We start from the raw sequence: 57,671 nt of genomic DNA, 5'->3' as shown, positions 1-57,671 counted from the left end.
AAATATAGATAAAATAAGTATAAAACTGCCCTTAGTTATGCGCAACAATCCCATTATATAAAGCTTATTCCATTCTATTCAAAGCCCATATCATTACATTTGCATTTATATTTATAATATGTTATTATCACTTCTCGTCGCGGCAATATCTGCCATGTTTTCACTGAAAGGATTTATTATATGACTTATACAGATATTCAGAACGAACGCTACTTTTTAACGCTCATAAAAAAGAAAAACATTATAGAAATTATGTCCAAAAACACCGGACACACTTGGAAAATTGAAGATAAAAAGATTTGCTTCGACCTATCCCATTCTCATGCCTTTTATTCAGATTATCATTATCAGACATCATTTGGTACCCTGGTCGAAGCTATAGATTACATAAAAGAACATGACATTTTTCAGTTAGGCGGCAGAAAGAGATCTAGGAAAAAGCCGGCATATGCTCTTAACATTAAATAATGTCTTATCCTACACAGACATTTTTTACTGTTCCGTCCAGAAATCTTACTTCAAAATGCTCTTTGCTATGAACTACTATTCTCTCTAGTACAAGCATTACATGTTCTGGTACTACTTCACTGATATTTCCTTCCTCAACCATCATTTTCATTTGCCTTGCTCTAAGCCTTTGAAGCGGATCCCCTTCAACGATTTGTTCATCCCACTTGAGGATATTTGGATCCTTCTCTTGCACTATGGTATTCCAGGCGATTATAAAAGCTTTATTTAGCCTCTCCTCTTCAACAAGAGGGCCTTTGCAGGAATCTTTAGATGGATTCTTTTTGCCCTCGCAAAACCATTTCTTATTGCCATTAGTATCAGCATTTCTACGTGTATAAATTTTGCCGCAGCATCCGCAAACAACTTTACGAGAAAATCCTCCAAGCCCGGAATAATATTTAAGGAATCCTACCTCATTTCTATATTTTTCTCTTCGCTGAAGCTCCAATTGTACCGCTAGCCATTCGTCCTTTGGAATAATTGCCTCGTGATCATTCTCAACAAAATACTGATCAACTTCCCCATAATTTTTGACCTGTTTCTTTGACAAGTAGTCCTCGCAGTATGTCTTTTGCATGAGAAGGTCTCCACAATGTTTCTCGTTTTCAAGCATGGCCCTAACAACAGCACACGCCCATGTCCCATTATTTATACCCCTTACCTTATCATCTCTAAGTTCTCTACATATCAGGGCTATTGGCGCACCTTCCAAGAATCTTGTGTATATCCTTCTCACAATCTTTGCTTGTTCCTTATTTATTACAAGCTTTCCATTTTCGTCCTTATCATATCCCATAAAAGAGGTTGTATTGATTAGTGGTTTGCCATTTTTAAAGCCGTGCCTGATTCCCCACTTACTATTCTCCGAGATATTCCTTGACTCTTCCTGTGCAAGCGAGCTAAGAATTGTGAAAAGCAGTTCACCTGATGCATCTAATGTATTTATATTTTCCTTTTCAAAATAAATGCCTATTCCAAGGCTCTTAAGGTGTCTTGAGTACTTAAGGCAATCCTGAGTATTCCTGGCAAATCTTGAAATCGATTTTGTTATAACATAGTCAATCTTCCCATTATCACAGTCTTCAATCATTCTATTGAAACCGTCTCGTTTTCTTGTACTTGTTCCTGTAATTGCCTCATCAGCATAAATACCTGCCATTTCATATTCTGGCTTGTTATTTATGTATTGGGTATAGTACTGCACTTGATTCTCGAAAGAGTTTATCTGCTCCTCATGTTCTGTAGATACTCTACAATATGCAGCAACCCTTAATCTTTTATCACCTGCTTGTCCTCTCTTTTCTGATCGGACGTATTTCTTTGCAGGTATAACTGTAACACTTTTCTTCACCCTTTCTTTCCTCCTTTATCAAATAGTAGCCAGCCTCCTCTGGCAAGTTATCAAGTTTTTCTTTTGGCACACATACACCTTTGCAATACTCATTTCCAAAGTCCAGGTGCCCGCCACAAGTAAATCTTATATGCCCACCAACATCAACTATCTTTCTAAGTAAGCTTCCGCATTCTGCACAGAATATTCTGCGATAATAAAAACATTTATCATTCGTATATTCTTTGGCAGGTATTTTCTTATTGCTATGATCTTTCTTCCAGGTGCTTTCCTTTACGTATTTGTATTGCTGATGTATAGGTCTGCTTTTGTCGAAGCTAACATATACGTGGCCATCTATTTTCCCCCAACTCTCTATTACTTTCTGAGGAACAGGCTTATTGCTACAAAACTTGCTTCCATACTTTCTTCGATTTGAACATAAAAATGTGTATTCTATTCCTGACTTCTTTTTTTGTGGTCTCATCAAGCCACCGCATTCTGCGCAAAATATCATGTCTTTATATGGATAGTTTTCTGTAGTCATGGGCTTTAGTTGAACTCTCGCATGCCTATTATCTCTCCTGGCATCAATGCATTTATTGGCCTCATCCCACAGCTTCCTTGATACTATCGCCGGATGATCATTCTTTATGTAATAAGATGGCAGGTTCCCATAATTCTTCCTGGACATTTTCTTTTCATCAGTATAGGTCGATTGCATTATGTAATCCCCTTTATACTGGACATTTCTTATTGTCTTAGTAATAAATACTCTAGTAACCGGTTGTCCCTGTTTATTGGTTATTCCGGCTTCCTTACATTTTCTTACAACCTCAACAGTACTGTAATTTTGCTTTACCCAGGTAAAAATCTGTTTTACGTTCTTTGCTTCATCACGATTAACAACTACATTCATTTCTTTATCCATATCGAATCCAAGAACGTTCTGAATATTGTAAAATGGCTTGCAGTCATCAAATCGTCTTTTATAATTTAGATTTGCTAGGTCTTTGTATGTATCACTCTCTCCTTGAGCAAATGCAGCATAAATAGTAAGAAGAAGCTCCCCTTCCTCTGTAAGGGTATTCATATTTTGAAGTTCAAAAAAAATACCGATTCCAAGTTCTTTTAGCTCTCTTGAAGCCTTAAGAACGGTATCGGTATTTCTTGCAAATCTTGTCACTGATTTAGTTATTATAAGATCAATCTTTCCTTGTCTTGCATCTTTCATCATTCTTTGGAATCCCGGTCTTCGTTCCACATAACCTGAAATTCCTTGATCATAGTAAACATCGACAAACTCGTATGTAGGATTCTCCTTAATCATCTTAGTATAGTAATCAATCTGGTTTTCAATCGATGTCTCTTGCTCGTCAGAGATAGATGAAACTCTACAGTAAGCAGCGGCTTTAATCTTTCCTTTTTTCTTTTTTCCTTTTATGACTTCAACTGTCATAGCCTTCCTCCTCGTAGTGTCACATGTTACCTCTGTATTCAGCTAATAGCAACGTTTGATCCAAATAAAAAAGGCCATAAACCGCAATATATGCCATTCATGACCTCTAAAGTTTTTATTTCTGAATCTTTATTCTTCTATGGATTACAATCCGGACAAGCTCTTTATTCCATATTCTGTTCAAATTCTTTTAGCTTATCCCTTCCCCATAGCTTTACACCAATACTCTTTGCCTCATCAATTGCCTGCTGCGTAAAATCACTGTTTGTTAATACTACAGCTATATCACAATTATAAAAGGCTTTTCCGGTAAACGCTTCTTGTACAGCACCATTTCCAACCATACCATCGTAGCACTTACATTGAATTGCGAAAGTGACATCAAATCTTTCAGCTAATATATCAACTCCATGATCGCCGGAGCCTTTAGTAGTTCGAACATTGGTAAATCCATTATGCTCCAACAAAATTGCACAATGTTTTTCAAAAGAGGTCCCTTTATCCATTGTTGACTTAAATGTTCTTGGATCGTTTTCTAAAAGAACATCTACACTCTTATCAACATTTTCATGAAATATCTCCTCTAGCTCTTCACTATCGTAGACCTTATCATATTTTTTCTCGAGTGTATCATAATCAAGGCTATAATCTGATGCATCAATAAACTTTCTAGGATAATTAAATATATTGCTAAGTTCTTTTGCATCGTATACAGTAAAGAAGTCTCTTGCTAACTTTCCATTTATGTCATGATTTTTTGCTGCAGTAAAGAAAACAAATCTTACATAATTTTTCTTAAGAAGAAAAGGAAGCATCAAATCTTCTATTTCTTTCGTTATTCTTCGATAGCATTCTGGAAGCACTAATACAACAAAGAAATCCGGATTTTCGCTTATGATTTTTTTAATACTTGAAAGAGCAATTGGCAGCATAGAATCAAACTTATAAATTATAAGATTATCAAAAACTGTTCTATCTTCGCTTAGCCCTAACTCCTTCCTTTTTTCATTATATTCATTGTCGAAAGAATTAAACTCTTTATACGTCATATCATAGTCTATAAAAAAAGTAATTCCCTCGTTATAAGCCAGACTGCATACAAGCATAGTCATGAACTCCAATACATCCTGTTCATCAGCACCTGTTACTATCATATTTCTGAGTTTTAACAAAAATGCTGCCCTATAATCATCTGAATGATTTAATGAAAAAAGGTGATCTGTTTTTATTGAAATTCTTTTTATAATTTGACACCGATATCCATATTGCTTTCCAAATGCCTCGAAAGCCAACTCCGAATCGCTTTTCTCACACGGCGAATTACTGTAAGTGCTTGCTTTCTGAATACTACGTTTCCTATCAAGCTCATTCTTTATTGCTTTTGCTGTTACATACATGCTTTTGAAAACGCTATCAACTCCTGCTTGGCGTGCACAGGATTTGCACACATACACCTGTCCTTTTCCAAGTCCTCCCGCCACCATATATTTATCTTTTAAATTAAACGGATTATCCGAGACTACTGTATTACAATAAAAACAGGTTGCCATAGCTTGTTTCTCCCATAATTTTTTTGCCCACACAGGTTCACTAATTGCTATATAAAACAAGAAACTAACTGCATAATAGGCCATAGTACGTATCCTATGCTAAAAAGAAGAACTGCGTCAGTAACTGGGCCTCCAAAAAGCCATGGAGATGCAGTTTTATACGCATTAGGCCCCAATGAAGCTACTATTTTTACTCTAATGAAGAACCAAATAATTGGCATCATCGCTATTCCTACAATAAATCCATATAGCAATGAATCCATCCGCGAAGTAAATATAGATACAAGAAATCCACTAAGTATTAGAGCTATTATTTTCAGCGGTTTTGAGAATTTCTCAGATATTTCCGTAGATTCTACTGTCCCAAGAGGCACTTTACCTGTTTGGTTTTTATTATCATTTTTAACATGTACTATAGGACTATCACCCTGAGTTATCCCATTCCTCTCTAATGTATTATTGTGCACTCGCTCTTTATAAGCCCCTATAGGATATCCACATTCAGAGCAAAACTTCATATCTTCTTTACATTCTTTTCCACATCCAGGGCACTTCATTTCTCTATCCTCCGGCGTAGACTAAATTAAACAATACAATTTACCAGATTAATTATCCCACGCCGGACTTAATACCTTATAAATAGAGTCTTAAATTAAGATAAACTATCTATCTGCGGTATACTCCATGGTTCTTCCACAAAATGGACAAACTTTTATGTCTTTCCTATACACCTTGGCTTCTCCTGTATCTGTGATGACCGAAAACTCTAAACATGACCTTTTAGCATATACTCTTCCGTTAACAATAAGCACCCCAAACACACCCACATCAATACTTTCATCAAAGAATGATTTGTCTAAAACATCCATACTTCCATCTTCTGAACAATACTTACACATAAAACAATCTCCTCATATTTTGTTACCATATATGGTATATAGCGCGCAAAGATTGATTATCCGCTTATATGTAAGCGCTTTCCATAGATATATATCCCAAAGATTTCCAATATTATAGGCACTTATGCGCAAATGGTGGCACTCAGGTGCATATATCAAAAATTACAAACCTATTATTCCTTTCACATAACATAATCTTTGCTGTCATACTTTAAAGCCACATAACCATCTACTGTTCTTCCCCATATCTCTGAATCAGACCTCGCTATGGTTTGAAGCACATGGATAACTGTGCCCTTTTTGTAGATCGCTTTTCCGATCGGGTTGCTCTGGGCAAGTATTGTGTCCTTTACTGCTTTCTGTGAGAAGCTTATTCCAGCGCCTTCTCTTACCTTTATTGCGGATGCTGTAACCACATACTTCTTGGCATCCTTCTTAATTCCAAGTACATCCCTGTCATAATCATCAAGATCATACTGCTTTATGTATCTTTTTAGGTTTTCAGCATAAGAAAGGCTTGTAGCCCATCCATCTTTACGGATAAGGTCACAAGCCTTTTTATAGTCTGTTACTCCTCTTAAATTTCTATACCTTTTATACTGAAGGAATTCATAATATCCCCTTATCCCCTCCGATACACTTCCATATTTCCTGAACTTTGCAATGATAGTTTTGTAACTTCCATCTTTATTCTGTTCTTTGGTTTCATACTCTTTATAGTCACAGCCGCACCCTTTTAACCATTTCATACCAAAGAAGTTATAGCAATCTCTTGAAAGGCCGCTCCTTCCCCACTTGGATTCTAAAATAGCCTGTGCAATCGTGAGTGACGGCAAGATGCCGTAGTCCTTGTAATAAGAAACTGCGGCATCACCAATCATCTTTATGAAATCACTTTGAAGTTTTGTCATTCACATCACTGTCCTTTATCTGCTCAAGTACGTCAATTAGCTTCTTAGGGATAGGCAGATCAAGCCTTGCAGCATTTTCAATGATAGAGATTCCTTCGTTTGAAATATAGAAGAAGATCACTGCTGTTCTAAGAACCGCACCTGCCTTTAGGATTTCAACATCAATGATGTTTCCTACACCAACAAGAAGGAATATCGCCACCTTCCTTGCTATCCCTTTAAACCCAACCTCACTTGAAAGTTGCTTTGTATAGATCGCAGCCATAACACCAGTAAGATAGTCAATTACGACAAACACTATAAGCGCATAAAGAAAACCATCAAATCCCCCAAAAATCCAACCCATAACACCTCCTATTCCTGAAAAGATATACTGTCCAATAGTTACTACATTTTTCATATGCTGTTTCCTCCTTTTTTGCATAAAAATAGCACCCATAACGGATGCAAGTTTCTTAATGATTAGTGAGTTCTGTATAAACTCCCTTATTGTTTGTATAGTAGATATGCCCTGGCGTTATAAGCGTATCTCTTGATCCATCAGTTAGATGAATCTGTGGTATTCCACTTGATGTATTAAACCTTATGAGCTTACTATCACTTTCCTTAACCGTAAGATTTCCAGATTTAATAGTCACACTTCCGCCTGAATTGACTTGGAAATTCCCGTTATTGTTTATAGCTATGGACGATAACGTTCCTGTCTTTATCTTATCAGCCGATATCGTGCCACTCTTTATCATACTGGCATTGATACAAAGCTGGCCTGAACTATTAAGATATAAACCCTGATTTGAATCTGTCGCTGATGATCCGTTCATGGTTGCTACAATGGAATCTTTATACATCTGATCAGAGCCATTAGGTACCCATTTACACGCTGCTGCTACAGCTTGAAGGTTATCATTCTTTGCTATCTTTGCTAGCATAAGTCCACAAAACTCAATTGAAATGCCATTCATTGTGGCAACTCGCATTCCTGTGTTGTACCTACCATTGTTATTGCTTTCGAAATAGGCAGAATTCATAAGATCCCTTTTACCATTCACATCTTTGTTCTTTGTAAAAGTCTCTTCAACAACATGCCTGTTCCACTTTTTTGATTTTATTTCCGCTATAGTATTTGAGACAGAGTCATAAATTCCATATGATGAATTCATTCCCCATCTATGAAGGACCCTATAGTATACTCTATCTGATTCCTTGTACGAAGCATCTGCTGTATGTGGAACATAAAGCGAACAATAATCTGCCTGTTCAAGCTTCATGCATGCAAATTGCACATTTCCAGCTCCAGAAACGCCAAATTGGATATTTGTTATCTCACTTGTTTCATTTGTAGCAGTAAACTTAACGCATCTTCTTTCCCATGCTGTGTTAGTCATCTTCGCATTAAAAAGTGTGAGTTCACACGCATTTGTTGTAGTATTCCAGTTTCTTACAAGTATCGTTGCAGATGTTGTTCCACCTACAAGCCTTGAATACCATGAAAGGACATAAGTCGTTCCTTTTGTAAGAGATACTTTCTGTGCAAAATCCTTAATGCCTGTTGTATTACCTGTAATAGCATAAGCAAGAGGATAAGGAAGTATGTATCTATCAGTTGTTCCCAGGTTATTGTATCCAGTCACAACAGAAGCTTTTCCATTACCATTAGATGTTAAAAACCATCCTGTATCCGTAATTGACGAATCAAGCTTTTTATCTGCGGTATTCCTTAAGAGGTTTGGACTTAATATTGCCCTATAATAAAATGAGAACATATATCTTCCAGCTGTAATAGCAACTGTCTGTCCTACTCCAGGTGTTTGCGTTGTAATATATGGCTTTATCCACAACGAATTCATTACGGGGACCCCATCTGGGACTTCATTATTGATATCCATCCAAGCCACTTCACCGTTAGTAGCGTTATTAGAATCCCCCATCCATATCCCTCTATCTCCAGAAGAAGCATTAAGCCATGTAGTTCCTATATAATTAAAAAATGCCGAATTCCTCCAGAGATTTGTAAGAGTAGATCCTGTCACAGATAGCTGCGTTGCATTCATTTTAAGTATCCCTTTATCAAGGTCCAGGTAAAAACTCTGACCATCTTTTGACTTAAGGATTCCTGTTGCTATATATTCCGCATTGATATACAGTTTTCCATCTTTTAGATATATTCCCTGCGTCTGTCCATTGTTTGTCAGCTTATTAAAGATACTTGTCTGCGTTTGGTTATTAACAGCTGCAGTTGAAACCATATCTGCATAACTTTGCAAATCTTCTGGTGCCGGAGTATAAGCTGATGCTTTATTACCTGCTTCAAACATAAGCTCACTCATCCAAAATTCAGCTGCAGTATCGTTATACATACCAACCATCACGTTAAAGCCTGTGATATTTGCAGGAACTGTTATCTGCTTGCTATATCTTTTAGGAGCTGTTGTAACATCAAAAGTAGCCCAGACTTCTGATTCTATAGTTGTAGAGCCTGTCTTAAACCAGTGAAAACCCACGCTAAGCTTTGTTGCAGCCTTTGCATATGCCATGACTGATACCATGTACGTTCCAGGCTCTATTTCCTTATAATCGTTATTACCAAATCTTTTTGATCTGTTCTGGCTTAGTCCCTGCCACTTAGTATTACTGACAATATGTAGCCAAGTCTTCCCACCTATCTTTACAGTTTCTCTTGTAGCAGGAGTTCCCCAGGCAGTCCATTTCGCAGAAGTATTTGCAAAGCATCCATCAAATACAAGATTTCTACAGCCAATCTTTAGGTTATTTACTGTAGTCTTTGCACTGTTTGCATTTGTATTTGCTGTGTTTATCCCATTTGCAAGAGTAGGTGTCGTATACGTTGTCGTCTTATCTGTCCAGGTAACTGCGCTTCTTGTCCAGATATATGTTCCAGACTTCCAAGCTGGGCATGTTGTTTGCCATGATCCACCTTCCTGCTTTTCATTTGATGTTGAAAGGTAGTACTGCTCCACTATGGAAGTTACGCCTTTTCCGTCGCTTCCATTTTTGCCATCTTTTCCGGGACTCCCTGAAGACCCCGGGGCACCGGATTTTCCAGCAGCTCCCGAAATGCATGTAGCAGCGCTATACTCAGCTTCTCCATCTGCTGTGGTAGTCTTTGTTCTTTGCCACATATACTTTCCATCAGCCCAGGCAGGAGCTTTTGTACTCCATCCCGATGTAGGAGCTGTAGTTGATGAATCATTCTGCGCATACTCAACATCTACATCAATGATTCCTTTTGTTACAGCATCTTCTATATTTTCAACGCTTATCTCACCAATCTTACCTGTCTGCAAAGAGAACTCACCTGTTTCCATGTTCCAATAGTTCGTTCCCTTCATATCAGAAAGCATTCCTGTCTTAATGAGGTTTGCATTAAGCTTTCCAGCTGTTATATAGTCAGCTACTATTGCACCATCTTGCGTAATAGCAAGTGGATACTCTCCTTCATATCCTGTCTTAGAAAATCCAAGGCCTCCCTGGTTCCATCTCCATATCTTCTTTGCAGTTGTCTTATCTTTGGTATCCATGATAAGTATTTCATTTGGCTCTGTTACTACATAACCGTGTGTTGCCATTTTTATAAGGGCTGTAGCATTTCTCTTAGCTTCTGCAAGTACGTTATGCGGATCAGGGATATTTTCAATTCTTCTTAAAATATCAGCATTCGCATCAACAGAAGCTCCTGTAAGAGTTCTGCTCCTCTCTGTCGTTCCAAGAGTTATCGTATTATCAGCAACATTATCCAAGGATAAAACAAGCTTACTTACAGGAAATCTCTTCTTAAGGCCGTGAGGATTTGATATAACCCACACATACTGTCCAATAGAAAATGCAGGGATATCACCATCAGCATAGTGAAGGTCCAAAGCTCTACACTCTATAGTCATGTTATCAAACTGGGACTCACTTAAATATTTCTTCGCCTTAGATAAAAGAGCAGTTTCAGTTGTGACATCATCCCATATAACTGTCTTTGTTATTTTTCCAAATTTCTTTACTGCTTCTTCGTTTTCAACATAGTTCTTACCATCATTTATATTATCAATCGTAAGTCTCTTTTTTATTGTTTCATCTTCTTCACCTTCAAGGACAGCGCCAAGAGGGATTATCCTTGTTGCAAGGTCAGTAGCATTAAAGCCTCTTGTAAAATCAAGGAGGTTTTCTCCAAACTCTATCTTCTGATCGCTGGTATCAAGGAAATCCCCAAGGTAATCAAGATAGAGCGTTCCATTTTCATTTCTTACAAAGAGGTACCCACCAAGATCATCAACAAGGTCCTCTTTTATTTCCGTAATAGTACTGTTGTAGTTGGTATATCTATAAAGAGAGTCATTAGCATCTCTTGCCGTAACAACTCCTACTGTGAACTTCCTATTGTTCTCAACCTGGCTATTATGAACAGATACTAATTTCTCAAGATAGCCCCTTACCGTCATTCCATGATACTCGGCAAGTGGCTGAACAGAATCATTAAAAAAGGCCAATGCACCCTCACAATACACTGACCTTCTATCATTAAAGTCATCCTCATATTCTATTACTCTTCCGGTAAATATATTTTTCCTATCCCGCAAAACAGTAATAGTCGACCTCATTCTCAATATTATGTCCCTTACATTATCCCCTGGAAGAATCGTAAATGAAAGGCTACCCGCCTTATTTACCTCTAGTTCCAAGGTTGGGTTTACTATAAAGCTTTTATCATCCCGACTATCGTATATAAGATAGTTCCCCGCATATATTTTATAGATCATAAGCTCTGCACCTTATACTCTACTGTTACATTTCCAGTTCCGTTAAATGTTAGGCTTGTACTTCCTTGTGGAAGAAGAATATCGAACACTCTGTTCTTTCCAGGTGATAGGTGATAGGTCTTTCCAGAAAACGTAACATCCATCTCCTTATCTGTAGTTATATCTGGAACAACTGGAAGTCCATCGTTTTTTAATGTAATAGCCTTTGTTCCTGACACTGCGACTGTTTGTTTTATTCCTGTCTTATATGTTTTCTTTGGAGAAACTAAGCACTTAACAACAATCTCAGAAAGGTTCCTATTAGTCGAAAATTCATCAACAGCTACCCTTCCTGTGTAGTAATAATCTGGATCATCATCAAGAATAATATCCATCTTCTTTCCGTGAATAGAATTTAGAACCTTTGAATACACATTTGCCCATTCCTTTTTGGGCTTTGGAATTCTAAATGCAAAGATTATCTCCCTATCTTCATAGGTAACTCTTCCAGTTAAAGCTTCTGTGATATCAAGGTTACCGTCTCTTCCTGGTATCTCAACTGTAGTAGTCCTTATAACCGGAGGACTTATTGTTTTTGAATATAAAACAAGACCAAGATCAGTATATGACCTTAGCCCGTTAAAACTTACACCTTTCATGTTCTTCTAGCCCTCCATGCTATATTTCCAAGTGCAATATCCATCTTAGGAGCAATTCCTCCTACAAGCTCTCCGCTATCAAGATATACACTTGTATCCTTATTAGCTATTACCTGAAGAAGGCTTACTATCTGACCATCCTGACCTCTCATTCCATCTGCCACAGCATCAGCAATGTAAGACTTTAATGTTTCAATAGGAGCAACCGCTTCTTTCCCTGCTTCTCCTCCGCCAAGGAGTCTGCCATTTTGCATTCCAAAAATAGTAGGGCCATTAAGGATACCACCGTTCTTATACCAATCAACACTTATGCTTGGTACAGAAGGCGGATCAAGAGAAAAGCTTCCACTTATACTAAAGTGTGGAAGCTTAAGCTTGGGAAGGCTCCAACTAAAGTTGAAGTAACCCCTTATTCTATCTATTGCACTTCTTACAGCATCAGCTGCCTGTGACATTCTGCTTCTAAAGGAATCTTTTATACCACTAAGCTTATTCTCAGCAAGAGTATTTATATTATCAAGACCTATAGAATAACGTTCTTTTATATTTGTCCACAGATTTGATATGGTCGTCTTTATTCCGTTGCCATTACTACTAAAGGCCTGCTTTATTCGGTCAAGCTTTTGAGAAACAGTAGACTTCATATCATCTGCTGATCTTGAGATGTTATCCGTCATATTGTTCCAGGTCTTAGAGGTATTTTCCTTAATCTCTGACCATTTCCTACTTACGTTTTCTTTTAGCTCACCGGCTTTTTCTTTAATCGTATCCCAGTTTTTATAAAGAAGAACGCCTGCTGCAACTACAGCTCCTATGATTGCTATAACAGGTCTTGCTGCGACTACGATTCCGCCAAGTGATGCAGCTCCTGATGCAAGAGCTGGTACTGCTCCACCTGTCAGTGTAAGTGAAAGCAGCTTAACAACAGATATTACCTTCGGTATTACAGTTAAAATCGTACCAACAGCAGTTATGACTTTTCCTACTACAATAAGGACAGGAGCAAGCGCCGCTACTATAAGGCCTACCGTTATTATCGTTCTTTTTGTGCCCTCATCCATGCTGTTTAATTTATCTACAAATGCCTGAACATGTTCTACTACTTTCCTAATTACAGGCATCATCGTATCTCCAAGTGAAATAGCAAGTTCCTGAAGCTGGGACTTTAGTATGGTAAGCTGTCCGGAAAGGTTATCCTGCATGGTCTCTGCCATCTGCTGTGACGTTCCATCACAATTTGCTATAGCGCTGCTAAGCTTATTTATATCCGCTTCCCCGGCTCCCATAATAGCAAGGAAACCTGACATAGCATTCTTACCCACAAGTGCTTCTGCGTTTGCAGCCTTTTCAGACTCTGACATCTGTGAAAATGCAGTTCTACAATCAGCAAGGATATCTGATAGTTCTCTCATTGATCCATCAGCATTAGTAGTTGCTATATGCATCTCGCCAAAAGCTGCTCCTGTAAAAGAAACATCCCCTGCAAGGTTATTCATAATAGTACGAAGAGATGTTCCGGCCATTGAAGACTTGATACCTGCATTTGCCATAAGTCCTATAGCTTCTGCTGTATCTTCTACTGAAAAACCAAGTGCTCCAGCAATGGGAGCAGCGTACTTGAAGGTTTCGCCCATCATAGAAACATTGGTGTTTGCATTTGATGAAGCTGCAGCAAGAACATCTGCAAAATGACCTGAATCCTTAGCTGATAGGCCGAATGCTGTAAGAGCATCTGTAACAATATCTGATGTAGTAGCAAGATCCTCACCAGAAGCCGCTGCAAGGCTCATGACACCCTCTATACCATCAAGCATATCCTCGGCCTTCCAGCCGGCCATGGCCATGTAAGTCATACTTTCAGCTGACTCAGCGGCCGAGTAGCGCGTCTTGCTGCCCATTTCTCTGGCCTTATCTCTAAGGGCATCAAAGCTCTCTCCTGTTGCTCCGGAAATGGCAGCAACCTTACTCATAGCTTCATCAAAGTCTGCGGTTGTCTTTACTGCGGCAGCACCGATTCCAGTAACTGCAGCAGACACAGGCATTAGCTTCTGTCCAACATTAGTGATTGATCCACCAACGTCTTTCATCTTATTCCCTACAGCAGTCATCTTTTCAAGAGCCACACCAGACTTTGAGGCTTGCTTCTCCAAGTCCTTCAGTTTTAAGGTGGTGTCCTCAATTTCCCTCTGCAAAGAATCATACTGAGCTTGCGAGATATCTCCATTCTTAAGAGCTTCTTTTGCTTGTTTCTCTGCTTCCTTCAAAGCATCAAGCTTTTCCTTTGTCTCTTTTATAGCATCTCCAAGGAGCCTGTACTGCTGTGCTGCAAGAGTGCTATTGCCAGGATCAAGCTTAAGAAGCTTATTTACATCTTTAAGCTGTGACTGTGTAGACCTAATATCACTATTTACTTGTTTAAGTGAGGCAGAGAGCTTTGTTGTATCTCCGCCTATTTCAACGGTAATTCCCCTAAGCCTATCAGCCATTTCTCCTCCTAAATCAAGGCATGAAAAAAGCACCTACCCTTTGACAGGTAAGTGCCTTGTAGTTCAAGAATCTGTTTCAAATATCAATGAAATAAGTCATAAATTCTGAAAAACTTGCAGGTTCTTACAAATATGAGCATAGTACTCACATCATCTGGAATCTCTCCCACAAGTCCTTTATATATGGAATAATAAACTACTTCCTTGAAGGAATCCGGACCATATGAGGAAATAATGTATTGAATTTCCTTAATATACTCATTATATCCTTCTACGTAGTTCCTCTGAATTGCAGCTGCTCCCGGGTTATCGCTATAAGCAATTTTATCTTCAGGAATCAAAAGTGTTCCCACATTATCGGCAAAATAATTATCCGAGCTCTGAATCGCAGCATCCTTCTTTTGCCAGATACTACTCTCGATAGCATCTACTCCTGCATTAAAGCCATTCAAAGCAATTATTAACACAGCAGCAATTATAATAATTATTCTCCAAACTTTTCTTTTTCTTAAAAACATAATCTCATCCTCCTCAAATGCTTTTTTTTACTTTATATATTCATTTAACCATGCATCCAAGGAGGTGTCATCGTGAGAAATCACAGTTTTTATCCGGGTTTCCGGGATTTTCGCGTTATTTAGCACTTAAAATTTTAGACGTCTTAACACCAATATTTTAACGTCTAAGCAAATAAAAATAAAAACTTATATAGTTAATTGACACGTCACATCGATTTTTCTTAATTTGTGCAATTTGCCGGGGGATTTTTAAAAAAGTTTAAAACGAATCGAAATCCTCCTGGGTAGCAAGCACAGAATAATCGCAAGAATCATTTCCGCTCTCGATGTACATATCATTTACGGTTCCAATAGTAATAAGGTCGAGATCCCTTATAGAAATCCCGACCTGCAAACACCTTAGTAAAAACAGTGCTGTTGTCATTTCTCTGTCAGTCGCTGGAAGTTTTTTTTAGACTCTTCTTGCTGCTGAACATTCATTCCCCAGAGTGATATCAGCTCCGGAAGGATTTCATAAATAGAAAATGTTGAAAACTGATCAAGCCATTCATCTGGAGTGTTGAACTTTTTATCCGGCTCTCCCTGCTTAGCAAAAACATAGGCCAGGTTCTCGAACATCTCCAGTGAGAACATATCAAGATTCTCTTCACCGGTTTTTCCGATATCTTTCTCCAGCTTAGAAAGGTCCTTAAATATATCCCGACCAAAGAGGTTACGATAAATCCTTGGAGTAGCAGCACTGGCCTTAAATGTTACATCTTTATCATCTATCTTGATGATTTTTGTTACCGCCATCTTTTATTCCTCCTTAGGACTTACCACTGCTAGAACCTGATGTCTTAGCAGTAGGCATATATACATTTCCAAACCAGCCCTGGTAGGTTGCATCAGTAGTGTTTGTACCGGTTTTTGACTTTACATAACCGCCGTTAATTGAAGTAGCAACGAGGGCCAGCTTGTCAGTCTTTGGCTGCTTACTATTCTCAATAGTTCCGCTACTAATTCCTGATCTTTTGGCAGTACAGTTATAAATGCAGTGCCTGATCTTTCTCTGGTCACCTGAGAACTCGAAAAGAAGTGCAAAGTGCTCAGGCTCTACCTCCTTGTTCTCAATAAGAACACCATTAGCATCCTCTTCCTCATGCATGATGTCTGTAGCAAAGGACTCCGGGATGATTGCGATTTCCAGATCTCCCTTATAGCCATTGTTAGCTGCAATAGCATAATAAACGCCATCATCAGCATAAAAAGAATCACTCTCACCTTCAGGATCGAGTGACAAATTTACTGCACCAGGAATTGGTACAGGCTTTGCATATGATACAGTGCCATCTGCGGCAAATGTAGCCTTAGCATAATGGCAGTTTTTTAGACCGAACTTTACTTTATTTGCAGTCGTCATGTTTACCTCCTTCAAACGGCCATTTCAAACCGCACTTCATATAATTTTTCTGACTCTATCCAAACCTCTGACCTGTTCCAAATAAGCTCATGCTTTGTAAGAACATCTTCGACCCTTTCTTCCAGAACGGGATCCTTTTTATCTGTATATAGCTCAATAACAAGTGTGCTTAGTTTTTCATAAACAGCATCATCTGCATGAAAATTGTCGCTACCAGGAATAAGAAAAATACAAAAGGGCGGCTCTGGCGACTCACCCTCTGCAAAATGGTCATAGGCAAATGGAATGCCTGTTTCTTCAAGCATGTCTACGATTTTGTCATATTTCATCATCTGAGTTTCCTCTCAACTTCACTAATAAGTTTTTCCTCCCCTTTTTTCTCTGCAGGTGCTATATGGGGCCTTGCTGCAACACGGCCTCCACCTCTTTTAGCATGACCATTTTCAAGAAGATGAGTAAGTCTATACTGAGTTTTGGAATGAACAGCCAGCTTCAAAGAATCTGATGTTTCACTTACTTTCTTTACTGCCCAAGACCTTTTATACTTACCTGTTTTCCTAGGAGCAGTTTTCTCTATTTCATCCTTTACGGTTTCACCTGCATTTTTTATAGCTATCTTTAAATCGTCGACAGCTATCTTGGCATAATCTTTTAGCCCTTTCATAACTTCATCTGCAAGATCGTCTATTCTTACCGTGCTTCCCATCATTCTTTCCTTTCTAAGCTGCAACAAAACTTAATACTCATATTCTTAAAGCCCATTGGATTTACATAGTCTATGTTGTAAGTCTTTCCTTTGCAGATGATCCTATACTTTGTAGAATCAATGTTCTCAAGCTTCTTACACCACCTAACAGTAAAGCTAAGTGATTCTTCAGAAGCAATGACTTCTCCATTACTTTCTTGCCCTGTCATAGCTCCCGTCCTAGCAAAGCAGGAATAATAATCTTTCCACGTGGTATTGTGATTTCCATACTTATCAGCACTTACTTCATTTTTCTGAAAAAGGATCCTGACATTCATAGCAGCTATATTCATCAAAATGCCTCCTGTCTTTTTCCTGAAAGGAGTGCCCTAAGCGTTAATGAAAGCTCATTATGATCAGCATTCTCCCGGTGTTCATTTAAATACCCTATAGTATAAAGAACAGCCATCTTTATAATGCTACTCTCCTTCTCATACTCTTCACTTGAAAGCCTTGTTATGTCCCTAACTTTCTCCTCAGCAGAATCGATAAAGTCCTGTATTAGACTATCTTCATCATCAAAGTCGACTCTAAGATATGCTTTTGCTTCTTCAAGCGTCACATGCATTTTTCTTCCTCCAAAAATACCCGCCTGTATATACAGACGGGTACAGCTAATTTACTTATCAGCCCTTGGCCTTAACAGAAAGTCCCTTTACTGCTTCAGGAAGGATGAGCTTACCATCAACTCTTTCTGAAGCAAGGAATCCTATCTGTCCGTTTGCAGCATAAAGCTCGTTAAGTCTCTTAAAGGATCTACCCTTTCTATCGGCAATCCAGTAGTAACTGAAGTCACCAAACAGAATAGCTGTCTTTCCTGCTGCAAGCTCAGGAGCATAAATGCTTGTCTTATAAGGACGATTAAGAATAGTATCCGGCTGTCCAACCTGGACTGAAGGCTGCCAGATATATGTTCCATTATTATCCTTTATCTTTCTGATTGCCTTGATGGTTGTATCATTTAAGATGAACTGAGCCTTGTTACGGTAAACGCTTCTAAGGCTATGGAACAAATCCATAATGTCATCAAATGAAAACTTAGTTGCATCTGCAATCTCTGTTACAGCCTTGCCAGCAGTAACCTTTGTGAATACACCTTCAGGCTTCTTCTTTCCATCACCAACAAGGAAAGCTTCTTCCTCTGCAGCACCGATTCTTCTTGCAAACTCTGTTGCAATGTAGGACTCAAGATCAAACACTGAGTCATTCATAAGCTCTTCTGATACCTTAATAGCTGTACCAAGCTTATATGCATCAAGTGTTACCTGATCGAAAGTATCCTCTGACTCAGGATACAGACCATTCTCATCCATCCATGCAGCTGTACCATGTGAAGCAACAACAGGAATGGTATGTGTACCATTATTTGTTCTAATCACATGCGCAATGTGTCTAAAGAAGTTCTCATCCTGGAGAGTATCAAGAAGCTTTCTCTCATACTCATCCGGCACAAGATATCCACCGTTTGCATCAGTTCCTACAGAAAGAACATCTTCTACATCGTAGTAGTTTCTCTTTCTGATGTTGTCCCAGAAAACCTTCTTATAAGCATTAGATGCTGTGCCTACCTTTTCATCAGATACGTCCCCTGCCTTACCGGGCTTACCAGTAATAGGTTCTGATGTAGGCATGTTCATCATCTTATCGATCTGTTCCTGCCTCTGAAGGCGTTCAATATCCTTCGTAAGGTCTGTTACCTCTTTTTCCATGCGGTCATATGTTGCAGCATCTTCTGCTGACACCATGCTGCCATTATCAGAATGTGTATCCAGAAATTCCTTTGCAGCATTCCATGCCTTTGCTCTTTTCTCCATAAGTTCAAGTATCTTACTCATATATGTGTATCCTCCTTAATGTGAAAGAAGCGAAAGTCGCTTCATAAGTTGTTCTTTTGGTACTCCTGTTTTTCCATTCTCTGCTTTCTTAGGGATTAGCCTTGAAAGCAAAGAGTCTGTAACAGCTTTTCTTGAAAACAGCATCTCTACTGTCATACCTTCCTCTTCATCATTTGAAGAGAACAAAATCTCATCACAAAAGCCGAGCTTTTTTGCTTCCTTTGCATTCATCCAGCATTCAGAATCCATAAGCTTAGAGATCTTACTTCTATCCATGCCGGTCTTGATTTCATAAGCATTTATGATGGATTCCTTAACTTCGCTTAGCATGTCTATTGCCTTCTTCATCTCCTTGGTATCACCAATAGCAACTGTTGCAGGGTTATGAATCATCATCATCGCAACAGGACTCATGCAAACTTTTGTACCAGCCATAGCTATGACACTTGCTGCGCTTGCAGCTAAAGCATCTATCTTTACAGTCACATCCCCCTGATATTCCATAAGCATGTTGTAGATTTGAGCTGCAGCAAAAACATCGCCACCGGGTGAATTGATCCAAACTGTTATAGGTCCTTCACCTGCTGTAAGCTCGTCCTTAAACAGCTTTGGTGTAGCTTCATCTCCATACCAGGTGTCATCTGAAATTTCTCCGTCTAGGTAAATTGTGCGGTTTGACCCGAAGCTGTCCGGCTCTTCGTTTTTCACCCAATTCCAAAACTTTCTTGTCATAATGGGACTCCTTTCTTCCGAATAGTTTTGCCGCCATTCTCATGCGGCCCTTCTTCTTTTTCTTCATACCCCTCCTGCCTTGAATCTCCACTAAAAATCCCAGCGTCTTTGAGCTTGGTCATATTTCCGTTTATGAGGTATAAGTTTCCGCCTTCTTCCTCCGGGATCATGTCAAGGTCTTCAAGTTCTCTTATGTCATTTGCACTCATCCAGCCGTTCTGCCTTGCTGTTGCATAACCATTCATACGTGACTGGTAATCGCCTCGAAGGAGACCATCAACGTTGAACTTAAAAAAGAAAGAGCTCTTCTCATCGTCTTTGAGAAGAACTCTTTGCATTGATTGCTCCCACCTTACAATCCAAGGCCTGAGCGTATATTGAACAAATTCAAGTGACTGTTGTTCTATGTTGTTAAAGCTTGATTTTTCCAAATCCCCGATCATGTGCGGAGGTATTCGGAACATTCTTGCTATCTCATCTATCTGAAACTTCCTTGTTTCAAGAAACTGTGCTTCATCAGGTGATACGCTAATCGGCGTATACTTCATACCCTCTTCAAGTACTGCTACCTTATTTGCATTTCCGCTTCCTCCAAAGGCTTTGGTCCAGGAATCTCTTATCCTATCAGGATCCTTAACTACTCCTGGGTGCTCTAAAATTCCACCCGGTGTTGCCCCGTTAGCAAAAAACTTAGAGCCGTACTCCTCTGTAGCAATAGCAAGGCCTATCGCATTCTTTGCCATAGCTATAGGACTATATCCAACAAGTCCGTCAAATCCAAGCCCTGGGACATGTAATACATCCCTTGGTTTTAACTTCACGACACTTCCATGCATCGTATGAGCTTCTTCGTTACTTGTTGTATATTCGTAGTAAAGGTGTCCGCTATCATCTCTTTCCACCGACATCTTATTTGGCATAAGTGGATATAAAGCTACAACTTCGCCCTTACCATTCCTTATAATCTGCGAATAACAATTGCCATAAAGCAGCAGGTGTGACATCATCGTTTCTCTAAAAACATAGGATGACATCTCCGGGTTTGGCTCATCATGCATAAGAAAATACAGTGGATGATCAACCGCTCTTTTCTTATTTCCTTCACCTGTGTATTCATACAAGTGAAGAGGAAGTGAAGCTACAGCCTCAGATAAGATCCTGACGCAGCAATACACTGCAGTCATCTGCATTGCAGATCTTTCATTCACTATCTTTCCAGCACTTGACCCTCCAAAAAAGAAACGCCAAGCGCTGCCTGCTGTAGAATTAGTAGGCTTATCTCTTGACCTAAACTGACTTGTAAATATTCCCATCTGATCACTCTCCTTTTTCTCCACTAAAAAAGCACCGCCGAAGCGATGCCTTTAGTTTTTATCCTTATTCTCTATCCAACCTCATAAGAAGCGCCGGTATGATTTCCTTTTTGTTCTCGCCCTCTAGCCCTGCCTTCCAGTCGTCGATGTTCGAATTGATCTCGATAAGCCTTACCATGTGGCATCCATGTTTTTCGAACTCTGCAATAGTTGTAAGAAGGCCTGAAAAGGTTGATGAGATTGTAAAATCTTTTATTCCATACCTTCTACAGTTTTCTAGTATTTCCTCGATGTCTTTTTCCCAAATAACCTCTGCGAAGTTTATCAAGCGGTTCCCTGCTGTTTGGCTATAAAAGTATGCTGCTCCGAAAGTTGGATTAACGTTAATGTCCTGGTACTTAGTCCCGTTCTTTGCTGCCTTATCAAGTATCTCTATTCTCATTTCTGAATCCTCCTTCTGCTTTGTATTACCTGTTCTATGTACATATTTGCTCTACCAGGAGGATATATCCAGCTAAATTCAAATTAAATATCGACAATATTTTCACTAAATAACATGTAATTATTCACATATTCTTCACAAGGCTTTAATGTTCCTTTAAGGTTCAATGATTATTATGAATACATCAAGAAGAACAAAACTTCTTGATCCCCTCATAAGAACACTTTTTTCATAACACTTGCCGGTGATATACGTGACAATTCTCACCGGCCCTCCAAAAATTCAGCCGCTATATGCGGCTTTTATTTATATCATAAGAATTCCTCTCTCATCATAGATGCTTCCAGTACTTCCTTCATTCCTTATAGCTCTATCCAAAGCCATAACTGTTGCCACCGCAGCATCTATTTTTTCTGTTGATTTTTCTTTGTCCATCTTTATGTTTCCGGCAGGATCCTGTCTTACAAATACGTTATCCATCATCCATCTAAGAACTGGGTGTGCGCCATGTGCAATCCTATGTTCCAGTACCAGCTTCATAAGTTCTTTTGTAGGCGGCGACATATCCTTATATCCCTGCCCAAAAGGAATTACTGTAAATCCCATTCCTTCAAGATCCTGCACCATCTGAGTAGCACCCCATCTATCAAAAGCGATCTCTAAGATATGGTACTTTTCTCCAAGTCTTTCTATGAATTTCTCTATAAATCCGTAATGGATAACATTGCCTTCAGTAGTTTCAAGATGACCTGTCTTCTCCCAAGTATCATATGGAACATGGTCTCTTCTAACCCTTAGTTTCATATTGTCTTCTGGAATCCAGCAATATGGCAATATCACATACTTCTCATCATCATTTCTTGGCGGAAACACCAGTACAAAAGCCGTTATATCAGATGTTGATGATAAGTCCAGTCCTCCGTAGCACTCTCGCCCTATAAGTTCATCCGGGTCTACTTCAAATGCACATTCATCCCATCTATCCATAGGCATCCATCTTGTAGACTGCTTAACCCATTGGTCCAAGCGAAGCTGTCTAAAGATATTTTCTTCAGAAGGATTTTCCTTAGCTGACTGAAAAGCATTTCTTACTTTCTCAATATCTATCGTATATCCAAGTGATGGATTTGCTTTATACCAGTTCTCTTCTAGGCTCCAGTCTGCATCATCCGGAAGGCCATATATTACAGGATAGAAAGTCGGATCAATTTTCCTTCCTTCCAAAATATCTTCTGCTTTCTGATGCTGTTCAAAGCATATCGAATTTCTATCTGTACCGGCGGTTGTTATAAGAAAGTAAAGCGGCTGCGTTCTTGCATCACCAGACCCCTTTGTCATAACATCAAAAAGTTCTCTATTTGGCTGAGAATGCAGCTCATCAAAAATGACTCCATGGACATTTAGTCCATGCTTTGTATAAGCTTCAGCCGATAGCACCTGATAATATGAATTTGTAGGTTGATAAACCAGGCGCTTAACTGACATGATAGGCTTAATCCTTTTCTTAAGTGCTGGGCATTGATCAACCATATCTACGGCAACATCAAATACGATACTTGCCTGCTGTCTATCAGAAGCACAGCCATATACTTCAGCAGCCCATTCCCCGTCGCCACATGTAAGGTACAAAGCTATAGCTGCAGCTAATTCGCTCTTACCATTCTTTTTCGGTATTTCGCAATAACATGTATTATATTTTCGATAACCATTTTCTTTTACTGTTCCAAACAGTTCTGATATGATCTGCTCTTGCCAAGGAAGAAGCTCAAAGTTCTGTCCATGCCATCTTCCTTTTGTGTGCTTTAGATTTTCTATAAACTTAAGAGCCCTCTGTGCTTTAGTTTCATCAAACATCAGGCTCCTCCCATTAAAATGAATTCCATCTCATCAATTTCTGCTTCCCTTGCATTACCTGCTATGATCCTGCTTCTAGCTGAAGGTGTAAGGCCAAACTCGGAGGCAGCCTGCATCATTATTTTCTGATTCTGATGTGATATTGATACCTGCGGTACTTGCTGCCAGTATCCGGATTTTGTTTTTACAATAGTTCCATGCTGACTTATAAACTCCTCTGCTTCTCTCCACCTGGCATACGCCTGGCAGTATGATGCAAAGGGCATAAGATCAAGCTCTGTTAAAATGCCCAGCTCAAACAGGTTCTTACAAAGTCTATCCCACTCAGCTTTAGCTTCATCTTCAAGCCAATCCGGACACTTAGGAAGCTTTCCTTTCTCAGGAACGATCTCATTTTTATTTAGTTTGCGCTTTCCAGGATTCCCCTCCAAAACCTTTATTGCAGTAGGTTTTGGTTTTCTGCCCTTTGTTGACATTTATTTTCTCCCAATAAAAAAACAGCCCGTAAGCTGCGTCGTCATCTATACTTATACGAGAAATAGAGCCCATCCTGGCCCTTTTCTCTTTTGTTTAGTTGTATTCTTTCATTATGATGCTGTAGGCCATCATTGTTGCCTCGTCGTTTTCATCAGGCTGAATATCCCAGCCTCTGTCGTAGGCAAGTGTTGTCTTTCCATCAACCTTTATCATCAGCTTTGAAATTCTGCCTTCTTCAATGCCGTATTCTGATCCTTCGTCGTAAACCTTTGCCCACCAGTGTACTACCTTGTTCTTATTCTCTCCTGTAGGAAATCCTATCGTTCCCTCTTTGAAAAGTCTTTTATAAGCTTCCTGGTCTCTTTTTGTCATGGTTTTTACCTCCGTTTTCTTTGGTTTTGTTGATACTATATATGCTATAAATTATGCACATCATCAACATGTACATGTACCAAAGATGCTGGATCACTTATGTGTATATTATATTTTCTTAAAAGTATCTATTCCGTATACTATTCCAAGGCCGCTTCCGTTATCCCAGTTGACATGAATCGTTCCTATATCATCTATATGATAAACAGTTCCCTGGATTCCTCTAGGAAGCTTTTCATAAGGATCTTCCATAGAAATCAGTTCAACCCTTGTTCCCGGGGGATATTCTTTTCTTAGTTTTTCAATTAAAGCGGTTTGTACTCCTGACATTTGGCCTCCCTTATTTTTTGTTGTTTTTCCTTTGCAATTTCCTTTTGTTCTTCTGTTCTAAAGGCTGAATTGCCAGGTATGTTCTTTAAAAGTATATTTCTTGCTTTGCTATATTCTTTTCCGACCATCCCAAGTGTCACTACCAGCCAGACTCTGAAAGAATACTTTTCATTATCGTATTTTCCTTTACTGTTTTTTACCCTCTTCCGGCTTAGTGCTACCTTATTTATTAAGCTGGTAAGCTGTGTGTATGCCATAACTCTGTCAGTATCCTTTGTGTAAGGGAAGGCAACCTCTATCTTATCCTCAAAGATTCTTATTCCTCTATTTGCTTCCTCTCCGCCAAACTCTGTAAGCCTCTCAAAAAACTCTTCCTTACTCTCCGGTGCTTTTTCTGTAAGTGACTTCATCAGCTTTTTGTTTATAAGGAAGTTCCTTCCTCCCCCAAGGGATTTGTTGATAAGATCTTCCTTGCTTTGAAAAATGTTTAGCAGGTTAAGCAAAGTCTTTTCCGTATGTTCATTTGTTGGAAGGGAGATAACAAGCTCTGTCGCATCCTCAGCCTCATCTATTTCTGTACATGCGCCTATTTCTCTTAAAATATCAATATCTACCTTATCATCAGGGACTTCAATGTTACCCGTCTTATCAATCAGGTAATCCCCTACCTTGTATGCAAATGTAGGTGCTCCCTTGTAAATGATTACCTGGCCTATAGCCTCAGAAAGCTTTCTAACAAGTTCCTTTCTGTCCTCAGTATGTGTTTGTATCCTCATTCTATTTACCTCCTATGGTGTTTTCTTGTAGTACACATATTTGATCACCATAGGAACTATATCAAGCTTATTCGGATGTTTTATCTGTAGAAAAATCAGCTATATCTTTGTACATAAATTCCTTCCCATCACGGATAAGTTTTATATTGTCAGTGCTGCCCACCTGCTCAGCATATCTATTAACAATAACGTCGCAGAACTTAGGATCAAGCTCTATGGTATGGCATATGCGGTCCATCTGTTCACAGGCAATAAGTGTGCTTCCAGAACCACCAAACGGATCAAGAACAATGCTGCTACTCATGGATGAATTCTTAATCGGATATGCTATAAGATTCACCGGCTTCATAGTGGGATGCAAATCATTTTTCTTTGGCTTATCATATTCCCAGACAGTCGTTTCTGACCTTCCTGCATACCACTGATGTTTCCCATTCTTCTTCCAACCGTACAAGCAAGGCTCGTGAATCCACTGGTACGGGCTTCTTCCCAGCACAAGCGACTGCTTCTTCCAGATGCAACATCCGGACAAATAAAAACCAGCGTCTTCGAAAGCCTTTCTAAACGCCAGTCCATGTGAATCACTATGAAATACATATATTGAAGCATCGTATGCCATGTTCTGTTCCATGTTTACATACGCTGCAAACAAGAACTTTTCAAACTGCTCCTCTGCCATTGAATCATTTTTTATCTTTCCTGCCCCGCCTTCATAATCGACATTGTAAGGCGGATCCGTTACTACAAGTCCTGCCTTCTTTCCTTCCATCAGCTTATCGTAGGTTTCAGGTATAGTGCTATCTCCACACACAAGTCTGTGCGGTCCTAGTAACCACAGATCACCTTCTTTCGATACAGCAGGTTTTTCCAGCTCTGCATCTACATCGAAGTCATCTTCTGTAATCTTCTTATCATGAACAGAGTTCATAAGCTGCTCTATTTCCGGCGGATCAAATCCAGTAAAACCTGTATCAAAATCGGCTTCCTGTAGTTCCTCAATAAGATCTGCTAACAGCTCCTTATTCCATTCACCAGTAATCTTATTAAGAGCAATGTTTAAAGCCTTCTCATGTTCCTCGTCAAGATCAACTACTGCACATGGAACTTCTGTATATCCAAGAGCCTTTGCTACGCTTACTCTCTGATGGCCACCTACTATGATATATGTCCCGTCTTCACCGGTCCTTTCATTTACAACCACAGGATCCGCAAAACCAAATTCCTGAATGGAATTCTTAATTTTCTCATATTCTTTATCCCCAGGCTTAAGTTCCTTCCTAGGGTTATAATCTGCTGCCTTAAGACACTCTATTTTCAGTGTCATTTGCTTCGCTGTCTGCACTTTTCTCTCCTCCAATCAAATCTCCATATCTATCAAGCACATAGTGTTCATGGCAACAGTACTTCCTTTTTTTATTGCCGTAGGATTTAAAAACCGTATGGCAATAAACACATTCCATAATGTATGTAGCCTTCTCACTATGCTGACTTTCTTCTCTATGTATCTTCCAATAATTTCTCCTGCACACTTCGCTGCAAAATCTAGCAGGCCTTCCTGTTTTTCTTTTCTCTATAGGGCCGGCACAAAAAGCACATGCCTCTCCATTTTTAATCCGGTCTCTGGTATTCATCTTCACAGATATTTGAATGCCGTTTAGCCCTTGCCTTTTGCAGTAGGCCCTGACCGTATCACGATTCATATTTAACATTTTTCCTATCGCTTGGTACCCGATACCCTGTTGACGCAGAGTACGTATTCTCATTTTTTCTTCATCTGTCATTTTTCTTCTCCTAGGGTAACTATTACGCGAAAGAAACTACTTTTACACAATATAAAAGCCCTGTCCAGAAGCGGCTTTTATATGCTTCCGGCACAAGGCTGTAATACCCCTATTCATAATTCGCGAAAATTCACACGAAAGGGGGCGGCGGTCTCCGTCCGGTCCGCTTGTAGAGATTTAACCCGCCCCTACCCCAGGTCTCTTCTCCTAAAAATGGTAGGTTATTCTCCTATCTTCTGTCATTGTCTTAACATCATGGTGATGTTTACATAGCGGTTGCCAATTTGATCTATCCCAAAATAGGTTATTGTCGCCGCGGTGCGGAACAATGTGATCAACAACTGTTGCTTTAACCATCTTCTTATCTTCCATGCACCTTACGCACAACGGGTGTGCCATAAGGAACTTCTTACTCTCTCTTCTCCAGGCTGCGTTATAACCACGACTTGCAGCACCAGCTCTATCACTCCTATGCATAGCCGCATGTTCTTCACAATACTTCTCATCCGTAAGCTTAGGACAGCCAGGATGCTTACAAGGCTTCTTCGGTTTCATTGGCATAATTTCCTCCACGTAAAAAGGCCCAGAGGTTATGTCCTCTGAGGCCATACTACTTATAAGTGTTATTACAACTATTTACGGCAAGTAAATATCGTATTCTTCACATAAAAAATCTACTATCTCTTCTAATGCTTTTCCTATCTCTAGGGAATGAGCACCAAATTCATATGTCATTGTCCCAATAGAATTGTAATCTATCTCAGCTTTTGCATATTTTTTTGCAATATAGTTCACACCGTCTTTTGTATAATTAACAGGATACCGGTACTCATTTCCATAATTCAATCCCTTTGTACTGCAGTGTTTTGCTACTATATATTCCAAATCAGAAATCAATTTTGAATGATCATCAAAATTATTGTTATTTGCCATGGTACCCACCTCCTTATACTATGCATTATACATAATACGTAAGATGAGCACTATTAACATATTATAAAAAACGGAGGCACGCAAGAAAGGGAAACAACGCATCTCCACACCAATAGGAACACAAAGAAAAAGGCCCTGCAGTCATCTGCAAGACCTCAGTCCTTTCTTCGCATCTTAATAATAACACGCCTTTTATGGCTTTGTCAGTCTCCATTTTCATTAACCTGCTTTTGCAAAGTGTGGAAACCATGAGCAATGAGCAATGAATTCAATCTTCATGGTTCCTAGCATAGATATATGCAGAGCCTAATGTATTTAAGTACAGATTCACTTCACTCGTTCGTGAATCCAGCGCGTCCTCAAGGCTATCATTGCCATAAACTCTCTCAACATCCTCTGCTTCCCACACATCTCCTATTTCTTCCATTTTCTCGATAAACTGATCAATTTCCTCTCTATTCATAAGATTACCTCCTCAATATGCTATGCAAGTCATCAGATAATCAAAATGGTCCGCCTTGTCATTAACAGCAAATACGTAACTTGACTTATCATTAACAGCCTCGATATCCGCAACAATTTGTCCAAAGTCCTGGATTGAAATATCTCCTGACATCATCAATATACAGTCCCTATTTTTAAACTGCATAAGCAATCTTGGTGCCATCTCATTTCCTTCCTCAATGCTTCTTACCCTTGCTGACTTAACCTCAACCTTTCTTCCATGTTTTCTAGCTGCTCTCTCCATCTGCTTAATGTCCGCAGGGTCAAGCGAGATCAGACTACGTTTGTTTAGGCATGTATCATAATCTTTTAGCACGTCTCTATTACCATGCTTTCTTAATGCTGCGTAAGTATCATATCGCTTACACCAGAATAACCAATCAAGTATTACCCTCACCTCCTTCAACGATGGAAGTTTCATCACTGGTTGATTCCTTTCTCATCTTATCCAGTCTGGCTTTTCTCATAGCTTTGATATATTTAGCTTTGGCCTCCTCCGCTTCCATGAAGGTCTGCCTAAGATCAGCATATAAAGCATCTTGAATCTTTCTGTAGCCCCATTTGCAAGCTTCCCATATGCCAATTGCTATAGGAGTATACATTAAAGCCTTTCCTAACTCCGTGCTCCTTTCTGCTGCAACGCCAAGCTCATAATTTTTTTTAGAAATCATAGCCACATACTGTTCCGGGCCTCCCCACGGTGCAACCTTATGGTTAAAATCACTATATGGTTTTAAATTCTTTTCATAATTACTCAATGAATCACATCCTTTCAGAAAAAATTAACTGGTGTCATTTATATATAAGTTCGAACTATATATCAAAGTCATTCCGCATTCAGCGGTTAACTCATCGGACTCCGCTGAAAGGAGGTAACTATTTTGAAAGGAGAAACTTTCGACGAGCTGAATTTCATATGGTGTTATTCCCTACTCGTCTAGTCCGAATGAGTATTCAATTATATGTCAAGGACGTCACCACACAGGGAATCTTCATTCTGATAACGCCCCTCAAAACCAAATTAGAGCCTTGTATCAATTAATATTCGAATATCACTAATATCCTTTCCATTTGATGACTCAAAAAATGCATGCAGAGCTTTCATAATTCTATTAACTTCGCACACTTCCAGCCTTTTACTTTGGTAAAATTCAAATTACATTTACAACCTGATTCTCCGGTTCGGAATAAAACGCTATATTAGTCTCTTCAACTAGTCGCAATTCCTTATCATCAACCAATATTATTGAAAAATTTCCTCTAAAGGAATTATTCCCTTTGAATTTAACAAACTCCTCATAAGTTTTAATGTCATTAACCACCACCGATATCTTTCGTAACGGGTCCGCTTTACTACATATATATCGTGACAAATACTGATGTGCACGTGCCCATGTTGGCATTTCTGTACTTTTGTAAAAAGAGTCATCTTTTATTTCAAAATGAAACCACCAATCTGTAATACAAGCATCCACTAAAGTAATATATGATTTTGGCTTCGGTCCATCAAAAGCCCTCTCTTCATCACCAGGTTTAAACACTATGCCCTGACTTGCAAGAGCACCATAAATTAAGCCTAATGCTATAGTACTAAAACGTTTTTCCTTTTCTACATGTTTTGTGTATTTCTCTTCTGTACATCCTAAAGGATTAGGCATCTCATCTGCATAATCGCATTCCATCAGAGCCCTAGCGAATTTATAACCTTTTTTTAATATCTTTAGCTCTTCATCTGTGAAATATGCACCTCTTTCCTTTGTATATTGATGATCTATTACTGCAGTTGATACAGAGTCACTAATTGCTCCAGAAACGCTATTGATCATCCCGGCTGTCATTGAAACTATTGACTCACCGTAACTCATTACTTTTGCCATAGATGCAAGCTTCTCAAGAGTTTCCCTTGTTACTCCATTTTGAGGAGCCGCTTCTTTACTTGTCAGTTTCGCAATAGTTTTACTACTAGGAATATAATCTGCATTCTCAATTCGTGAAATGATAGCAACGTTAACACCTGAGTCTTTAGCATATTGCCTAATTGATCGATCTCCTCTTGCTTTAGCTACTTCATTAGAAAATTTGATTTGAGCTTGTGTCTTTGCCAACTCCAATCCTCCGCTTATTTATTTTATATTTCTAATATACCACATGTTTAAATCATTTTAAACACTTATTTTTAAATTTTATTAAACATTTATTTCTATTTAAACATAAGTGCTTCTTTTATAGATTATTTCTTGCTTATCACGATAACATCTCCATAGCAACCTGGCTCTCTCTGGCCTGATATATCCGGCTCAGTTCATCCAGTGCTTGGCTCCTATACTTGGATATCAGTTTCCTACTCATGCCATAGGCGCTTTCAATGTCATCCCAGGAAAGACCTTCCATCACCATTGCCTGCATGAAAGGCGCTAGTTCAAAGGGGAGCTTAGCGATACACTCCTCCAGGAAAGAAATCTCTTCATCAACAGTTACATAGTCCTTTGTCCATCCGGCAAGAGCTTGTTCGTTCATCCTGTTAGTTTTCTGCCTAAAAATCATGGCAGTCTTTGCTGTCTTATCTGATGTCCCGCTACTCTGTACCTGATCGCCCTCCGGATGACAATAGCACATGGATATTATGATATCTTCCTCGGGTATAGGCTTGTAGCTATCTATCTGTTTTCTAAGATATGCTCTTTTCTCGATAAGACTTGGATAGTTTCTTATAAGTTCCTCGACATATTCTCTCATCTTTGCGTTCCTTTTCCTTTCTTAGATTCTTGCCTTCACTGCTGCAAGAAGTGACTCCTGAGTTGCATCCTTATTCTCTAGTGCCTTCATCACATCTTCATCCATGGTATCCTTCGTAATCAGATGCTGAATTGTTACTATGTTTTCCTGGCCCTGCCGATATATCCTTGCGTTACACTGCTGATATAACTCAAGCGACCAGGTCATTGAAAACCATACGAGGTGGTTACCACCTTTTTGAAGATTTAGACCATGTCCTGCTGATGCTGGATGAATAAGTGCTACCGGAATCGTCCCTTCATTCCAAGCTCTGATATCATCCTCTGTATCGATGCACTTACAGTTAAAGCGCTGCATAAGTCGTTCCTTATCATGCTGATACCAATATGCCACTAGTACGCTTTTACCGTTTGCAGCTTCGATGATATCCTCCAAAGCATCAATCTTTTTATCATGAATCACCTTCGTTTTCCCGTTCTCATCATAGACAGCTCCATTTGCCATCTGTAGAAGCTTATTTGACAGCCCCACTGCGCTCTTGGCATCAACATCTCCATCCGGAAAGCTAAGTATCAGCTCAGCCTTAAGTTTTTCATACATAGCTTTTTCAGCATCATCCATCTGTACCTCTACTACGCAGTCAATCCTATCTGGCATTTTTATATGATCCGCAGCTTTCATTGAAATACAAATATCTGATATCTTGTCATAAATCTGCTGCTCTGCTCCATCTTTTGGCTTATATGAAAAGATGATGTCTCTGCTTCTTTTATCTGGATCAAAGTACTTATCCCGAAAGGCCCCTATAAATCTTCCAAGTCTCTCTCCTTTATCTAGAAGCCCTATCTCAGCCCACAAATCCATCAGGCCATTTGAAGCAGGTGTTCCTGTAAGGCCCACGACTCTCTTTACCGTGCTCCTTGCTTTCCGAACACTCTTAAACCTTTTTGCTTTATGATTCTTAAAGCTTGAAAGCTCATCAATAACTACCATATCGAAGTCAAACATCCCATTATCTATAAGCCATGACACGTTTTCTCTGTTGATGATATAAATAAATGCTTTTCTCTGAAGTGCCATCCTTCTTTCATTCACCGTACCCACGACCACCGAATACGTAAGTCCTTTTAAGTGATCCCATTTACTTATTTCTGCTGGCCAAGTATCCTTTGCTACTCTAATAGGTGCTATGATCAGTACCCTTCCAACATCAAAGTAATCAAGTAGCAACTCATACAGGGCCGATAGTGTAATCACCGTTTTACCAAGTCCGCAATCTAGCAGCAGTCCACATACCAGATGCGTTACTATGAACTCCGATGCATACCTTTGATAATCATGAGGTTTGTATTGCATTAAGTATCTCCTCCGCTCCATCTATTGAATCCAAGCAGAATACCAAAAAGCCAAGTGCTTCTAACTGAGCTTTTCTCTTTTCTTGAAGGGGCCGCATCTTTTTACCTGGTGCTTTAAGTTCAACAAATCCTATATAGCCCCCAGGAAGAAGAACTATTCTATCTGGCACCCCAGAAAGTCCTGGGCTTACAAACTTAAATGCCACCCCTCCCATCTTTTCTGCCTTTTTAACTAAATTTCTTTCAATTTGCTTCTCATCCATATCGTTGCTCAACCATATTGCTTAAGGGTAAAAAATCTCTTACGCGTGTATATATACGCGTATGTATATGCGCTAATTACTATATATGAATAAAAAATTATTAATATAGTAATGAGCAATATAAGCAATGAAATCCTCCTATTCCTTGATACTGCTGAATCTTTGTCATTTCCTACTCCATTGCCAAACTACCTTTATAGGCTATGAAATTACCCTTCGGCAATGGCTCACTCCTTATCCTCGGCACCGCCCTCACGAACATACGCAACCTGTGATCCATAGCCCTGGAAAGAAAGCTTCCCATTTTTATTGCCATCGTACCTTTTCCAGTTGCTCATTTTGTTCATAATGGACTGGATTTCATATGAATCGCTCTTCTTAATTGAAGCAGGGTCCTTACCATAGCACTCCGTCCAAATCTCCATATTGCAGACTTTTTCTCTCTTTATTGCATCGCCCCCTGCTTCCGATTCAAACTCATCATCATTAAAGTACATACGCCTTTCAGAAATGCTACGTGTATACCAATTCTTAGGAAGCGGCATTTCAATGAACTTTTGAACTAGACCTTCTCTATCATCCTGCTCCATAGCCTCTTTCTGCTCCTCATATGCCTGCATAGCTTCATCGCCTTTTAGAGTAAGCTCCTCACCTTCGTTATATAAATGGAGTGCTTCCGCCCATATCTGATCTATTGTTTCCTTCTTCATCTCCCACGGATGTTTATCACACTCGCCTGTAACATTACATGGCCAGAATCTTCTGTTTCCTGTGATGTCACGAAGGAATCCATTTGATGCATTTGTAGTTCCGACCATGACGCACTGCCGAGGATGGCTCTCCACGACGCTTCCATATGCCACGCGGTACTTATCATCCTGACGAGAGGCAAAAGACTTTACTGTTTCCACATCAACCTTCTTAAGACCTGCCATCTCTGATATTTCAAGAATCCAAAAGCCCTGCAGCTTTTCAGGTCCTGTCTTATCACGCATATCTGCAATGGAAAGAGAATCTGAAAACCACTGCCCTCCAAGCTTGCTAAAGAAAGTTGACTTACCTATTCCTTGCGGGCCTGAAAGAACAAGCACATAATCAAACTTAGTACCAGGTTCATATACTCGTGCTACTGCTGCAACAAGTGTTTTCACCATGATAGCTTTGGTATATGGAGTGTCCGTCGCACCAAGGTAATCTATAAGCAGATTCTCTACTCTCTTAACACCATCCCAAGCAGGGAGTTTTTCTAAATATTCACGTATAGGATGATATGCTCTTTCCTGTGTTATAGATAAGAGAGCTGGCTTAAGCTTCGTTGCTGAGAACATATGGTAGGTACGATCAAAATAAGCCTGAAGCGCAGCCATGTCATTATCAGACCACCCGTCCTTAAGTGGTTCCCAAGGAAGATAGTCTGTCCCTCTGATATCTATTCCGCATCTGTGGGCGTTATAGCATATCTCCTGAAGCCTAGGATCGCATTTAAGAATTATTGCAAAATTTGTAAGCGTCGCCTTTGGATTTCCTTCCTTATCAAGTTCAAGCTTGGTAATCCAGTTCTCATCCTCCGGATCAAAATCTTCATCTGCACTTGCCATTCTTTCTTTTGCAAGCTGCAGCTTTACCCTATCGTCTGAAAGAGCAAGCTCGACCATAGCTTTATAACTTGGAAGCTTTGAAGGAGCTGTATCAAGCTTTGCCTTATCATCAAGGTTTCCAAACTTATGGAGTCTTATAGCATCAAAAGCATTAAGAAGCTGTCCGCAGCAAGGGTCTGTTGCATGGTGGCTATAAGCAAACTTATCATCATAGATAACCACTCCTGCAGCAGAGTCTGCTGGAACATAATCATAACGGCCTTCCATGGCAGCAGGCTTATAGATATCAGGAATAAAAGTATCGAAGGCTTCCTGAATGGTATATGCTCTGCAGAAAGCTCCGAGAGGTCCTTTCTTTTCAAGAGGGTCTGCCTGCTTTGCAATAGAGCGCTTAACAATTTCAGACTGCCTCGATGACATAGGCCACTGTGTTGTATCATGCCAATCCTTATAGCGGGCAAGAATCATATCAGGATTAAGACAAGGCCCCTCCTGGGATTCAAAGAAAAAGTCACCATCAGCAGATGTGCTTGGCCAGTACATAAGGCGGGCCGGTTCATGGCAAGTATCATCGACCATATCCATTCCAATATCGCTCGCGATCATCCTGGAAATTGGAGTGTACTCATCAGCAGATACTTCTCTTGAAAGCGGAATTATAAGTCTTACCCTTGGCTCATCAGTCGTGTGCTTATGCGTTGAATACATAAGACACTTAAAATCGAAGAACATCGTTACTTCATCCCAAATATCCTTTACTGCATGATCCAGGTCCAAAGTAATCATACTTCGTGCTTCAACATATCCATTCTTACGTCTTCCATTCTTAAGATGGCCTGCCACAAATCCACCCACATCTTTTATGTCGTCCTGCTTAGCTTTACTGAGCTTTCTGTATTCATCAACAGTCTCTGTTGTACGAATCGTGTTAGCACACTTTTGTAGGAAGTCATCCCAGGATATATCCTTATCTTTCCACTTCTTATCCATTCGGCTATTTCCAACTGCTATACGCATTTTTCATCTCCTCCTTAATCTTTCTGATAAAACTTACATTCAAATCCTGCGGCATTAAGAATCAGCCCTTTGGCCCAGGGTGGTACTTTTGCCATTAAACTGCAGACTTCATCCACAGTTACGGATTCAGGTACTTCACAAATTGCTTCATCATGCACATGCATTACTACCGGATACCCAGCATTCCAAAGCCTCATAAGTGCAGCTGCAAGGATATCTCTTGCAATGGCCTGTGTGATGTTCTCCACAAACTTCGGGCCATAAGACTCAATTCTCTCCCATTTATGGTTAGCAGCAACACCTTCATAACTAACGGATTCTCTGCCATATGAATTCATCGTTATTCTTGGCCTTGCGTAAAACATTGATCTACCGGAAGGAAGCTTTATTACAAGAAATCCTGATGCCGTATAAAAGGTAATCCCCTTTAAAGTAACGGGCTTCTTTTCCTTAATTGCAGAAATGACCGTCTTATCTACCTCCCACCAAAACTTAACAATATTCTTATTAGCTCCTCGCCACTTATCTACGATCTCCTGAAGGCTATCTTCTTCAAGCCCCATCTTTATAGCACCCATTGAAACCATAGCTCCTACAGACCCGCCATAGCCTAGAGCAAGCTCCGCTATCTTTCCAGACTTCCTTAAATGTCCGTTCTCACCATTCTTTACAACCGGCACATGAAACATCTGAGAAGCTGATCCACAATATATGTCTCCGTTTTCTTTAAATAGCTCCTGGCGCCACTTTTCTCCTGCAAGCCATGCAAGAGTACGTGCTTCGATCTGAGCGTAGTCAGCTACTACAAACTTCTTACCCTCTGCAGGGATAAAAGCAGTACGTATACACTGTGATAAAGCATCCGGAAGTGAGTCATATAAGAGTTCTACTGCTTCTGCATTCCCAGCTTTTACAAGAGAACGCTTAGCTTCATCTCCACTTGCAGCAGGCAGATTCTGCACCTGTATGAGCCTTCCTGCCCAGCGAAGGGTCCTCGTTCCTGCAAACTGCAAAAGGCCATGAGCCCTTTCATCGCTGCATCTGCAAGCTTCCATAGCCTGATACTTTTTAACTGATGATTTTGACAATAAGAGTCGCAGTTCCAACACTTCCTTCACATCACCTTCTGTCTTTTTAACAAGATCAGCTACTGCTTCCTTTGAAAGTGAATCTATTTCTATACCTTTCCCCTGTAGCCATTCCTTTATCTGTATTGGGCTGTTTGGGTTTTCTAATCCTGTCAGAACCTGGGCTCTAGCAAAATACCTATCTTTGCTCTCTTCATCCATCTTGATTGCATTTTTAACAAGTGTTTCATCAAGCCTTACTCCGAGATCATTAATACGCTGATCAAGGGCATATTCCTGCCAAACTTGATCAGGTACTGGAAACCTCATAAGCTTTTTCCCTATATCCATTTCAGTTTCAACGTCTCTTATGTTGTATTTCTTATATAAAGCCCATTCCTCTGGGCGATCCTTTGGCCATACCCTTTTTCCATTCTTATCCGGTATAGCAAAGAGCTTTATTAGCTTTTTACCTTCTTCTAGTTTTTGCCTATCAAGGCCAAGAACTGCTCCTACTGCTGCAAGAGAACCAGGGAGCGCCAGGTATAGAGAATGGACCATATTGCAATGCCACTGCTCTGGCGGTAGGTAATGCCCTAGGTACTTTGTAAGGCACACCCTCTCAAACATCGCATTGAAAGCCATCTTAATAATCTCCGGATCCTTAAGCGCTTGTAAAACTATATCCGGTAACTTCTCTCCTGAAGCAAGATCAATGCAGGTAACTTCGTCATCATTGAATGCGTATGCAAAAAGTGTTATGTCGAAATCCGGTGCCTCCACATACTTATGAACGCCTGCTTTTGTCAGATCGGTAGAGCTATACGTCTCAATATCTATATGTAAAGAGTCCATTTGTTTCCTTTCTTTATAAAAGAAAAGACCGGAATTAACCGGCCTTCCCATATATAATTTAAAATCAGTCAAGAAGTGACTCACCCTCATCATCACCAAAGTCATCATCTGCTGTGATATGACCTCCTCCAAGACTCTCACCATCTCTGATGAATTGGATGTTTCCAAGTGATGCAGCAACACCTTTGTTTCCATTGGTGTTGAAGGCATAAAACTGGATAGACACCTTAACATAGCAGCCTGAATAAATAGCTGCTGGGTCAAGAACGTTATGATCAGCATCAATTACCTGGGGCTGAGTCTTGTTGTTGCAGTTAACAAAGAAAGCATTCTCATAAGCCGGATCATCACGCTCAACATCACCATCTCTAAGAGGGAGCTTAAGTGCAGCCTTATTAGGCTTCTTACCTCCAAACTTTGAAATACCTGCTTCGATAGCATTATCGATTGCCTTGTTGATATTAGCTATTGTCTCCTTATCATCCTTATCAATAATTACAGAAACAGAGTACTTAGGATCGCTGCCATTGATTGACTGCGGTGTTGCCACGTGTACATAAGATGCTCTAACGGTGTTGGTCACCACTCTAACATTATTCATAATTTTGCTCATTATCATTTTCTCCTCTTATTCGTCAAATTCGTCTTTTACGTTTGTTATCATTACTTCCGGTCTTTTATCGCTCTCCAGCACGAGCGTGAGTTTTCCCTTTGGCTTTATTACATACTCTCCAAGGATTTCACCAAAGGCATCCTTTCCCATATACTTTTCCATACTGGAAAGTGACATAAGGGACTTATTATAGATATCAGAATATCCTGCTGCTAGGGCTGCTTCTTCAACCTTTTTCTCATCCGAGAATTTTCTTATACTTCTTCCTTCAACAACCTTAAAGCCAGGAAATTTCCTTCCTTCATCAATAGCTGCTGCCGTAGCATACGCCATAACATCAGCTACCCACTTGGAAAGTTCATCAGCTTTAAGCATCACCTCTGAAAGCTCATCATCAGACAAAAGTGCCGGTTTCTGAAACTCAAGTCTTGCAAGTGCGAGGAAAAATTCAGCCCTTGTTCTGCAGGTCTGCCTTGCCAAGCAAAATCTACACCACTTTCCTGCCTTAAACTCTCCTTCGCCTTTTGCCGCAAGCTCTGCTCTTGGCTTTAGTACGTTCATCGCCCAGTCCATGAGCTCACCCTTGGAAAGAGTCCACTCATCCACGTGATGGAGTCTTGGCTGGAATATGACCATAGTCACTTCTTCTATGTCATACAGACAATCGAAGATTTCCAAAGCTCCTATTGCATATACCTTCATTTGTGAATTCTCTGTAGCATTTACCTGCACGCCTCGGCCATACTTAAAATCAATAATGTAAAGCCTATGTTCGGATATAAGAATGCAGTCTGCAGTTCCAAATCCTCCAGGCGCGAACCTGCTATAGTCGATATGCTGCTCAATAAGGATTTTTGCATCAGGACTTTCCTCCTTAAGAGCTGAGAATGTATCCATGACATAATCTCTATAGTCATCTGTGCATTCCTCCATTTCATCTGTCCAATAATCTGATGAAGGTCTTCTTCCTGCTTTAAGCTTTGCTGCTTTCCTTACCTTAAACTCAGCAAGTGCATGTGCATCTGTTCCTTCTGCAGCAAATTCACTTATCGTATCTTCCATGTCAGCGGTAAGCTTTGCAGATGGCGGACAATTAAGCCATCTATCAGCACTTGATCCGCCAAGCATACTGTGAATCGTAGGTGCCATACTGCCTCCTTACTTAAGCTCTTTAGCTGCAAGGTATAAAGCTTCATAGTCACCTGTCTTAACAGCGGAAAGCTTCTCAGCCCCAAACTTGTGAAGAAGGTCTTTTACCTTCGCTGTAAGGCCTGCCTGTGACTTTTCTGCAAGGAGTGTCCTTATCTGTTCTATAGTTGGAGCGCTGCTTTCTGCCTCTTCCTTCTTTGACTTACCTTTTGGTTCAGCCTTTGTCTCTGCTTTTACTTCAGTGGCAGGAGCTTCCAATATCTGCTTTTCCATCTCCATAAGAATCTCTGCTGCCTTTGATAATGTCTTGGCCAACTCACCCAAAGTGGTCTTCTTTACCATCATCGCTTCCATAATTTTCCTTTCTTTCTGACATCAGCTGTGATAAACTGATGTAAATACGGGGATGATCATCTACAGAATCTTGCCGGATACTTGATGTTCATTCCTATTTTATTAGTTGCTTGGTATTATTTTTGTCAACTTTCTTGTGTTTTGATACCATATTGGAAAGTCTACGGTCAAAAAAAATAGCGTCGAACTCGCTAATAGTAAGGTCCAATTTTTCTGCCACGATAATCATTTCCTCGGCCTTAAACTTATTTGTTGGACTACATTCTTTATGACACATAGCTTTCTCGGTTATCCCAAGAGCGTCGGCAAGGTCCTTCTGACGAAGGTTTCTCTCCACACGCTTAGCCTTAAGCTTGCGGACATTCATTTTTTTACTCCTCCTTTCGATTTGATAATGTGATTATATTAAACCATTAGGTTAATTTCAATACACTTCTTATCCGTTTGGTTATATAAAATTATCGCTAAACGCACCATTAAGCCATTCTATGACATTTAAATTCTTTCCAATTATTTTCCAGTTTGACAACTATGTATAATTAAATTATACTTTTGGTAAATAACATATCGGTAATCCTCTTTTTTAATGATTAACTAAGGAAAAATAATAACTACATGATGCTAAAGAATATTTGCTAGAAAACTGTAGTGCATTTCCAATCGTGACACGATAACAAAGAAGGTTTGTGATTATTTACCGCGTTTTTTGGGAGTTTACATTTATAGGCGGTCGCTGAATCACATCATAAGTAAAACGGTGTAGCAATCAAAAATGCAGGCAGAGCAATGCAAATGATTAATGAAATGGAGAATGACTATGAATACTAATAAAGAATTGGGCCAGAGGATTGCCAATCTGTTAGTTGCCAATAACATGAAGCAAAAAGAGCTTGCAGATATTGTTGGCGTGACAGAGGTATCTATGTCTAGATATATAAGCGGCGATCGAATGCCAAAGGCTCCGATCTTAGCAAACATAGCTACAGCTCTACATACTACGGTTAGTGATCTTCTTGGAACTGAAGAAGCCGGTGATTTTGAAAGTGAATATTTAAAAATCCATCGTCTAATTGCTAGAAATGCAGAAAAGATGTCACCAAAACAAAAAACAGAGATCGTCAACGCTCTTTTTGAATCATCACAAAAGAAAGGATAATGATTCATGTATCTTCCAAACAAAGAGCGTTACGACGAAATTGAACAGGCAGTATATGAGATGTTAGAGGAGACCGGAATAAATACAATTCCTATTGACCCATTTGAAGTAGCCAGACGACTCAAATACGTCTTAGTTCCATATTCCTCACTTAAGAAAGAGAAATTCATTGAAGCAATAAATAGAAGTACTGACGGATACTCTGCAGTTGAGAAGGATTCTTCCGGCATGTACCACTACTATATATATTACAATGATATAGTAAAGACCACATGTGAAATGCGTCACATGTACTGGACCATAATGCATGAAATAGGACATTGCTATCTTGGCCATCATGACTTAACCGAAGAAGAATTACCAGATGACGTTGCTGAAGCAGAAGCTAATTATTATGCGAAATATACTTTTGCACCTACGCCTCTCATCAATGCCTATGAATGCAAAGATGCAAACGATATCGTTGATAAGTTTAACGTGTCATACGAATCTGCTGGTTACTTGTATCGTTCATACTGGAACTGGCTTCACAATGGCCCTATAAACTACTTGCCACTTGAGATAAAGTTCCTAAATTGGTTTTTGGCAGCATAATTACATTTTATGAAAGGAGGGAATTATCCATGATCAACATCATCAATTGTAAAAACTGTGGTAACAGCTATGGATATGAAATTTGGGGACCGGTTTTCCCTGGCGGAAAAGAGCTTGAAGAGGCCATTTGTCCATATTGCCAAACAGTTGGCTTCAAAAAAATGACCAGTCAAAATATCAGTTCTTTCAAAATCGATTCTAACGGAAATAAAATTGACGACTAACAAATAATCCGATGTTAACTACTCATAATAAGTAGCTAACATCGGATTTCTTTTAAGAATCACCTGGCTATCCAGAAATTTCTCAATCTATAACATGGGCATCATCGTTCTTTATATCATCCACTCTTTCATCACATCCCTTATCTCAGGAATTATAATCTTGTCTGCCGGCAACCAATCCACACTGTATATTTCATCAGCGGTAAGCCACTTTGCAGCCTCGTGCTCCAGAAGTGATAGCTTTCCTTTCTTAATCTCACACCAATAGCAATCCATACTCAAATGAAAAGTTGGGTAATCATACTCGATCTTATTTATATGCCTTCCGACCTCTATTTCTGTATCTAGTTCTTCTTTGATCTCTCTGACCAGCGCTTCCTGAGGTGTCTCACCATCTTCGATCTTTCCACCTGGAAATTCCCAGCCATCCTTAAACTCGCCATAACCACGCTGTGTAGCAAATATCTTACCTTGATGATATATTACTGCAGCAACTACACTAATTGTTTTCACACTTCAATCCTTTCTTACAATTTGAATATATCAACACAATAATATAATTGATTATTAGAAAAAGGTCTACAATAACATTCCTGTTATCGTAGACCCGCACCTTACATCATATAGTTTGTTGCAGTTAGCTCATTCCTATCTATTGGCCCTTTTTCAATATAAAATGATCCATTACCGGTTTTTAAATCAAAATTATAAAGTCTATACAAATAATAATGATCCGGATTATTCTCTGAAAACCTAACTTCACCTTCCGATATATGAAAACGGTTATTCTTTGAGCCTGAAGTGGTTTTCACCTCAATATATTTAAGCGTTCCGTCCACCTCATAGGACTGAATATCATACTTAGCAGTTTCCCCTATAGTATCCCTTGTGGCAACAACCTGACTAGCTAAATCTGCTCTTCCAGCCTGTTTAAGCTGTTCTTTCTCATAAGCAACCACAGCATCTTCGCCAACTCTTCCTTTAGTTGAATTCTTTTTTGCTTCACCTTGGAAGTCCACATTTTTCCCTGTAAAATCTCTATTCTTAACACCATGTGGCTTAACTCTGTTTGCAGGAGTCTTATCAAGAGTGAGCCTCCCAATAACCACTTCCGGTTCTGCTAAACCTTCTTCTTTTGAGATTACATGGCCTGCCTTTGTTTTTATTACAAGGTCAGGAAGTGCATACATCATATTAGTAAGCTCAAAGTCAATCATATGCCAAATAAAATATACCGGCTTCTCTTTATCAGTATCATGAGTGACATATTCAAGTGTGCCCAAGTAAGTATATGGATCACTATCTTTTGCTCTCAAAAACAGATATACATCGTTCATATCAGGATTGTGATTGGTAAGAGCTTTAATATATTTATGATCAAAGCCATTACTTGGCTGCGATTGCCAAGTAAAACTTCCGTCATCAAATACTTCTTCCACAAAATCATGTCCCGCTACCTTTTTACCGATAGTGACAAATAAGACATAATCTCCAGGATTATCTTTTAATCCAACGATTCCATGTAGACCCCAACTACCTGCCTGTGGTGTAAACTTAGTATTAGGCTCAAAAATATCATGAACATCCTGTCTACTGTATGCAGAATACAATTGCAGTTTTTTTGCCATATCAATCCTCCTTTAACTTTAAATCTTTGTTCTTAAAATAATCATTTGTCCATTCTTATCATTAATAATCTTCACCTTATCAATCATACCCTTATTAAACAATTGATTTTATAATAATTCTGTCTTCAATGATCTCATAATTGATCGACAGATCCCCTACTTGTCTGCTCTTTACCCCAGTAGATGAGATCCAGTCATCACCGTTTCTTATCTTCTCTATTATATAATTTACATATTGGCTTATTACTCCGTCTTTCTCAGCATCATCAGAATATACGGACCACGCCTGATCAGAAAACTGTATAAACATATTCATTTCTCCCTGTCATACTACTTCTTTGAGCATCTCTACTTTCTATTGTACTCACAAGCTGGGAATAACCCTTACAGCTTGCGAGCACAATAAGAATATAGAAATCAGGTCTCTACAGGAACTTTCCCTGTTTCAAAACCGTCGATGATAAGTCAGTCAACGGTCCCCATCTTATTCTTCTCATAAAGCTTTCTGAGAAGTTGATAATAAAAAACCAAACGTATAAGCTGTTTACTCATAATTCACAAACCTCCTTTCCCAGAATAATCAATCTAATCAATATTCATTTAAAATATCAATTTGGTTATAGGATGCCCAATCCCCGTGCACAGTAAGGTCTTCTTCTGAAACCTCGCCTACACGTATGTATTTATCATCATACAATTCACTCTTACACAAAGCATATTCATCCGCATCTTTATAGTTGCTAAAAATGCCCAAGACATCATACTCCTCTATTCCACTTTGTTTCACGAGCCCTGATTCAACTACATATTTATTCATATTGTTTGTCACCTCCTGTTACTCAAATTACACTACAAGTTCATATTCCTTTATAAGACGCTCCACAACCATCCTATTCGGATTCCTGAGATTTATACTCAGAGTTTTATTGCCATTTGAAAAAATGATGTGACTACCACGCTGCCTAGATCTCTGATAATTATTGTCTTTTAATAACTTTTCAAAATCCCTACCTGAATATATTCGTTTCATCGCGTCCCCCTTGCTTTTATCTCTGTGCGCTTACAAATACATCTATCATCTGTTCGAGTATCGGAAAATATTTTGCATACTCAGATCTTTTCGTATCCTCCATGCTCTCATATTCCTCAATTATTTCAGCCTCCTCATATATATTTTCAAGAAAGCTTTTTCTCGATACCATGTACAATGTACCCTCTGCCATGGAAACTGTAACATAAATGTTTTTAAAATTATCTCCATCATATCTGCTGATTATCATCTCGGCGTTATATCCACCCATACCAGCGCACCCAGTATCTACTACTGATGCTCCTTCAACTTCCTTGTATCCAGCTTCAATATTTGAAAATACCATATTATAAATCTCCTTTTCTTAATCACTGTTATTCATTACTCATCAATTAATTGCTACCAATGTTTCGCCTTCATTCCACCACAGTAAAGTTTTACTTTTTATTCTTGGACTGTTCAGATCATTGTGTATCATATCCCTTAATACTGTTCCGTGGTTATGCCCATGTACAAGATCAAGCTCAAATACTCCTTGACTTAACGCTATTAAGTTTTTAACAAATCTATATGCCTGCTTATACTTCATTTCGTGAAGATCCGCTTTAAGAACTACTTCATTGTTGCCCTCCTTTCTGTAGGAAATCCTGTCCATCTCTTCTTTTGTAAGAATCATTGAAAGTTTAAATTCAATCTCCTCTATATTATTTTTATTATCTCCATCCCTCATAACATACTCCTTTCATGTATATTTTTGAATGCTTTCAATATTCTTTTATTTTTTTACCGGTGGCGGTTAACCACCGGTTTTGTATCATATTATGTACATTTCCTTGCTTGTATCCTCTAAATCATAGTGTGACAAGTATGTTTCATCCAAAATCTTTAGATTGTCCACATCAATAAGTATTATTGAAAGCTCGCCCCTAAACGGCATCTTTCCTTTATACTTACTTATTTTTTCATACTGAAGCTTTGAATTCACTACCATAGATATCTTTTGATTAGGATTCGGAATACCCTTTATTAGTATTTTACCTAATGGTAATAAAACATTATGAGATCCTATCATCTTTCCTGGAGGGGCAAAATTAAAATCTAGTAGCCACTCATCTACTCCTCCGATTCCGGATGCTAATAAATATCTCACATCCACACGACCATACCCTCCATTATTGACACTTGAGTCATAATTTATATCCTGAGCTAAGACTCCATATCCCTTTTCAATAATTGCCTGGAGGAATACTCTCCTGCTCTTTTCTTCCATACTTATATATATCGAAGTATCTTTAGAAATTTGTCGTCCAACGCTTTCTCCAAGTGTACCTGCTTCACTTAATAATCCTGCATACATGGATATTCTATCCAACGTATCTGATTGATAGCCACATTCAATCATAAGCTCATCGTACCCAATTCCTCCTTGGGGTTTTGCTTCATCTTTCGTTATTTTAGCAACAATATCTGGTGTGGGTTTTACTTTTCCTCTACATATATAAGATAACGTTGAAGCATCTATTCCTGCATCAAGCCCGGCCTCCTTGTAGGATCTTTCTCCTACAATTTTTGTAACCATCTCTGCAATCTTCCTATTCTCTTCTTTTTCTATTTCGCCAGTCCTTTTTCTTCCCATATTAAATCCTCTTCATTTATATTATTGAACACTTTCAGTTTTTACTCTTTTAATTACCGACAAGGGCATTTCCTTATCGGTAAAATCATCATAACGCAAAAAATGATATGCGTCAATACTTTTTTTGAATTTGTTTTGCTTTATTTTTGAACCAATTCATTTATACATTATTTAACTCATGATCTCTCAGCAAAGAAATCTGTATCCAGCTGCATTACTTCGAAAATATTCTTATGCAGCCACAGCACTATGAAGAACGTTAACTATTGTAATCATCATAGGAAGATTCTCGCCAAACATATCGTTTAGGTCTATATCACTAAATGGCTCAGTATTTACCATATCCGATAATTCAATATCACCGTTCTCACGAACATAGTTTATTATCATATGGACAAATTCCTGCTGTTGGAGTGTAAGCACATTTCCTGACAGATACTCTCCAAATTTCTCATTTACAGCTTCCTGACTTAATCCTATCAAGCTTCTTACAAACGCAGCCAAATTATGAATATCTGTTGTCTCCTCGTACTCCTCCTGGGTTCCTAACTCTTCCCACAATATTCTTTCAAGTTCTTTGAGGTCATCATTATTGATCTTCTCAAGATTGTGTATCTTCTTTATGACCTCGTTATCTATATGATCCATAAGATAATCTATAACCTTTTCTCTATATGTTCTTATATCTATAGCTGTGCTATCTACTTTATAATCCGAATCAGTTATTGTATCCTTGATATCAATATCGTACGGAGGCTCCTTCTCAGTCTTAAGATTCTTCATTATATCCCTAAGTGATACTCGCATATTCTCGACTTCCATCACCCCTGGCTTTTCCCAAAACTGATCGCTAACTATTTTTTTCAACTCAGCCGCTTTATTAAGCACTTCAGGAATAGAAGCTTTTTCTCTCAGCAAATGCTGCGCCATAAGTCTAATATTTTTTACATCTTTAGCGACTTTAGCAATTGTTCCCATTGCTAAAATTGAAGCTTCTACCCTAAGCATGCGGAGATCAAATAGAAGTACGATACTTTCATCGTTCAGTCCACTATCTAAAAGTGGCGCAATATTGGCTTTTAATTGCTTAAGACTAACTGGAGACAAACTCTGCCACTCATCAATCTTACTATACTTGTCCACATACTGCATTTTTTCTCTAACAGAAATACGATTGTCATGACTTCTTACAACTGTCACATCCTGGTGAAGTTGAGCTTTTAATGCTTCATAATATTTTTTGCTTTCCGCATTTTCCTGATATTCTATCCTTTGTAAATCATGAAGAATCTCACATCGCGTATAAAATAGTTTTTGAGTAACGGATTCCGTGGGCCTATCAAGTATTCTTCCTTCAGGATTTTCTCCGAAGAATTCAAAATTCCCGCAATAATCAAAAATCAAAAAGCCGCTCTTATGTTTCCCCGGCCCATACAAATTAGGGCATAAACGTGTTCCGCGACCTATCATTTGAAGAAATCTTATTTTTGAGTAAACGGGTTTAAAAAATACGAGATTAAGAACGGACGTTACATCTATTCCAGTATCAAGCATTTCCACAGAGACAGCAATCCTAAAAGCATCATCTTCTTCAAATTTTATAATAAGATCATGTGCATATTTAACTTTATCATCAACAAGTTGACATGTATTGCTATCATATTGTGGATATAGTCTACCGAAACATTTTACTATCATATCAGCATGATGATGATCATATGCAAAAATGATTGTTTTTCCAATAGTTTCACCATTATTTATTCGTAAACCGCTATTCATAAGCTCCTGCAGAACCTGTTCACAAGTATTCTCATTATACAACTTACGAAATATTTCTGATTTTGGAATTATATACTTTGAATCAGGAATCTGTCCGCCAAAATACGTATCCAATTGTTCCCGAGCATCTTCTGATAATTTTTCATATGATATCCCATTTCTAATAAATAATGATTCCTTATTTATCACTTCATATCCAACCAAATACTTTTCCTTTATGGCAAGTTCTGTTGAATAATCGTATGTTGGTTCATCTTGTTCACATTCCAAAAGTTGATAAGTACTATGTCCTACCTCACCTCTTGGTGTTGCTGTTAGTCCTACTAAAAAGCTATCAAAATATTTGAATATTGCACCATATTTGTTAAATACCGATCTATGTGCTTCATCAATAATTATTAGATCAAACCGCCCTGTTCCAAACCGCTTATCCTCAGCATCGATATAGTTTATCATTGTTTGGTAAGTAGAAAACATAATACGTGCATTAAATTCTTTTTTTTCTTTATCCGACAAAACACAAATAGTCTGATTTAGATACTTTGCAAAATCACGCTTAGCTTGATTAACAAGTGGTACCCTATCTGCCAAAAATAGTACATTTTTAACCCAGTTATTTCGAGTAAGAACGTCTACCAAAGAAATTGCAATTCTAGTTTTACCAGTGCCTGTAGCCATAGCAAGAAGCCCTCTACGTTTCTTACCATTAAGCCTTTCGCACATAGCTGTAATTGCCATCTTCTGATAAGCCCTATTTGTTATTTCATCTCGTATTGTAAAGTCAGCTATAGCAGTCCTCTGTCTTTTTTGGAGTATAAGTTCTAACTCATCAATAGAATGATAAGCATACACATCTCTATCCGGATAAATTCCATCAATCATTCTTGTAAAGTAACCATTAGTATAATACAAGACCGGTTTATATCCATACTTTTTTTGCAGACAATCACCGTACAGATCAACTTGATGACGGCCTGTTTCTATACTCACAGAAGTACGTTTTGCTTCTACTACTGCAAGAGGTCTTCCATCACGCCCATATAGAACATAGTCACAATAACCTTCTTGCTTATTATTTGGCATGCCTTCAACATATATTTCTATGCACGCTTTTCCAGGCTGTATAAGATTGTCCTTTTCCAATACATCCCATCCTGCTTCCTGAAGATAAGCGTCTATGTAAATATGTCTAGTCTCTGCTTCAGACATAAAGGAAGCTTTACAGCTTCGCTCAGACTTCCCAGATTCTTTATCCACAATATACCCGATAATTGTTGCCATATTCTCCTCGGCAACCTTAATATCTTTCTTGCGGATATTTTTACCATGCTCAGCATTTTTCCCAAGCTTACGTACAAAATGGAGGCCCTGAATAACATCCATCTCACCAAAATACTCTAAAATTATCCTGTTATCCAAAAGTTCCAGCATCGTTGCAGTTTTAGGAACATCTACTTCATATTCGTCGAAAACATATGCAATAACATCGCCTAAGAGATTCCTGTACTCTTTTGCTCTATCAACTATATCCTCAGCTTTAGATAATCCCTTCAATTTGCTTTTTAATAATTCAATATCCATAGTTCTTTCTCCAGAAAGAATACTGCAAAAATTACAGTCTTTCTATTGCTTGCAAATCACTTTCCCGTTCATATTGCTTTACAAGATTCTCGTAATTAAAGAATTTGACATAAGGAGCAATATCCCTATAAATTGTGCGAGAAATTATATCATTAAACTGATTCCGTCGACTTTCATCAGCAACTATATAAAAATCAGCTCTAAAATCCTGAAGCTCATAAAATTTATCCAGGGAATTACTGATATTTGTAGAATGCTCCACTTCATAAAAGCGAAATGGCATATTCCGGTTATTAAACCATATAACATCTACGGTCCTTGCACGATTAGTAATACTGTCATATGAAAAATTTGGGAGCTCTGACTCTGTTGTTATCTCAAACAGCCGGCGTTCCAAAAACTTTTTGTTTTTGTCCTGATTTGGTACATAAGTCTTGAAACTATGCATATTTCCAAGTTCTACAATGATCCCCTGATAATATGAATGCGTAAATTGATCATCGCTCTTTTTATTATTTTCTTGAATATTAAACTTCCGAAGCACTTCATCTTTAAGTTCTGACAATGCCCAAAGACCTGGCTTGATCTTAAAAAACTCTTCATTTACCTGAACAATTCTTCTAATGCTTGCTTGTGGAGTATTTGTTCCCCACGAGCTAACGTCAACTAAATGATTGAGCTGATGAAATGTAGCATATCCGCCGTTACTTCGCATCGTTTCAATGACTTGTTGCTTTTGAGTCATATCGTCACCTATCCAAAATACTCTTGCATTAAGCTATCAAATAATAGCTGATCTTTTTTTAATGCTTTCTGAACTGCAACTTTTGATTTGTCGACTTGTTCTACAAAATCCGCGAATTGTTTCTGTAAATCTAATGGTGGCACCGGAATAATAAGTGTACCTAATATCTGCTGATTTAAGTTTTGTATATTAGCACCTCTACCAACCATTTTCTTTCTTATAGAATCAGCCTTCAAAACTCTGAGAAGATATGGAATTGTAATACCATCATCATGTTTTCTATACCTAATACAAAATCCGCTAAATGTTGTAGGTGTATTCCCTGGATAAACAGCTACACTTCTGCCAACCAAAGCTTTATTTCCATTAGATCTTACAAATACAATGTCATCATCCCTTAACAAATATTCCTCTGATGGTATCTCATTCAAAGAAACTGTTGGTAATAATTCCGTATTTGTAATAACTGAATAATCTTTAAAGTCTCCTACGCCTAAACAGTTTAGTTCTACTCCACTATCATCATAATGAAAATTCATTCCATTCTTGCAACTACCCATATCAAGAAATGGGCGAGTCTCCCAGCCTTTTTCATTCAAAACTGGATCGCCAAAGAGCTCGACAAATCGGGCTTTGATAAGCAGGTCAAGCAAGTCTAATTCACACTGCCTGTTATCTATTGCTTCCCTTACCTTGGCAAGCTTTTCAACAACAGCTTTCTGTATTTGCATATCCGGAAGTTCTATTTGGTACTCTCTCACACTTGCTGCTGAAAGATTAGGCTGTGAACTACCATTATTCGCCTTGATTAACTGCTCTTTTATCGACGGTGAATCTAACGAAAACATTAGGTAGTCACCATCAATTCGGTTATAATCGGGTCTTATTATTACGAGTGAGGACGCAATTGCTCCTTTAACATCATCATTAACAATAGCTTTTTTGCCCAGTGACCCTCTGAGACAGTAAAGTACATCCCCCTTAATAAACTTCCCCGAACTTAAACAATCATATTTTTCTTGAGAAATATAGTTCATTTCCTCAAAATCTATACCTCGTCCATTTAAATGCCCCGCATTCACAAATGGTATGTCCCCTTCATCAGTTATATCCGCTTGTGATGGGTAATTCTTTCCTCGATCTCCATTAATAAGTGTCGCTATATCTCCAAGTCTAACTTTATCCATCTATCATCCCTACAAATCTCAATTTATTTGCCAAGCAGTCTTCTAAGTTCATCAGTCTCTTGTTCTATCTGCTTATTAAGCTTTACAATTTCATCAAGGATTTCCTCTGTAGGCGGATATTCAATAGCTTCATATTCAATTTCCTTATACTTGTTTATTGAAAGATCATATCCATTATTTTTTATTTCTTCCTTGTCAACAAAGAAACTCTGCTCTGTTCTTGCTCTACTATTCTCCTCCTCAATATTATGAAAACGCCTAATTATATCTGGTATATCATTATCAGATATCTCACTTCTCTTATCATCAAGCGAATAACCATCCGCTTTCATATCATAGAACCAAACTTTGTCAGTCCCTCCATTATCTGTCTTTGTAAAAATTAGTATAGCTGTTGATACTCCTGCATATGGTTTAAACACACCTGAAGGCATAGAAATAACAGCTGTTAATTTTTGATTTTCAACAAGTTCCTCTCTTAAAGCTTTATGTGCCTTACTACTTCCAAATAGTACTCCATCCGGAACTATTGATGCACATCTCCCACCAATTTTAAGCATTTTAATAAACAGCGCTACAAACAACAATTCTGTCTTCTTTGTTTTGCATAGTGCAAGTAGGTCTTTACTAATATCCTCCTGGAAAACACTCCCCGTAAATGGAGGATTAGCCATTATCAGCGAATATTGTTCTCTTTCCTTATTATCCATAGAAAGTGAATCTTGATATGTGATATGCGGATCCTCAACCCCATGCAACATAAGATTCATTGCTCCTATTCGCAGCATAGATTGATCCGTATCATATCCGTTAAACATCTCAGTTTTAAAATATTTTTGATTATCCTTTTTCATCAATTCTGTTGATTGATGTTCCCCAACATATGCAGCCGCAGATAAAAGAAATCCTGCACTACCCATAGCGGGATCAAGAATAACATCCTTTAAGGTAGGCTGCATCAAATCCACTATCATAGCAATGATATGTCTTGGTGTCCTAAACTGACCATTTTCACCAGCAGCTGCTATCTTACCAAGAAGATACTCGTAGACATCACCCATGATATCTTTGTTATTCATATCCATATCATCAATGCCATCTACAACTTTAGCTAACACCTTTGGCGTAGGAATCATAAACACAGCATCTTTCATGTATCTGCTAAACGCAGAATCCTTTGCATCACTAATCTGTTTTATAAAGGGAAATACATATGTTTGAATATTCACTAGCATTTCACCAGGTTCCCAATTGTGAAAAGTACTCCAGCGCAAGTTGCTATACTCAGTTTCCACACGTGGTTCCTCACTGAGCACACAAATTCCATCTTTAAATACTTTATTATTTAACTGAACTCCCAAAATATTAGCATTCGCCTCGGCTTTAATTTGATTATCATCAAGCAGTTTCATAAACATCAAATATGTGATCTGTTCCAAAACTGTTATAGGACTAGTTATTCCTCCAGTCCATATAGTGTCCCACATTGAATCTACCTTATTCTTCAATTCTCCGGTAATCATTCTTTAGTAATCTCCTATTTTCATCCAAAATATTCTTGCATCAAACTATCAAACAATAATTGGTCTTTTTCCAAAGCTTTCTGAACTGCAACTTTTGATTTGTCGACTTGTACTACAAATTCAACATACTCTTCTTGTAATCCCATATCAGGAATGATTACTGGCATTTCTTTGAACTCACTCATATTGAGTCCTTGAAGCGCAATCCCTTTTGTTATTGCTTTAAGCCAGTCTTTGATGGGTTTCTGCGCGAACAATTCTTGCAAAAACCTTTGATTTACTCTTTTCTTATCTGTTACCAAAGGGACTATATTACGTCCTACATTGCAGCCTTCAAATTCTTCGTCGACCTGAAATGTTTCTCCAACAGATCCTCTTACAGTAATGAGTAGTTCGTTTCCTTTAAGAAGTGTCCGCTTATACTTATCTGAAATTTCTGGTAATGTTTTCTTTAGTTCTTCCCTCTTAGGAACATGTCCACCAGCAATATCTATAGGCCTAAAAACCGGAATACCTTCATCCACATCATCCCCGGTCTGAACTATACCGTATGTAACAGTCCTTCCAACTTCCAAAACACCTAGCAGGGTATCCATGTCCCAATGTTTATCATTTGTAACAGGATCACCAAAGAGCTCGACAAATCGGACTTTGATAAGCTCATCAAGGAGTTCCAACTCATTCTTCCTGTTATCAATAACTCCTTTCAGCTTATCCAATAAATCAGCTATTTCAGACTGATCATCCTTGGAAGGAACTGGTACTTCTACGTTTCTTACCATCTCACTATTGAGGTTATTAACAACTCCACCTACCGCCATGGATTTAAACTTCTCATAGGTAGTCTTGGAACTTAGATAATAGTACAAAAAACGCTTATCAAATAAATCATCATCGTCACGTAACACGAGCCATCCGTCATGTATACAACCATCTATCTGAAGAATATAAGGTCTGCCAAAGCTCATCGAATTTGAAAGTAAAAAGTCTCCAGGTTTAACATACCTAGATTTTTTCATACCCTCAGGTATTATTTTCTGTTCTGTTTTAGTGATATACATAGAGTCTGTGGTATCACCTATTTTTATCCAATTAATGCCATTTTCATCATCAGTAATAAATTTATCAATTGGTCTAGGTGATCCCCCTCGTTCTACAGTACATACATCACCAATTTTTCTATAATTCCATGATTTATCCATTAATCATCCCTACAAATCTCAAATTACTATCCTTTTATTATAATTTAATTATCATTACATTTACATTACTTCATTCAAAATATTTTACTTTACAGGGAATATCGCGCAAAGGTTCACCGGGAAAGTATTTTCTATCTTCTATAACATTTTCGCACAACTTTTTATTTTGAAATTTTCCAGATTTTGGAATGAAATTTATGTGAATATAGCCTTGTAACCCGTGTGTTTAGGCCATTATTGAATTGTTCCTGTGGACAGTAAGACACCCTGTCCTACATCCACGGCAGTAATCTTAAGTTCAGGAGACGGTCTGTAGCACAGCACCACCATCCCGATAAAAAGAAGGACATACCTTACCATCAACAATTTCCGATTATCGCTAACTCCATCATTCCCCTTACCTTTCGCATACTCTCTTGAATTGTTCTTCGCGTCCCCATTTTTCTTAAAATTCTCCTGCTTTTTCGCATCCCCTTTCTTCTTAACTTTCTCCGTTTTTTTCACATCCCCAAATTCCTTCTCCCACTGAAAAATCAGCACAAAGGCAACCAGCATAATCACGTACACTGCCACCTGAAAAGCACAGGAATGGCCTACATACCAGGTTCCAAAGGGTAGCATATCCCCTGTGTTACAGCAAATAAGGAACCACTTAAGAATGTAGTGATCTATCAGTCCAAAGAGTTGTCCTGCCGGCACAAAAAGCGCTCCTACAGCACTGCAAAGCAAAGCTCCAAGCATCAGAACTCCCATAAGGGGAAGTATCAACAAATTCAGGAAAACAGAGAAAATCGGGAAGGTGTAATAGAATGACGTATACACAGGAAGGGTGACTGTTGTAATTGCAAGACTTGCGGAAATCGGTTTGAGAAATCCCGTTCTGATAAATTCAGGGAAAGCCGGCAGAACATATCCTATACCGATAATCGCCCCAAAAGAAAGCAGAAACCCGCTGTTTGTTATGTATAGCGGCTGTTCCAACAGCAAAAGCATCGCAGACAACGACAATGCCGACAGCATATCGTAGGTTCTTCCAATAACATCTGCAAAAAGCCTTACTGCGAACATCAATATTGCCCTGTAAGCTGAAGTACTCATTCCGCACATAACGCCATATAGATACATTACTGTAGCTGCGATTATCGCAGATGGCAGAGTCCAAAGGCTGGTCTTACGAAGCAGCTTATAGAGACTAAGACCTATAAGAGATATGTGTAATCCCGATACAGCAATTATATGAATTATTCCATTTCGTTTATAAATATCTTTTATTTCGTCATCAAGTTCATTCTTATCACCAAGTACTATGGCTTTCATTATTCCGGCATCTTCAGGTTCCATACAGGAATCCATGACATTCTCGATACTCATCTTAAGGTCATACATTCCTTCTTTTATGAAATCCCTGTCACCGCCCACGCCAAGTACTTTGGCATTTTTAATTCTATATGCAGTTTTCAAGGTTCTGTAGTAGCTACGGCTGTCGAATTCTCCCGGATTTCTTGCACTGTCAAAACACCTGCATTCCCCGCTGACCCTGATTATCTGTCCAATGTCAGGCTCATAATCAGGGCTCAGGTATGCAAGGGCATGGTAGTCCCTATCAAGGAGCTTCATTTTCACAATAAGCTCCTTTTCTCCACTGTAACTATTTGTTTTTAATTCTTTTCCGATCACTTCTCCGGTTTGTGTAATATGCGCCCGATCGGGCAGATCAGAATAATAATCCTGCGGAAAAATCATTATGAGAATAAGAACAGCCGCCGCTACCAGCATGGTAAATACGCAAAGCGGTCTCTTCATAAATATTACTCAACTATATCTAGATTTCTTTCAAATACGGTTCCCAGGGAAACCGTCTCCATGAAAATAACATCAGAACTTCCACCAACGGAAATCTGAACTTTATTGGTATCTGTAATGGCACAAAGTGTATTAACGATTGAATATATTGCAACATCGGCAGATACAGCATTGGGCTGTATCAGGAAATTATTATCAAAATCCACATAGCATACGCCATCTCTGACGGATACGGAATTGATCTTGGTCTGAGGATTTAAAGTAGGAAAAGCCACATCTGTATTGGGGCCCTTAAGAAGCTGTTCCATAGCAAGCCTCTGCATCGGGATATTACTGTTATATACAACGCTTCTGTAAACAGGTACAAGACTCTTACCATCTTCTTTGGCAAAATAAAGCACCAGCTCAACCTTCTCATAGGTATTGATCTCATTACCTGCGTTATAGACAAAACTGTCCGCTGACATATTTCCGATAATATTGCCGTTAACGTCTGTAAGCGGATTACCTGCGATCATAAACGCAACATTCTCTACGTCAGGAATCTGTGTCAGTGTACGCACCATAGCTGCCCTGTCCAGAATCTCGATAGTAACATCCGTCTCAACATAACTGCTGTCAAAATTAAGGGTCAGAAGACCTGTGTTATACGAATAGGAAAGAAGCTTAATGGGACCGTAAATAGGTGCCTCATATTCCAGCTTCTCGGGCATAGTCTGCATCTTATCAAGCAGCTCTTCAATGACTGCTTCAGTGTCTTCCATATCAGCCTTAACTTCGTAGTCTTCAAAAAGAATTCCGGTCTCATCGTTGTTTATATAATAGACCTGTACCACTTTATCCTGATCCATGTCAGCACTTTTAGAGCATCCTAAAAGGGTGCTCACGATAAGTAAAAGACAAGGTATTAAATTTAAAATCCTTTTCGTCTCTGATCTCATCTTCTCATTCCTGTGACTGCATGTATTTAAGCGGTATTGTTACTGTGAATATTGTTCCCTCATCCTCAATACTCTGCACATCAATAGTTCCTCTGTGCATAAGTATTGCGCTGTGAGTGATTGAAAGTCCAAGTCCTGTTCCACCGATCTCTCTGGATCTTGATTTATCGACTCTGTAGAATCTTTGGTATATCTTATCAAGACTGTCTTCCGGTATTCCTATTCCGGAATCACTGATTTCGCAGGTAAAAGATTTATGATCCGCATCAAGCTTAACCTTGACCCAGCCATCGTCCTTATTGTATTTAACCGCATTCTCAACCAGATTCATAAGAGCCAGTGAAAGCTTAACCTCGTCAATCTCAGCACTTATTTCTCTTGTGGTCTCGAGGGTAAGCTCAATATTTCTCTTTCTGGCAATAGGCCTCATTCTCTTCATGATGACTTCCATCATCTGAACCACATCAACTGTTGTGATATTAAGAGATGTAGCCTTTTTATCCATCTTAACAAGCTCAAGCAGATCGTTTATGATCTGATTCTCTCTGTCCACCTCTGCTGCTATATCTTCCATGAAATCCCTGTAGACTTCGTTAGGAACCTCATCCTGCATGATAAGCGAATCTGCAAGCACCTTCATTGAGGTTATCGGTGTCTTAAGCTCATGCGATACGTTTGAAACGAATTCCTGTCTGGATGCATCAAGGTCATTCATCCTCTGCAGCATCTGATTAAAAGCTGTGATTATATGCTCTGTCTCATAATACTGTGAGCCTTCTATGGGGTCATTTGTAAAGCCGGCCTTAACGTCATTGATTGCGGAAGTGATTCTGTCGAATGGGCGAAGGAGCTTTCCGGATCCCCACCATGCTGATACAAGAATGAGAATAACCGCAATAAGCTCTATTGAAACAGCTCTTCTTGTGAGGATATTCATGGTATTTCTGATATACTCGGTCGATACGCTTATAAGCAAAACACCTCTTACAACATCCTGAGATTTCTCACCTGCAGCCACGTCACCGCTTTCAAAGGTAAGTGTCTCTGTAATGGGAGCCGTCATTTCTATGTA

62 protein-coding genes (1 of these 62 cut by a window edge) are annotated in these 57,671 nt (G+C 38.9%); 3 read left to right on the top strand and 59 right to left on the bottom strand.

The annotated features are described in order from the left end of the window. Positions 1-472 precede the first annotated feature (472 nt). The 43 genes from G610_RS0101140 to G610_RS0100925 form a co-directional block, all read right to left on the bottom strand. On the bottom strand, positions 473-1,861 hold the full coding sequence (locus G610_RS0101140) for a recombinase family protein (RefSeq protein ID WP_026523309.1): 1,389 nt from the start codon (positions 1,859-1,861) through the stop codon (positions 473-475). Next, complete coding sequence (locus G610_RS21820) at positions 1,791-3,299, bottom strand: recombinase family protein (RefSeq protein WP_051197427.1); 1,509 nt, start codon at positions 3,297-3,299, stop codon at positions 1,791-1,793. The genes G610_RS0101140 and G610_RS21820 overlap by 71 nt, the downstream gene beginning before the upstream one ends. 164 nt (positions 3,300-3,463) lie before the next feature. Continuing rightward, positions 3,464-4,849, bottom strand: coding sequence for a restriction endonuclease (locus G610_RS21815; RefSeq protein WP_051197425.1), 1,386 nt, complete (start codon positions 4,847-4,849; stop codon positions 3,464-3,466). Positions 4,850-4,896: 47 nt separating this feature from the next. Further along, positions 4,897-5,406, bottom strand: coding sequence for a zinc-ribbon domain-containing protein (locus G610_RS0101125; protein WP_026523308.1), 510 nt, complete (start codon positions 5,404-5,406; stop codon positions 4,897-4,899). A gap of 105 nt (positions 5,407-5,511) precedes the next feature. Then, on the bottom strand, positions 5,512-5,748 hold the full coding sequence (locus G610_RS0101120) for a hypothetical protein (protein WP_026523307.1): 237 nt from the start codon (positions 5,746-5,748) through the stop codon (positions 5,512-5,514). A 182-nt stretch (positions 5,749-5,930) separates the two neighbouring features. Beyond that, positions 5,931-6,659 carry a glycoside hydrolase family 73 protein gene (locus tag G610_RS21810; protein ID WP_051197424.1) on the bottom strand — a complete coding sequence of 243 codons (729 nt, stop codon included), beginning with the start codon at positions 6,657-6,659 and terminating at the stop codon, positions 5,931-5,933. Beyond that, complete coding sequence (locus G610_RS0101110; protein WP_026523306.1) at positions 6,640-7,059, bottom strand: phage holin family protein; 420 nt, start codon at positions 7,057-7,059, stop codon at positions 6,640-6,642. The genes G610_RS21810 and G610_RS0101110 overlap by 20 nt, the downstream gene beginning before the upstream one ends. Positions 7,060-7,114: 55 nt before the next feature. Beyond that, on the bottom strand, positions 7,115-11,425 hold the full coding sequence (locus G610_RS21805) for a phage tail spike protein (protein WP_051197421.1): 4,311 nt from the start codon (positions 11,423-11,425) through the stop codon (positions 7,115-7,117). Further along, the gene (locus tag G610_RS0101100; RefSeq protein WP_026523305.1) at positions 11,422-12,063 is read right to left on the bottom strand and encodes a hypothetical protein; all 642 of its coding nucleotides are present in this window, start codon (positions 12,061-12,063) and stop codon (positions 11,422-11,424) included. The genes G610_RS21805 and G610_RS0101100 overlap by 4 nt, the downstream gene beginning before the upstream one ends. Continuing rightward, complete coding sequence (locus tag G610_RS19180; protein WP_035796538.1) at positions 12,060-14,549, bottom strand: phage tail tape measure protein; 2,490 nt, start codon at positions 14,547-14,549, stop codon at positions 12,060-12,062. Before G610_RS19180 ends, G610_RS0101100 begins: the two co-directional genes overlap by 4 nt. 83 nt (positions 14,550-14,632) lie before the next feature. Further along, positions 14,633-15,067: a hypothetical protein gene (locus tag G610_RS0101090; protein ID WP_026523304.1), complete on the bottom strand. Its 435-nt coding sequence runs from the start codon at positions 15,065-15,067 to the stop codon at positions 14,633-14,635. Between the two features lie 420 nt (positions 15,068-15,487). Beyond that, positions 15,488-15,862, bottom strand: coding sequence for a hypothetical protein (locus tag G610_RS0101085; RefSeq protein WP_026523303.1), 375 nt, complete (start codon positions 15,860-15,862; stop codon positions 15,488-15,490). Positions 15,863-15,875: 13 nt separating this feature from the next. Next, a complete protein-coding gene (locus G610_RS0101080) occupies positions 15,876-16,469 on the bottom strand; it encodes a major tail protein (RefSeq protein ID WP_026523302.1) in 594 nt (197 codons plus the stop codon). Positions 16,470-16,480: 11 nt separating this feature from the next. Then, positions 16,481-16,798 carry a hypothetical protein gene (locus G610_RS0101075; protein WP_026523301.1) on the bottom strand — a complete coding sequence of 106 codons (318 nt, stop codon included), beginning with the start codon at positions 16,796-16,798 and terminating at the stop codon, positions 16,481-16,483. Then, entirely contained in the window at positions 16,798-17,202 is a 405-nt protein-coding gene (locus G610_RS0101070; protein ID WP_330368076.1) for an HK97 gp10 family phage protein, read from the bottom strand. Before G610_RS0101070 ends, G610_RS0101075 begins: the two co-directional genes overlap by 1 nt. Then, positions 17,175-17,507: a phage head closure protein gene (locus G610_RS0101065; protein ID WP_026523299.1), complete on the bottom strand. Its 333-nt coding sequence runs from the start codon at positions 17,505-17,507 to the stop codon at positions 17,175-17,177. The genes G610_RS0101070 and G610_RS0101065 overlap by 28 nt, the downstream gene beginning before the upstream one ends. Next, positions 17,507-17,782, bottom strand: a complete 276-nt coding sequence (locus G610_RS0101060; protein WP_026523298.1) for a head-tail connector protein — start codon at positions 17,780-17,782, stop codon at positions 17,507-17,509. The genes G610_RS0101065 and G610_RS0101060 overlap by 1 nt, the downstream gene beginning before the upstream one ends. Positions 17,783-17,840: 58 nt before the next feature. Continuing rightward, entirely contained in the window at positions 17,841-19,049 is a 1,209-nt protein-coding gene (locus G610_RS0101055) for a phage major capsid protein (RefSeq protein ID WP_026523297.1), read from the bottom strand. A 15-nt stretch (positions 19,050-19,064) separates the two neighbouring features. Then, positions 19,065-19,781 (bottom strand): head maturation protease, ClpP-related, encoded by a 717-nt coding sequence (locus tag G610_RS0101050; RefSeq protein WP_026523296.1) that lies wholly within the window; start codon positions 19,779-19,781, stop codon positions 19,065-19,067. Further along, positions 19,778-21,094, bottom strand: coding sequence for a phage portal protein (locus tag G610_RS0101045; RefSeq protein ID WP_026523295.1), 1,317 nt, complete (start codon positions 21,092-21,094; stop codon positions 19,778-19,780). The genes G610_RS0101050 and G610_RS0101045 overlap by 4 nt, the downstream gene beginning before the upstream one ends. 64 nt (positions 21,095-21,158) lie before the next feature. Further along, complete coding sequence (locus tag G610_RS0101040; protein ID WP_026523294.1) at positions 21,159-21,536, bottom strand: DUF7698 family protein; 378 nt, start codon at positions 21,534-21,536, stop codon at positions 21,159-21,161. Positions 21,537-21,842: 306 nt separating this feature from the next. Next, a complete protein-coding gene (locus tag G610_RS0101030) occupies positions 21,843-23,390 on the bottom strand; it encodes a terminase large subunit (RefSeq protein WP_026523293.1) in 1,548 nt (515 codons plus the stop codon). Next, positions 23,390-23,866 carry a phage terminase small subunit P27 family gene (locus tag G610_RS0101025; protein WP_026523292.1) on the bottom strand — a complete coding sequence of 159 codons (477 nt, stop codon included), beginning with the start codon at positions 23,864-23,866 and terminating at the stop codon, positions 23,390-23,392. Before G610_RS0101025 ends, G610_RS0101030 begins: the two co-directional genes overlap by 1 nt. A 94-nt stretch (positions 23,867-23,960) precedes the next feature. Next, a complete protein-coding gene (locus G610_RS0101020; RefSeq protein WP_035796535.1) occupies positions 23,961-24,239 on the bottom strand; it encodes a DUF7678 domain-containing protein in 279 nt (92 codons plus the stop codon). A 108-nt stretch (positions 24,240-24,347) separates the two neighbouring features. Next, complete coding sequence (locus G610_RS0101015) at positions 24,348-24,569, bottom strand: DUF4314 domain-containing protein (protein ID WP_026523290.1); 222 nt, start codon at positions 24,567-24,569, stop codon at positions 24,348-24,350. Continuing rightward, on the bottom strand, positions 24,545-25,345 hold the full coding sequence (locus G610_RS0101010; RefSeq protein ID WP_026523289.1) for a hypothetical protein: 801 nt from the start codon (positions 25,343-25,345) through the stop codon (positions 24,545-24,547). The genes G610_RS0101015 and G610_RS0101010 overlap by 25 nt, the downstream gene beginning before the upstream one ends. Before the next feature lie 67 nt (positions 25,346-25,412). Then, positions 25,413-26,669, bottom strand: coding sequence for a site-specific DNA-methyltransferase (locus G610_RS0101005; protein ID WP_026523288.1), 1,257 nt, complete (start codon positions 26,667-26,669; stop codon positions 25,413-25,415). Beyond that, the gene (locus G610_RS0101000) at positions 26,644-27,126 is read right to left on the bottom strand and encodes a hypothetical protein (RefSeq protein ID WP_026523287.1); all 483 of its coding nucleotides are present in this window, start codon (positions 27,124-27,126) and stop codon (positions 26,644-26,646) included. The genes G610_RS0101005 and G610_RS0101000 overlap by 26 nt, the downstream gene beginning before the upstream one ends. Before the next feature lie 207 nt (positions 27,127-27,333). After that, on the bottom strand, positions 27,334-27,687 hold the full coding sequence (locus tag G610_RS0100995; RefSeq protein WP_026523286.1) for an HNH endonuclease: 354 nt from the start codon (positions 27,685-27,687) through the stop codon (positions 27,334-27,336). 75 nt (positions 27,688-27,762) lie between these two features. Continuing rightward, a complete protein-coding gene (locus G610_RS0100990; protein WP_026523285.1) occupies positions 27,763-28,059 on the bottom strand; it encodes a hypothetical protein in 297 nt (98 codons plus the stop codon). A 268-nt stretch (positions 28,060-28,327) separates the two neighbouring features. Continuing rightward, on the bottom strand, positions 28,328-28,522 hold the full coding sequence (locus tag G610_RS0100985; RefSeq protein WP_026523284.1) for a hypothetical protein: 195 nt from the start codon (positions 28,520-28,522) through the stop codon (positions 28,328-28,330). Between the two features lie 12 nt (positions 28,523-28,534). Further along, positions 28,535-28,807, bottom strand: coding sequence for a hypothetical protein (locus G610_RS0100980; RefSeq protein ID WP_026523283.1), 273 nt, complete (start codon positions 28,805-28,807; stop codon positions 28,535-28,537). Between the two features lie 136 nt (positions 28,808-28,943). Further along, positions 28,944-29,321, bottom strand: a complete 378-nt coding sequence (locus G610_RS0100975) for a hypothetical protein (protein WP_155830929.1) — start codon at positions 29,319-29,321, stop codon at positions 28,944-28,946. Between the two features lie 393 nt (positions 29,322-29,714). Further along, positions 29,715-30,668, bottom strand: a complete 954-nt coding sequence (locus G610_RS19175) for a helix-turn-helix domain-containing protein (protein WP_035796531.1) — start codon at positions 30,666-30,668, stop codon at positions 29,715-29,717. A 139-nt stretch (positions 30,669-30,807) separates the two neighbouring features. Continuing rightward, complete coding sequence (locus tag G610_RS0100965; RefSeq protein ID WP_026523281.1) at positions 30,808-31,299, bottom strand: hypothetical protein; 492 nt, start codon at positions 31,297-31,299, stop codon at positions 30,808-30,810. A gap of 21 nt (positions 31,300-31,320) precedes the next feature. Beyond that, positions 31,321-32,655, bottom strand: a complete 1,335-nt coding sequence (locus G610_RS0100960) for an SNF2-related protein (protein WP_026523280.1) — start codon at positions 32,653-32,655, stop codon at positions 31,321-31,323. Beyond that, on the bottom strand, positions 32,636-32,917 hold the full coding sequence (locus G610_RS0100955; protein ID WP_026523279.1) for a VRR-NUC domain-containing protein: 282 nt from the start codon (positions 32,915-32,917) through the stop codon (positions 32,636-32,638). The genes G610_RS0100960 and G610_RS0100955 overlap by 20 nt, the downstream gene beginning before the upstream one ends. Positions 32,918-33,144: 227 nt before the next feature. Next, positions 33,145-35,532 (bottom strand): virulence-associated E family protein, encoded by a 2,388-nt coding sequence (locus G610_RS0100950; RefSeq protein WP_026523278.1) that lies wholly within the window; start codon positions 35,530-35,532, stop codon positions 33,145-33,147. Between the two features lie 14 nt (positions 35,533-35,546). Further along, a complete protein-coding gene (locus G610_RS0100945; RefSeq protein WP_026523277.1) occupies positions 35,547-37,454 on the bottom strand; it encodes a DNA polymerase in 1,908 nt (635 codons plus the stop codon). A 64-nt stretch (positions 37,455-37,518) separates the two neighbouring features. After that, entirely contained in the window at positions 37,519-38,067 is a 549-nt protein-coding gene (locus G610_RS0100940) for a DUF2815 family protein (RefSeq protein ID WP_334291298.1), read from the bottom strand. Positions 38,068-38,082: 15 nt separating this feature from the next. Further along, positions 38,083-39,216, bottom strand: coding sequence for a DUF2800 domain-containing protein (locus G610_RS0100935; RefSeq protein WP_026523275.1), 1,134 nt, complete (start codon positions 39,214-39,216; stop codon positions 38,083-38,085). Between the two features lie 9 nt (positions 39,217-39,225). After that, complete coding sequence (locus G610_RS0100930; RefSeq protein WP_026523274.1) at positions 39,226-39,570, bottom strand: hypothetical protein; 345 nt, start codon at positions 39,568-39,570, stop codon at positions 39,226-39,228. Positions 39,571-39,664: 94 nt separating this feature from the next. Continuing rightward, positions 39,665-39,937 (bottom strand): helix-turn-helix domain-containing protein, encoded by a 273-nt coding sequence (locus G610_RS0100925; protein ID WP_026523273.1) that lies wholly within the window; start codon positions 39,935-39,937, stop codon positions 39,665-39,667. 450 nt (positions 39,938-40,387) lie between these two features. On the opposite strand from G610_RS0100925, the gene G610_RS0100920 reads away from it, so the two are divergent. From G610_RS0100920 to G610_RS0100910, 3 genes are read left to right on the top strand one after another with little or no spacing between them, the layout of a single operon-like run. Continuing rightward, positions 40,388-40,726 carry a helix-turn-helix domain-containing protein gene (locus tag G610_RS0100920; RefSeq protein WP_026523272.1) on the top strand — a complete coding sequence of 113 codons (339 nt, stop codon included), beginning with the start codon at positions 40,388-40,390 and terminating at the stop codon, positions 40,724-40,726. A gap of 6 nt (positions 40,727-40,732) precedes the next feature. After that, positions 40,733-41,320, top strand: coding sequence for an ImmA/IrrE family metallo-endopeptidase (locus G610_RS0100915; RefSeq protein WP_026523271.1), 588 nt, complete (start codon positions 40,733-40,735; stop codon positions 41,318-41,320). A gap of 29 nt (positions 41,321-41,349) precedes the next feature. Continuing rightward, positions 41,350-41,544 carry a hypothetical protein gene (locus G610_RS0100910; RefSeq protein ID WP_026523270.1) on the top strand — a complete coding sequence of 65 codons (195 nt, stop codon included), beginning with the start codon at positions 41,350-41,352 and terminating at the stop codon, positions 41,542-41,544. A 111-nt stretch (positions 41,545-41,655) separates the two neighbouring features. Here the strand turns inward: G610_RS0100910 and G610_RS0100905 are convergent, their stop codons facing one another. From G610_RS0100905 to G610_RS0100825, 16 genes are all read right to left on the bottom strand, one after another. Then, complete coding sequence (locus tag G610_RS0100905; RefSeq protein WP_026523269.1) at positions 41,656-42,057, bottom strand: (deoxy)nucleoside triphosphate pyrophosphohydrolase; 402 nt, start codon at positions 42,055-42,057, stop codon at positions 41,656-41,658. 101 nt (positions 42,058-42,158) lie between these two features. Further along, positions 42,159-43,172 carry a DUF3427 domain-containing protein gene (locus tag G610_RS21800; protein ID WP_026523268.1) on the bottom strand — a complete coding sequence of 338 codons (1,014 nt, stop codon included), beginning with the start codon at positions 43,170-43,172 and terminating at the stop codon, positions 42,159-42,161. Positions 43,173-43,266: 94 nt separating this feature from the next. Then, the gene (locus G610_RS0100895; RefSeq protein ID WP_026523267.1) at positions 43,267-43,482 is read right to left on the bottom strand and encodes a hypothetical protein; all 216 of its coding nucleotides are present in this window, start codon (positions 43,480-43,482) and stop codon (positions 43,267-43,269) included. A 279-nt stretch (positions 43,483-43,761) separates the two neighbouring features. Continuing rightward, positions 43,762-43,989 (bottom strand): hypothetical protein, encoded by a 228-nt coding sequence (locus G610_RS0100885; RefSeq protein ID WP_026523266.1) that lies wholly within the window; start codon positions 43,987-43,989, stop codon positions 43,762-43,764. A gap of 27 nt (positions 43,990-44,016) precedes the next feature. Continuing rightward, positions 44,017-44,202 carry a type II toxin-antitoxin system HicA family toxin gene (locus tag G610_RS23980; RefSeq protein ID WP_026523265.1) on the bottom strand — a complete coding sequence of 62 codons (186 nt, stop codon included), beginning with the start codon at positions 44,200-44,202 and terminating at the stop codon, positions 44,017-44,019. A gap of 16 nt (positions 44,203-44,218) precedes the next feature. Next, on the bottom strand, positions 44,219-44,548 hold the full coding sequence (locus G610_RS0100875; RefSeq protein ID WP_026523264.1) for a hypothetical protein: 330 nt from the start codon (positions 44,546-44,548) through the stop codon (positions 44,219-44,221). Between the two features lie 42 nt (positions 44,549-44,590). Beyond that, positions 44,591-44,932 (bottom strand): Smr/MutS family protein, encoded by a 342-nt coding sequence (locus G610_RS0100870; RefSeq protein ID WP_026523263.1) that lies wholly within the window; start codon positions 44,930-44,932, stop codon positions 44,591-44,593. Positions 44,933-45,016: 84 nt separating this feature from the next. Beyond that, positions 45,017-45,838, bottom strand: coding sequence for a hypothetical protein (locus G610_RS0100865; RefSeq protein ID WP_026523262.1), 822 nt, complete (start codon positions 45,836-45,838; stop codon positions 45,017-45,019). Positions 45,839-46,069: 231 nt separating this feature from the next. Continuing rightward, entirely contained in the window at positions 46,070-49,198 is a 3,129-nt protein-coding gene (locus G610_RS19165; protein ID WP_051197418.1) for a type I restriction endonuclease subunit R, read from the bottom strand. Positions 49,199-49,229: 31 nt separating this feature from the next. After that, positions 49,230-49,943: a hypothetical protein gene (locus G610_RS0100855; RefSeq protein ID WP_026523261.1), complete on the bottom strand. Its 714-nt coding sequence runs from the start codon at positions 49,941-49,943 to the stop codon at positions 49,230-49,232. 8 nt (positions 49,944-49,951) lie between these two features. Next, positions 49,952-51,130 (bottom strand): restriction endonuclease subunit S, encoded by a 1,179-nt coding sequence (locus tag G610_RS0100850; protein ID WP_026523260.1) that lies wholly within the window; start codon positions 51,128-51,130, stop codon positions 49,952-49,954. A 23-nt stretch (positions 51,131-51,153) separates the two neighbouring features. Continuing rightward, the gene (locus G610_RS0100845) at positions 51,154-52,653 is read right to left on the bottom strand and encodes a type I restriction-modification system subunit M (protein WP_026523259.1); all 1,500 of its coding nucleotides are present in this window, start codon (positions 52,651-52,653) and stop codon (positions 51,154-51,156) included. A 20-nt stretch (positions 52,654-52,673) separates the two neighbouring features. After that, the gene (locus tag G610_RS21795) at positions 52,674-53,855 is read right to left on the bottom strand and encodes a restriction endonuclease subunit S (RefSeq protein WP_051197416.1); all 1,182 of its coding nucleotides are present in this window, start codon (positions 53,853-53,855) and stop codon (positions 52,674-52,676) included. 234 nt (positions 53,856-54,089) lie between these two features. Beyond that, entirely contained in the window at positions 54,090-55,658 is a 1,569-nt protein-coding gene (locus G610_RS0100835; protein ID WP_026523258.1) for a ComEC/Rec2 family competence protein, read from the bottom strand. Between the two features lie 5 nt (positions 55,659-55,663). Then, positions 55,664-56,509, bottom strand: a complete 846-nt coding sequence (locus G610_RS0100830; protein ID WP_196809788.1) for a GerMN domain-containing protein — start codon at positions 56,507-56,509, stop codon at positions 55,664-55,666. A 94-nt stretch (positions 56,510-56,603) separates the two neighbouring features. After that, positions 56,604-57,671: the 3' portion of a sensor histidine kinase gene (locus G610_RS0100825; protein ID WP_242829592.1), read on the bottom strand. The gene runs 360 nt beyond the window's last position; 1,068 of the gene's 1,428 nt are visible here — the last part of the coding sequence; the start codon falls outside the window, past its right edge; its stop codon occupies positions 56,604-56,606.

This window comes from Butyrivibrio sp. MB2005 (genome assembly GCF_000424285.1).
In the GTDB taxonomy this organism is placed as follows: Bacteria; Bacillota; Clostridia; order Lachnospirales; family Lachnospiraceae; genus Butyrivibrio.
The sequence above is the reverse complement of the archived record's forward strand: the minus strand, read 5'-3'. Positions and strand labels throughout refer to the sequence as shown.

What these genes read in the sequence shown, in the direction of transcription:
- G610_RS21820 (WP_051197427.1), bottom strand. Translation starts at nt 3,299, where the DNA reads ATGACAGTTGAAGTCATAAAAGGAAAAAAGAAAAAAGGAAAGATTAAA.
- G610_RS21815 (WP_051197425.1), bottom strand. Translation starts at nt 4,849, where the DNA reads ATGGCAACCTGTTTTTATTGTAATACAGTAGTCTCGGATAATCCGTTT.
- G610_RS0101125 (WP_026523308.1), bottom strand. Translation starts at nt 5,406, where the DNA reads ATGAAGTGCCCTGGATGTGGAAAAGAATGTAAAGAAGATATGAAGTTT.
- G610_RS0101120 (WP_026523307.1), bottom strand. Translation starts at nt 5,748, where the DNA reads ATGTGTAAGTATTGTTCAGAAGATGGAAGTATGGATGTTTTAGACAAA.
- G610_RS21810 (WP_051197424.1), bottom strand. Translation starts at nt 6,659, where the DNA reads ATGACAAAACTTCAAAGTGATTTCATAAAGATGATTGGTGATGCCGCA.
- G610_RS0101110 (WP_026523306.1), bottom strand. Translation starts at nt 7,059, where the DNA reads ATGAAAAATGTAGTAACTATTGGACAGTATATCTTTTCAGGAATAGGA.
- G610_RS21805 (WP_051197421.1), bottom strand. Translation starts at nt 11,425, where the DNA reads ATGATCTATAAAATATATGCGGGGAACTATCTTATATACGATAGTCGG.
- G610_RS0101100 (WP_026523305.1), bottom strand. Translation starts at nt 12,063, where the DNA reads ATGAAAGGTGTAAGTTTTAACGGGCTAAGGTCATATACTGATCTTGGT.
- G610_RS19180 (WP_035796538.1), bottom strand. Translation starts at nt 14,549, where the DNA reads ATGGCTGATAGGCTTAGGGGAATTACCGTTGAAATAGGCGGAGATACA.
- G610_RS0101090 (WP_026523304.1), bottom strand. Translation starts at nt 15,067, where the DNA reads ATGTTTTTAAGAAAAAGAAAAGTTTGGAGAATAATTATTATAATTGCT.
- G610_RS0101085 (WP_026523303.1), bottom strand. Translation starts at nt 15,862, where the DNA reads ATGGCGGTAACAAAAATCATCAAGATAGATGATAAAGATGTAACATTT.
- G610_RS0101080 (WP_026523302.1), bottom strand. Translation starts at nt 16,469, where the DNA reads ATGACGACTGCAAATAAAGTAAAGTTCGGTCTAAAAAACTGCCATTAT.
- G610_RS0101075 (WP_026523301.1), bottom strand. Translation starts at nt 16,798, where the DNA reads ATGAAATATGACAAAATCGTAGACATGCTTGAAGAAACAGGCATTCCA.
- G610_RS0101065 (WP_026523299.1), bottom strand. Translation starts at nt 17,507, where the DNA reads ATGAATATAGCTGCTATGAATGTCAGGATCCTTTTTCAGAAAAATGAA.
- G610_RS0101060 (WP_026523298.1), bottom strand. Translation starts at nt 17,782, where the DNA reads ATGCATGTGACGCTTGAAGAAGCAAAAGCATATCTTAGAGTCGACTTT.
- G610_RS0101055 (WP_026523297.1), bottom strand. Translation starts at nt 19,049, where the DNA reads ATGAGTAAGATACTTGAACTTATGGAGAAAAGAGCAAAGGCATGGAAT.
- G610_RS0101050 (WP_026523296.1), bottom strand. Translation starts at nt 19,781, where the DNA reads ATGACAAGAAAGTTTTGGAATTGGGTGAAAAACGAAGAGCCGGACAGC.
- G610_RS0101045 (WP_026523295.1), bottom strand. Translation starts at nt 21,094, where the DNA reads ATGGGAATATTTACAAGTCAGTTTAGGTCAAGAGATAAGCCTACTAAT.
- G610_RS0101040 (WP_026523294.1), bottom strand. Translation starts at nt 21,536, where the DNA reads ATGAGAATAGAGATACTTGATAAGGCAGCAAAGAACGGGACTAAGTAC.
- G610_RS0101030 (WP_026523293.1), bottom strand. Translation starts at nt 23,390, where the DNA reads ATGTTTGATGAAACTAAAGCACAGAGGGCTCTTAAGTTTATAGAAAAT.
- G610_RS0101025 (WP_026523292.1), bottom strand. Translation starts at nt 23,866, where the DNA reads ATGTCAACAAAGGGCAGAAAACCAAAACCTACTGCAATAAAGGTTTTG.
- G610_RS0101020 (WP_035796535.1), bottom strand. Translation starts at nt 24,239, where the DNA reads ATGACAAAAAGAGACCAGGAAGCTTATAAAAGACTTTTCAAAGAGGGA.
- G610_RS0101015 (WP_026523290.1), bottom strand. Translation starts at nt 24,569, where the DNA reads ATGTCAGGAGTACAAACCGCTTTAATTGAAAAACTAAGAAAAGAATAT.
- G610_RS0101010 (WP_026523289.1), bottom strand. Translation starts at nt 25,345, where the DNA reads ATGAGGATACAAACACATACTGAGGACAGAAAGGAACTTGTTAGAAAG.
- G610_RS0101005 (WP_026523288.1), bottom strand. Translation starts at nt 26,669, where the DNA reads ATGACACTGAAAATAGAGTGTCTTAAGGCAGCAGATTATAACCCTAGG.
- G610_RS0101000 (WP_026523287.1), bottom strand. Translation starts at nt 27,126, where the DNA reads ATGACAGATGAAGAAAAAATGAGAATACGTACTCTGCGTCAACAGGGT.
- G610_RS0100995 (WP_026523286.1), bottom strand. Translation starts at nt 27,687, where the DNA reads ATGCCAATGAAACCGAAGAAGCCTTGTAAGCATCCTGGCTGTCCTAAG.
- G610_RS0100990 (WP_026523285.1), bottom strand. Translation starts at nt 28,059, where the DNA reads ATGGCAAATAACAATAATTTTGATGATCATTCAAAATTGATTTCTGAT.
- G610_RS0100985 (WP_026523284.1), bottom strand. Translation starts at nt 28,522, where the DNA reads ATGAATAGAGAGGAAATTGATCAGTTTATCGAGAAAATGGAAGAAATA.
- G610_RS0100980 (WP_026523283.1), bottom strand. Translation starts at nt 28,807, where the DNA reads ATGGAGAGAGCAGCTAGAAAACATGGAAGAAAGGTTGAGGTTAAGTCA.
- G610_RS0100965 (WP_026523281.1), bottom strand. Translation starts at nt 31,299, where the DNA reads ATGAGAGAATATGTCGAGGAACTTATAAGAAACTATCCAAGTCTTATC.
- G610_RS0100960 (WP_026523280.1), bottom strand. Translation starts at nt 32,655, where the DNA reads ATGCAATACAAACCTCATGATTATCAAAGGTATGCATCGGAGTTCATA.
- G610_RS0100955 (WP_026523279.1), bottom strand. Translation starts at nt 32,917, where the DNA reads ATGGATGAGAAGCAAATTGAAAGAAATTTAGTTAAAAAGGCAGAAAAG.
- G610_RS0100950 (WP_026523278.1), bottom strand. Translation starts at nt 35,532, where the DNA reads ATGCGTATAGCAGTTGGAAATAGCCGAATGGATAAGAAGTGGAAAGAT.
- G610_RS0100945 (WP_026523277.1), bottom strand. Translation starts at nt 37,454, where the DNA reads ATGGACTCTTTACATATAGATATTGAGACGTATAGCTCTACCGATCTG.
- G610_RS0100940 (WP_334291298.1), bottom strand. Translation starts at nt 38,067, where the DNA reads ATGAGCAAAATTATGAATAATGTTAGAGTGGTGACCAACACCGTTAGA.
- G610_RS0100935 (WP_026523275.1), bottom strand. Translation starts at nt 39,216, where the DNA reads ATGGCACCTACGATTCACAGTATGCTTGGCGGATCAAGTGCTGATAGA.
- G610_RS0100930 (WP_026523274.1), bottom strand. Translation starts at nt 39,570, where the DNA reads ATGGAAGCGATGATGGTAAAGAAGACCACTTTGGGTGAGTTGGCCAAG.
- G610_RS0100925 (WP_026523273.1), bottom strand. Translation starts at nt 39,937, where the DNA reads ATGAATGTCCGCAAGCTTAAGGCTAAGCGTGTGGAGAGAAACCTTCGT.
- G610_RS0100920 (WP_026523272.1), top strand. Translation starts at nt 40,388, where the DNA reads ATGAATACTAATAAAGAATTGGGCCAGAGGATTGCCAATCTGTTAGTT.
- G610_RS0100915 (WP_026523271.1), top strand. Translation starts at nt 40,733, where the DNA reads ATGTATCTTCCAAACAAAGAGCGTTACGACGAAATTGAACAGGCAGTA.
- G610_RS0100910 (WP_026523270.1), top strand. Translation starts at nt 41,350, where the DNA reads ATGATCAACATCATCAATTGTAAAAACTGTGGTAACAGCTATGGATAT.
- G610_RS21800 (WP_026523268.1), bottom strand. Translation starts at nt 43,172, where the DNA reads ATGGCAAAAAAACTGCAATTGTATTCTGCATACAGTAGACAGGATGTT.
- G610_RS0100895 (WP_026523267.1), bottom strand. Translation starts at nt 43,482, where the DNA reads ATGTTTATACAGTTTTCTGATCAGGCGTGGTCCGTATATTCTGATGAT.
- G610_RS0100885 (WP_026523266.1), bottom strand. Translation starts at nt 43,989, where the DNA reads ATGAATAAATATGTAGTTGAATCAGGGCTCGTGAAACAAAGTGGAATA.
- G610_RS23980 (WP_026523265.1), bottom strand. Translation starts at nt 44,202, where the DNA reads ATGAAACGAATATATTCAGGTAGGGATTTTGAAAAGTTATTAAAAGAC.
- G610_RS0100875 (WP_026523264.1), bottom strand. Translation starts at nt 44,548, where the DNA reads ATGGTATTTTCAAATATTGAAGCTGGATACAAGGAAGTTGAAGGAGCA.
- G610_RS0100870 (WP_026523263.1), bottom strand. Translation starts at nt 44,932, where the DNA reads ATGAGGGATGGAGATAATAAAAATAATATAGAGGAGATTGAATTTAAA.
- G610_RS0100865 (WP_026523262.1), bottom strand. Translation starts at nt 45,838, where the DNA reads ATGGGAAGAAAAAGGACTGGCGAAATAGAAAAAGAAGAGAATAGGAAG.
- G610_RS19165 (WP_051197418.1), bottom strand. Translation starts at nt 49,198, where the DNA reads ATGGATATTGAATTATTAAAAAGCAAATTGAAGGGATTATCTAAAGCT.
- G610_RS0100855 (WP_026523261.1), bottom strand. Translation starts at nt 49,943, where the DNA reads ATGACTCAAAAGCAACAAGTCATTGAAACGATGCGAAGTAACGGCGGA.
- G610_RS0100850 (WP_026523260.1), bottom strand. Translation starts at nt 51,130, where the DNA reads ATGGATAAAGTTAGACTTGGAGATATAGCGACACTTATTAATGGAGAT.
- G610_RS0100845 (WP_026523259.1), bottom strand. Translation starts at nt 52,653, where the DNA reads ATGATTACCGGAGAATTGAAGAATAAGGTAGATTCAATGTGGGACACT.
- G610_RS21795 (WP_051197416.1), bottom strand. Translation starts at nt 53,855, where the DNA reads ATGGATAAATCATGGAATTATAGAAAAATTGGTGATGTATGTACTGTA.
- G610_RS0100835 (WP_026523258.1), bottom strand. Translation starts at nt 55,658, where the DNA reads ATGAAGAGACCGCTTTGCGTATTTACCATGCTGGTAGCGGCGGCTGTT.
- G610_RS0100830 (WP_196809788.1), bottom strand. Translation starts at nt 56,509, where the DNA reads ATGGATCAGGATAAAGTGGTACAGGTCTATTATATAAACAACGATGAG.